This window comes from Pseudoalteromonas sp. SG43-7 (assembly GCF_014164295.1).
Classification (GTDB): domain Bacteria; phylum Pseudomonadota; class Gammaproteobacteria; order Enterobacterales; family Alteromonadaceae; genus Pseudoalteromonas; species Pseudoalteromonas rhizosphaerae.
The window spans coordinates 1-57,671 of sequence record NZ_JACJEY010000029.1 but is presented as its reverse complement, the minus strand read 5'-3'; the positions used below and the strand labels follow the sequence as shown (position 1 = coordinate 57,671).

Annotated in this window: 58 protein-coding genes; 28 read left to right on the top strand and 30 right to left on the bottom strand. The window is 40.6% G+C overall.

The annotated features are described in order from the left end of the window. Positions 1–20: 20 nt before the first annotated feature. The 6 genes from hemF to H5200_RS14115 all read right to left on the bottom strand — a co-directional run bounded on the left by hemF (position 21) and on the right by H5200_RS14115 (position 4,920). Positions 21–938, bottom strand: coding sequence for an oxygen-dependent coproporphyrinogen oxidase (gene hemF, locus H5200_RS14140; protein ID WP_182740634.1), 918 nt, complete (start codon positions 936–938; stop codon positions 21–23). Positions 939–940: 2 nt separating this feature from the next. Then, positions 941–1,507 carry an L-threonylcarbamoyladenylate synthase gene (locus H5200_RS14135; protein WP_182718493.1) on the bottom strand — a complete coding sequence of 189 codons (567 nt, stop codon included), beginning with the start codon at positions 1,505–1,507 and terminating at the stop codon, positions 941–943. Between the two features lie 37 nt (positions 1,508–1,544). Beyond that, a complete protein-coding gene (locus H5200_RS14130; protein ID WP_182718494.1) occupies positions 1,545–2,117 on the bottom strand; it encodes a type I DNA topoisomerase in 573 nt (190 codons plus the stop codon). A gap of 73 nt (positions 2,118–2,190) precedes the next feature. Then, positions 2,191–2,664 carry a DUF494 family protein gene (locus tag H5200_RS14125; RefSeq protein WP_182718495.1) on the bottom strand — a complete coding sequence of 158 codons (474 nt, stop codon included), beginning with the start codon at positions 2,662–2,664 and terminating at the stop codon, positions 2,191–2,193. A gap of 22 nt (positions 2,665–2,686) precedes the next feature. Then, positions 2,687–3,769: a DNA-processing protein DprA gene (dprA, locus tag H5200_RS14120; RefSeq protein ID WP_182718496.1), complete on the bottom strand. Its 1,083-nt coding sequence runs from the start codon at positions 3,767–3,769 to the stop codon at positions 2,687–2,689. Between the two features lie 29 nt (positions 3,770–3,798). After that, positions 3,799–4,920 (bottom strand): LysM peptidoglycan-binding domain-containing protein, encoded by a 1,122-nt coding sequence (locus H5200_RS14115; RefSeq protein ID WP_182761700.1) that lies wholly within the window; start codon positions 4,918–4,920, stop codon positions 3,799–3,801. 118 nt (positions 4,921–5,038) lie between these two features. Between H5200_RS14115 and def the strand changes: the two genes are divergently transcribed. The 5 genes from def to H5200_RS14090 all read left to right on the top strand — a co-directional run bounded on the left by def (position 5,039) and on the right by H5200_RS14090 (position 11,551). Next, positions 5,039–5,545, top strand: coding sequence for a peptide deformylase (def, locus tag H5200_RS14110; RefSeq protein ID WP_145241766.1), 507 nt, complete (start codon positions 5,039–5,041; stop codon positions 5,543–5,545). Between the two features lie 26 nt (positions 5,546–5,571). Then, a complete protein-coding gene (gene fmt / locus H5200_RS14105; protein ID WP_182761699.1) occupies positions 5,572–6,525 on the top strand; it encodes a methionyl-tRNA formyltransferase in 954 nt (317 codons plus the stop codon). Continuing rightward, entirely contained in the window at positions 6,518–7,807 is a 1,290-nt protein-coding gene (rsmB, locus tag H5200_RS14100; RefSeq protein ID WP_145241763.1) for a 16S rRNA (cytosine(967)-C(5))-methyltransferase RsmB, read from the top strand. The genes fmt and rsmB overlap by 8 nt, the downstream gene beginning before the upstream one ends. A 17-nt stretch (positions 7,808–7,824) precedes the next feature. Further along, complete coding sequence (gene trkA / locus H5200_RS14095; RefSeq protein ID WP_064668279.1) at positions 7,825–9,201, top strand: Trk system potassium transporter TrkA; 1,377 nt, start codon at positions 7,825–7,827, stop codon at positions 9,199–9,201. A 199-nt stretch (positions 9,202–9,400) separates the two neighbouring features. Continuing rightward, positions 9,401–11,551: a TonB-dependent siderophore receptor gene (locus tag H5200_RS14090; protein ID WP_259399218.1), complete on the top strand. Its 2,151-nt coding sequence runs from the start codon at positions 9,401–9,403 to the stop codon at positions 11,549–11,551. 69 nt (positions 11,552–11,620) lie between these two features. Here H5200_RS14090 and H5200_RS14085 read toward each other — a convergent pair whose 3' ends face one another. From H5200_RS14085 to H5200_RS14015, 15 genes are all read right to left on the bottom strand, one after another. Next, positions 11,621–11,836: an EF-hand domain-containing protein gene (locus H5200_RS14085; RefSeq protein ID WP_182718498.1), complete on the bottom strand. Its 216-nt coding sequence runs from the start codon at positions 11,834–11,836 to the stop codon at positions 11,621–11,623. A gap of 67 nt (positions 11,837–11,903) precedes the next feature. Next, complete coding sequence (locus H5200_RS14080; RefSeq protein ID WP_145241760.1) at positions 11,904–12,116, bottom strand: calmodulin; 213 nt, start codon at positions 12,114–12,116, stop codon at positions 11,904–11,906. A gap of 84 nt (positions 12,117–12,200) precedes the next feature. After that, positions 12,201–12,413 carry a calmodulin gene (locus H5200_RS14075; RefSeq protein ID WP_145241758.1) on the bottom strand — a complete coding sequence of 71 codons (213 nt, stop codon included), beginning with the start codon at positions 12,411–12,413 and terminating at the stop codon, positions 12,201–12,203. Between the two features lie 505 nt (positions 12,414–12,918). Continuing rightward, positions 12,919–13,389, bottom strand: coding sequence for an OsmC family protein (locus H5200_RS14070; protein WP_182718499.1), 471 nt, complete (start codon positions 13,387–13,389; stop codon positions 12,919–12,921). Positions 13,390–13,403: 14 nt separating this feature from the next. Further along, the gene (locus H5200_RS14065; protein ID WP_310736237.1) at positions 13,404–13,823 is read right to left on the bottom strand and encodes a GNAT family N-acetyltransferase; all 420 of its coding nucleotides are present in this window, start codon (positions 13,821–13,823) and stop codon (positions 13,404–13,406) included. Between the two features lie 88 nt (positions 13,824–13,911). Beyond that, positions 13,912–14,505 carry a DUF998 domain-containing protein gene (locus H5200_RS14060; RefSeq protein WP_149983182.1) on the bottom strand — a complete coding sequence of 198 codons (594 nt, stop codon included), beginning with the start codon at positions 14,503–14,505 and terminating at the stop codon, positions 13,912–13,914. Between the two features lie 182 nt (positions 14,506–14,687). Further along, positions 14,688–14,900 (bottom strand): calmodulin, encoded by a 213-nt coding sequence (locus tag H5200_RS14055; protein ID WP_145241754.1) that lies wholly within the window; start codon positions 14,898–14,900, stop codon positions 14,688–14,690. A gap of 148 nt (positions 14,901–15,048) precedes the next feature. Beyond that, positions 15,049–15,261, bottom strand: a complete 213-nt coding sequence (locus tag H5200_RS14050) for a calmodulin (RefSeq protein WP_145241752.1) — start codon at positions 15,259–15,261, stop codon at positions 15,049–15,051. Between the two features lie 148 nt (positions 15,262–15,409). Next, entirely contained in the window at positions 15,410–15,628 is a 219-nt protein-coding gene (locus H5200_RS14045) for a calmodulin (RefSeq protein WP_145241750.1), read from the bottom strand. A gap of 77 nt (positions 15,629–15,705) precedes the next feature. Next, positions 15,706–15,918, bottom strand: a complete 213-nt coding sequence (locus H5200_RS14040) for a calmodulin (RefSeq protein ID WP_182718501.1) — start codon at positions 15,916–15,918, stop codon at positions 15,706–15,708. A gap of 452 nt (positions 15,919–16,370) precedes the next feature. Then, positions 16,371–17,051 (bottom strand): flagellar brake protein, encoded by a 681-nt coding sequence (locus tag H5200_RS14035; protein ID WP_182740626.1) that lies wholly within the window; start codon positions 17,049–17,051, stop codon positions 16,371–16,373. Between the two features lie 54 nt (positions 17,052–17,105). Further along, positions 17,106–18,557, bottom strand: a complete 1,452-nt coding sequence (locus H5200_RS14030) for a TrkH family potassium uptake protein (protein ID WP_182718503.1) — start codon at positions 18,555–18,557, stop codon at positions 17,106–17,108. Between the two features lie 51 nt (positions 18,558–18,608). After that, the gene (locus H5200_RS14025) at positions 18,609–19,223 is read right to left on the bottom strand and encodes a YigZ family protein (RefSeq protein WP_182740625.1); all 615 of its coding nucleotides are present in this window, start codon (positions 19,221–19,223) and stop codon (positions 18,609–18,611) included. A gap of 68 nt (positions 19,224–19,291) precedes the next feature. Next, positions 19,292–20,614 (bottom strand): Xaa-Pro dipeptidase, encoded by a 1,323-nt coding sequence (pepQ, locus tag H5200_RS14020; RefSeq protein WP_182740624.1) that lies wholly within the window; start codon positions 20,612–20,614, stop codon positions 19,292–19,294. A gap of 88 nt (positions 20,615–20,702) precedes the next feature. Further along, positions 20,703–22,589, bottom strand: a complete 1,887-nt coding sequence (locus H5200_RS14015) for a transglycosylase SLT domain-containing protein (protein WP_182761698.1) — start codon at positions 22,587–22,589, stop codon at positions 20,703–20,705. 194 nt (positions 22,590–22,783) lie between these two features. On the opposite strand from H5200_RS14015, the gene fadB reads away from it, so the two are divergent. From fadB to tusA, 3 genes are all read left to right on the top strand, one after another. Then, entirely contained in the window at positions 22,784–24,943 is a 2,160-nt protein-coding gene (gene fadB / locus H5200_RS14010; RefSeq protein ID WP_182761697.1) for a fatty acid oxidation complex subunit alpha FadB, read from the top strand. 4 nt (positions 24,944–24,947) lie between these two features. Further along, a complete protein-coding gene (gene fadA / locus H5200_RS14005; protein WP_149983177.1) occupies positions 24,948–26,117 on the top strand; it encodes an acetyl-CoA C-acyltransferase FadA in 1,170 nt (389 codons plus the stop codon). 203 nt (positions 26,118–26,320) lie between these two features. After that, positions 26,321–26,560, top strand: a complete 240-nt coding sequence (gene tusA / locus H5200_RS14000) for a sulfurtransferase TusA (protein WP_182718508.1) — start codon at positions 26,321–26,323, stop codon at positions 26,558–26,560. Between the two features lie 30 nt (positions 26,561–26,590). Here the strand turns inward: tusA and H5200_RS13995 are convergent, their stop codons facing one another. The 9 genes from H5200_RS13995 to dnaA all read right to left on the bottom strand — a co-directional run bounded on the left by H5200_RS13995 (position 26,591) and on the right by dnaA (position 38,787). After that, positions 26,591–28,312: a DUF4105 domain-containing protein gene (locus H5200_RS13995; protein WP_259399217.1), complete on the bottom strand. Its 1,722-nt coding sequence runs from the start codon at positions 28,310–28,312 to the stop codon at positions 26,591–26,593. A gap of 127 nt (positions 28,313–28,439) precedes the next feature. After that, positions 28,440–28,907, bottom strand: a complete 468-nt coding sequence (locus H5200_RS13990) for a DUF3015 family protein (RefSeq protein ID WP_182761695.1) — start codon at positions 28,905–28,907, stop codon at positions 28,440–28,442. 202 nt (positions 28,908–29,109) lie between these two features. Continuing rightward, positions 29,110–29,559 carry a hypothetical protein gene (locus H5200_RS13985; protein ID WP_182718510.1) on the bottom strand — a complete coding sequence of 150 codons (450 nt, stop codon included), beginning with the start codon at positions 29,557–29,559 and terminating at the stop codon, positions 29,110–29,112. Positions 29,560–29,620: 61 nt separating this feature from the next. Beyond that, entirely contained in the window at positions 29,621–31,690 is a 2,070-nt protein-coding gene (gene glyS / locus H5200_RS13980) for a glycine--tRNA ligase subunit beta (protein ID WP_182761694.1), read from the bottom strand. Between the two features lie 2 nt (positions 31,691–31,692). Beyond that, positions 31,693–32,595 carry a glycine--tRNA ligase subunit alpha gene (gene glyQ, locus H5200_RS13975; protein ID WP_145241722.1) on the bottom strand — a complete coding sequence of 301 codons (903 nt, stop codon included), beginning with the start codon at positions 32,593–32,595 and terminating at the stop codon, positions 31,693–31,695. A 143-nt stretch (positions 32,596–32,738) separates the two neighbouring features. Next, positions 32,739–35,165, bottom strand: a complete 2,427-nt coding sequence (gene gyrB / locus H5200_RS13970; RefSeq protein ID WP_182761693.1) for a DNA topoisomerase (ATP-hydrolyzing) subunit B — start codon at positions 35,163–35,165, stop codon at positions 32,739–32,741. A gap of 12 nt (positions 35,166–35,177) precedes the next feature. After that, the gene (recF, locus tag H5200_RS13965) at positions 35,178–36,272 is read right to left on the bottom strand and encodes a DNA replication/repair protein RecF (RefSeq protein ID WP_145241717.1); all 1,095 of its coding nucleotides are present in this window, start codon (positions 36,270–36,272) and stop codon (positions 35,178–35,180) included. A 6-nt stretch (positions 36,273–36,278) separates the two neighbouring features. Further along, a complete protein-coding gene (gene dnaN, locus H5200_RS13960) occupies positions 36,279–37,382 on the bottom strand; it encodes a DNA polymerase III subunit beta (protein WP_149983170.1) in 1,104 nt (367 codons plus the stop codon). Positions 37,383–37,395: 13 nt separating this feature from the next. Beyond that, positions 37,396–38,787, bottom strand: a complete 1,392-nt coding sequence (gene dnaA, locus H5200_RS13955) for a chromosomal replication initiator protein DnaA (protein WP_145241713.1) — start codon at positions 38,785–38,787, stop codon at positions 37,396–37,398. A gap of 507 nt (positions 38,788–39,294) precedes the next feature. On the opposite strand from dnaA, the gene rpmH reads away from it, so the two are divergent. From rpmH to H5200_RS13855, 20 genes are all read left to right on the top strand, one after another. Then, complete coding sequence (gene rpmH / locus H5200_RS13950) at positions 39,295–39,429, top strand: 50S ribosomal protein L34 (RefSeq protein ID WP_004335215.1); 135 nt, start codon at positions 39,295–39,297, stop codon at positions 39,427–39,429. Between the two features lie 7 nt (positions 39,430–39,436). After that, complete coding sequence (rnpA, locus tag H5200_RS13945) at positions 39,437–39,862, top strand: ribonuclease P protein component (protein WP_145241711.1); 426 nt, start codon at positions 39,437–39,439, stop codon at positions 39,860–39,862. Positions 39,863–39,988: 126 nt separating this feature from the next. Beyond that, positions 39,989–40,264 carry a membrane protein insertion efficiency factor YidD gene (gene yidD, locus H5200_RS13940; RefSeq protein ID WP_064668255.1) on the top strand — a complete coding sequence of 92 codons (276 nt, stop codon included), beginning with the start codon at positions 39,989–39,991 and terminating at the stop codon, positions 40,262–40,264. 8 nt (positions 40,265–40,272) lie between these two features. Then, positions 40,273–41,907, top strand: coding sequence for a membrane protein insertase YidC (yidC, locus tag H5200_RS13935; protein ID WP_182761692.1), 1,635 nt, complete (start codon positions 40,273–40,275; stop codon positions 41,905–41,907). A gap of 126 nt (positions 41,908–42,033) precedes the next feature. Beyond that, positions 42,034–43,398: a tRNA uridine-5-carboxymethylaminomethyl(34) synthesis GTPase MnmE gene (mnmE, locus tag H5200_RS13930; protein WP_145241707.1), complete on the top strand. Its 1,365-nt coding sequence runs from the start codon at positions 42,034–42,036 to the stop codon at positions 43,396–43,398. A gap of 403 nt (positions 43,399–43,801) precedes the next feature. Beyond that, positions 43,802–44,590: an isocitrate lyase/phosphoenolpyruvate mutase family protein gene (locus H5200_RS13925; protein ID WP_182761691.1), complete on the top strand. Its 789-nt coding sequence runs from the start codon at positions 43,802–43,804 to the stop codon at positions 44,588–44,590. A gap of 637 nt (positions 44,591–45,227) precedes the next feature. Beyond that, the gene (locus H5200_RS13920; protein WP_145241703.1) at positions 45,228–45,677 is read left to right on the top strand and encodes a flavodoxin domain-containing protein; all 450 of its coding nucleotides are present in this window, start codon (positions 45,228–45,230) and stop codon (positions 45,675–45,677) included. Positions 45,678–46,105: 428 nt separating this feature from the next. Then, positions 46,106–47,995, top strand: a complete 1,890-nt coding sequence (gene mnmG / locus H5200_RS13915; RefSeq protein WP_182761690.1) for a tRNA uridine-5-carboxymethylaminomethyl(34) synthesis enzyme MnmG — start codon at positions 46,106–46,108, stop codon at positions 47,993–47,995. 15 nt (positions 47,996–48,010) lie between these two features. After that, positions 48,011–48,631 (top strand): 16S rRNA (guanine(527)-N(7))-methyltransferase RsmG, encoded by a 621-nt coding sequence (gene rsmG / locus H5200_RS13910; RefSeq protein ID WP_149983167.1) that lies wholly within the window; start codon positions 48,011–48,013, stop codon positions 48,629–48,631. A gap of 14 nt (positions 48,632–48,645) precedes the next feature. Further along, entirely contained in the window at positions 48,646–49,431 is a 786-nt protein-coding gene (locus H5200_RS13905) for a ParA family protein (protein ID WP_145241697.1), read from the top strand. A 17-nt stretch (positions 49,432–49,448) separates the two neighbouring features. Further along, positions 49,449–50,366, top strand: a complete 918-nt coding sequence (locus H5200_RS13900) for a ParB/RepB/Spo0J family partition protein (RefSeq protein WP_182731923.1) — start codon at positions 49,449–49,451, stop codon at positions 50,364–50,366. Between the two features lie 142 nt (positions 50,367–50,508). Continuing rightward, positions 50,509–50,889, top strand: a complete 381-nt coding sequence (locus tag H5200_RS13895) for an ATP synthase subunit I (protein ID WP_145241693.1) — start codon at positions 50,509–50,511, stop codon at positions 50,887–50,889. 15 nt (positions 50,890–50,904) lie between these two features. Beyond that, entirely contained in the window at positions 50,905–51,747 is an 843-nt protein-coding gene (gene atpB, locus H5200_RS13890) for a F0F1 ATP synthase subunit A (protein WP_145241691.1), read from the top strand. A gap of 68 nt (positions 51,748–51,815) precedes the next feature. Then, positions 51,816–52,049, top strand: coding sequence for a F0F1 ATP synthase subunit C (atpE, locus tag H5200_RS13885; RefSeq protein WP_009838908.1), 234 nt, complete (start codon positions 51,816–51,818; stop codon positions 52,047–52,049). Positions 52,050–52,101: 52 nt separating this feature from the next. Continuing rightward, positions 52,102–52,572, top strand: a complete 471-nt coding sequence (gene atpF / locus H5200_RS13880) for a F0F1 ATP synthase subunit B (protein ID WP_145241689.1) — start codon at positions 52,102–52,104, stop codon at positions 52,570–52,572. A gap of 15 nt (positions 52,573–52,587) precedes the next feature. Then, entirely contained in the window at positions 52,588–53,121 is a 534-nt protein-coding gene (atpH, locus tag H5200_RS13875) for a F0F1 ATP synthase subunit delta (protein WP_145241687.1), read from the top strand. Between the two features lie 14 nt (positions 53,122–53,135). Then, positions 53,136–54,677, top strand: a complete 1,542-nt coding sequence (atpA, locus tag H5200_RS13870) for a F0F1 ATP synthase subunit alpha (RefSeq protein ID WP_145241685.1) — start codon at positions 53,136–53,138, stop codon at positions 54,675–54,677. A gap of 60 nt (positions 54,678–54,737) precedes the next feature. Then, positions 54,738–55,598 carry a F0F1 ATP synthase subunit gamma gene (atpG, locus tag H5200_RS13865; RefSeq protein WP_145241683.1) on the top strand — a complete coding sequence of 287 codons (861 nt, stop codon included), beginning with the start codon at positions 54,738–54,740 and terminating at the stop codon, positions 55,596–55,598. A gap of 33 nt (positions 55,599–55,631) precedes the next feature. Continuing rightward, positions 55,632–57,017, top strand: a complete 1,386-nt coding sequence (atpD, locus tag H5200_RS13860; protein ID WP_145241681.1) for a F0F1 ATP synthase subunit beta — start codon at positions 55,632–55,634, stop codon at positions 57,015–57,017. A 13-nt stretch (positions 57,018–57,030) separates the two neighbouring features. After that, positions 57,031–57,453, top strand: coding sequence for a F0F1 ATP synthase subunit epsilon (locus H5200_RS13855; RefSeq protein WP_145241679.1), 423 nt, complete (start codon positions 57,031–57,033; stop codon positions 57,451–57,453). Positions 57,454–57,671: the final 218 nt, after the last annotated feature.

The following is a 57,671-nucleotide window of genomic DNA, read 5'->3' as shown; positions in this document are numbered from 1 at the left end:
ATTGACTGGCAGCCTGCTTACTATGCTAGCCCTAACCAGTCTCTTGGTTTTAAAAAGTCAGCGTATAGCTTATTTTCAGCACTGCCTTCTTCGGGTGTATAGTTATATTCCCAACGCGCTAGCGGCGGCATCGACATTAATATTGATTCTGTACGTCCGCCACTTTGCAAACCAAATAAAGTGCCACGATCCCACACTAAGTTAAATTCAACATAACGGCCACGACGATAAAGTTGGAAGTCTCGTTGCTGCTCAGTAAATGGGGTTGCTTTTCTACGTTCAATAATAGGTAAATAAGCATCTAAAAAGCCATTGCCTACTGCTTGCATAAAGGCAAAGCTTTGCTCAAACCCGGCTTCATTCAAATCATCAAAGAATAAACCGCCGACACCGCGCGTTTCATCGCGATGTTTTAGGTAAAAATACTCGTCACACCATTTTTTATATTTAGGGTAAACCTCATCTCCAAACGGCGCACATAAATCATGCGCGACTTGATGCCAATGTTGAACATCTTCAAGCTCAGGATAAAATGGCGTTAAGTCAAAACCACCACCAAACCACCAAATAGGCTCCTCACCTTGCTTTTCTGCAATGAAAAAGCGTACGTTAGCATGGCTCGTTGGAATATGTGGATTGTTTGGGTGGATCACTAGCGAGACACCACAGGCATGGAAGCTACGACCAGCAAGTTCTGGACGATGCGCAGTTGCCGATGCCGGCATTGAAGCACCAAACACATGCGAGTAGTTCACCCCACCTTGCTCGATCACATTGCCACCACGAATAACACGAGTTCGGCCACCACCGCCTTCTTCGCGCTGCCAACTGTCTTCTACAAACTTGGCTTGGCCATCAGCTTGCTCTAAACCTTGGCAAATTGTGTCTTGCAAGGCCATCAGGTAGGTTTTTACTTGTTCGAGTAAATTGCTGTGCATGGTTATCCTCTAAATACTTTGCCGGTCATTACATCTTTAATAGTGCTAGGCTGCGTGTTACCACCGAGTGGTTCATCTACATAAAATGCCACCAGCTCGCCAAACTCACTTTTAGCCATTGCAATACTAGTGACCGTATCATGTCCTGATAAGTTAGCACTAGTAGACACAAGAGGTTTGCCTAATTCTTGGCATAAGCGCTTTACTGTTGGGTGATTAGTTACACGCACAGCAATACTATCAAATTGTCCTGTTAACCATTTAGGCGTACCTTTAGCCGCTGGCATAACCCAAGTAATTGCGCCGGGCCAGCTGGAAAAAATATCAGCGCGTTTATCCATCGGAATTTTTGCATCATCAACATACTTTAATAATTGCCCATAATTATCGGCAATTAAAATTAAGCCTTTCTCAACGGGCCGCTGCTTTATTGCAAGTAAGCGCTCCACAGCTTGCTGATTATCGGGGTCACAGCCTAAGCCATAAACAGCTTCGGTTGGGTAAACAATAACCCCGCCTTGCGACACAGCAGCAAGGGCTGTTAAAGGAACTGAGGTAGTATCAGTCACTGAAAATCTCCAAATACAATAAAATTAAAGCCGGTAATTATTCGCTCACCGTGAATTTATGCGAGCAACTTTTCTGAGGGCATTGTAGCACAACACTATTGGTCATTTGCTTTTGCATCATTACTGGCCATTGGCACGCGGGGCAGATATGGCTAACTGGTTTGTGATTGAGTGTGTATTTACAACTTGGATAGCTATTACATGAATAAAATGTTTTACCAAATTTATTACTACGCGCCACTAACTGGCCTTTTTTACACTTAGGGCAAGCAGGTAAAACTTCTTCATTTGGCTCAGGCTCATCATGAGCAATGTAGTGACACTCAGGATAACCCGTACAGCCAATAAACATACCATAGCGGCCATTCTTCACTACTAGCGGATTACCACACTCTGGACAAGGGCTATCATCAAGTACTTTGATTTGTTGAGTATCATGTTGAGCAAGCGAGCGAATAAAATCACATTCGGGGTAACTCGCACAGCCAAGGAAAGGACCTGATTTACTGTTGCGGATCACAAGCTCTGAACCGCATTTAGGGCACACTTCGTATTCTTTTTCTAAGGCATGTTGATTTGCAGAAAAAAGCGATTGGTCGATTTTACTCATGTGTTCCCTAAGCAGCTGGCTAATTTTCGCCTAATATACCCAAACTAATTAAAGATACAAGCGCAGCACTTGCTTAATGTACTACCTCTGCCGGCTCATCAAAAATAAGTTCTTCCATTTGCGCATAAGCTTGCTCTGAGCCTGGCACATTAAACAACACCATAAGTACCACCCATTTTAAATCATCAAGTGATATATAAGATTTATCTAATGCGAACAAACGATCCATAACCATTTCACGCGTTGCGCTGTTGATCACTCCGACTTGTTCTAAAAACATTAAAAAGCCCCGACACTCTACGCTCAGCATGTGGCATTCACTATCGGTAAAAATACGTATCGCATGTTGTGGGAGGCGGTTTAAATAAGGGAATTCATCACTGTGCTGCAAGTCAGCAAGCTGCTCAAGCCAATCAAGTGCTTTGTATATTTCGGGCTTATTAAAGCCGGCACGTAATAATTCGTCAGTGAGTTCATTATGCTCAACAAAGACTTCGGCTTCGCTGTGAATGTAGTTTTCAAACAGATACATGAGGATATCGAACATGTTACTTTCCTCCACACTAAGCTTATCGAACTCTAATATAGCCATCTAATACACGCTCTACTCTATCTTCCAATTCAAGATCAAGTAAACGTGCTTGCACTTTATCTATTGGCCACTGGCTACGCTGAGCAATTAAATCAACAGCTGTTACTTCAAAACCAACACTGTTTAGTATTTCGCAGGCAGGTTCATCAACCGTTGCTTCTTCTATAGTATATAGACTGTTTTCGCAGAAAAAGCTCACTTCGTCGAGAATATCACTGACATTTTCCACCAGCTTTGCACCTTGTTTAATTAAAAAGTGACTGGCTTCAGAGAGTGGATTTTTAATTGAACCAGGCACTGCAAAAACTTCTTTGTTTTGCTCCAGCGCATAACGCACGGTGATAAGCGAACCGCTTTTTATTTCAGCCTCGACAATCAACACACCTAATGACAAACCAGATATTATACGATTACGTCTTGGGAAGTTATTAGCATTAGCGGCTGTACCGGGTAAAAACTCGCTCACCAACATCCCCCGTTCGGATACTTGATCGGTGAGTAACTTATGCCGTTTAGGATAATAAACATCCACTCCAGTACCAAGCACTCCAATGGTTTTACCATTGCCCGCCAGCGCTCCTTTGTGGGCAGCACCATCAATACCAAGCGCCATTCCGGAAGTTACCGTTAATCCAGCCACAGTGAGTTGATGAGCAAATTCAGCGGCGATCTCTAAACCGATTGGCGTGGCATTGCGGCTTCCAACAATAGCGATTTGCGGACTGGTCAATAACTCTAAATTGCCTCGGCAAAATAGCAATAAAGGCGCGCTAGCAATTTCTTTTAATAATGGTGGATAGTGAGGATCGAAGTAATCAATTGCGGTTATCTGTGAGTTAACAATTATCTGTTGATAATAGTCAACTTGCTGCCAATCGGTTGCTAGTAAATTAGTGGCGACCTGCGGGCTTAAACCATGACCGGTAAGCTGATCGTGAGTCAGCTCAAACAAATCATCTAATGGCAGTTTTTGTGCCAATGCCAATAAGGTTTTAACACCTAAGCCTTTACATAAATAAAAGGCAAGCCAATGGGTTAGCTTGCCTGATGAATCTTTCATGCTCCCTCCTTAGGGCACTCAAACCTGAATTAATTTATAACTGCAAAATCACCGACTCGGATTGGGTGCTGGTTTTTTACGATTAAGGCATAACTAACGTTTTTATAAACTTTAAACACCATTAGCTGCCCGACCTGTTCTTTTGGCATATGCCACACAGTCGTGTCGGCATCTGCCTCAACGCCAAAAAATTCGTTGGCGTTTGTTACTAACTTTTCAAGGCTATTTGAATCTTCTTTGTAGCGTGGGCCATTGCGACCATCAAAAACAGTCGGTGATTGACGCTCAATATCTAAAATATGGCCTTCTTTAATTTGCTGCTCTGACCCTAAGTTTAGCACTACAATATCCATTGTGCTGAATTCTCGTAATCCACTCACTGATGCGATGATTTCACCTTGCACTGGCTGCTCAGGACGGTGAATATTAAAATACGCAGGTAATAGCTGACCTTCTATCGCAGGCATTAAAAAGTCACCCGCTTTGATTTCTCTCTTTACCTGTTCAATTTTAACTGAAGCAGGTACACCATTGGCAATATCACCTTTTCTAAATACACGACCCACCGCCACTAATTGTGCTTTATTAGCCAACACTTCGTTCGTTTGCGGATCAACATATGCTTCGCCGTTGCGGTAAATAGCGTATGACTCGTGTAATTTCAGCTCACCTTTAACATAAACTATATGGCCTTCGGTATTCATTTTAGTGTTGACATTGGCACCTAAAATATAAGGTTTATCGGCAATGTCTTCAGCATTTAGTGCTTGCTCATAGGTTAGGTAAGGACGCAGCAGCTCAAGAGGTAACGTAGGGATCGCATTTTTACCTTTTTGTACAATTCGACCATGTGGAGAAAGCTTTTTATAACCCTGATTAATCACCAAACGTGGATTACCGTGCTCATCGTAGATTAAAGACAGTGCATCCCCTGGGTAAATTAGGTGTGGATTATTAATTTGTGGATTCATTTGCCAAAGTTCCGGCCACTGCCAAGGCTCTTGCAAATAAACTCCTGAAATATCCCAAAGTGTATCGCCCTTTTTCACAACGTATTGTTTAGGCGCATCTTTTTTTATAGTTAATACATCTGCTAACGATGGGAAAGTAGCACTTAATGCCAACATTGCCGCGAGTAATGGGTATTTCATTGAGCTTCCTTGTGGTGTTTTTTCATTATTATCAACCAAAACCTGTTAAAGGTGAACGCGAATGGCTAAAATAAGAGCATACAATACCCTAAATTAAGCACAAGTGAAAAAGGTTACTATGGCTAGGTTAGAAGTTTTAAGATTTCCAGATGAGCGTTTACGTACAATAGCAAAAGAAGTGGTGCAAGTTGACGACCAAATTCGCCAAATTGTAAAAGACATGCTGGAAACTATGTATGATGAAAACGGCATTGGATTAGCTGCGACTCAAGTCGATATTCATCAACGTATTGTGGTCATTGACGTATCAGAAGAACGTGATGAACCGTTAGTATTGATCAACCCGACAATCACTAAACAAGATGGCACCACGGTAAGTGAAGAAGGCTGTTTATCTGTGCCACACTCTTATGCAAAAGTTGACCGCGCAGAAACTGTAACAGTGACCGCATTAAACGAAAATGGCGAAGAGTTTAGTTTAGATGCTGATGAGCTATTAGCAATTTGCATCCAGCATGAGCTTGACCATTTACAGGGTAAACTATTTATCGATTACTTATCACCGTTAAAGCGCCAACGTATTCGTAAAAAACTTGAAAAAGAAGCTAAGTTAGCAGCGCAATAATACCTTAGTAATAATTAGGAAGTTCAGTGACACAACCATTACGCATTATTTTTGCCGGTACGCCAGACTTTGCTGCGCGCCATTTACAAGCTCTTATCGACTCAGAGCATCAAATTGTTGGCGTGTATAGCCAACCCGACCGTCCAGCAGGGCGCGGTAAAAAACTCAAAGCCAGTGAAGTGAAAGAACTCGCACTGGCCAATGAGTTAGCAGTGTTTCAACCTGCCTCATTAAAAAGTGACGACGCTCTGGCTGAACTAAGCAGCTTAAATGCTGACCTTATGATCGTGGTCGCTTATGGATTACTGTTACCAAAATCAATTTTAGAGGCGCCACGGCTTGGTTGTTTAAATGTACACGGCTCAATTTTACCGCGCTGGCGTGGTGCCGCGCCGATTCAACGCGCTATCTGGGCGGGCGATGAAGAGACTGGCGTCACCATAATGCAAATGGATGAAGGCCTAGATACCGGCGACATGCTGCATATTAGCCGCTGCCCTATTACCGCCACTGAAACAAGTGCAAGTTTATACGCTAAGCTTGCCGATTTAGGCCCAAGCGCACTAATAGACACCATTACTAAGTTAGCTAATGGCGAAATTACCCCGCAAGTACAAAATGACGAGCTTGCCAATTACGCTAAAAAACTATCGAAAGACGAAGCAAATATTGATTGGTCGATGGACGCAGCGCAAATAGAGCGTAATATCCGCTCATTCAATCCATGGCCGGTCTGTTTTACCCAAATGGGTGAACACACTGTAAAAGTTTATCAAGCTAATGTCGTTGACCAGCAAGGCACGGCAGGCACGGTATTACAAAGCGATAAACACGGCATTGTGATTGCCTGTGGTACTAACGCACTTAATATCACTCAAGTACAACCACAAGGTAAAAAGCCAATGGCCATTACTGACTTTTTAAATGGTCGAGCAGACTGGGTAACTCCTGGCACACGAATAGGCGAACACAATGAGTAATGTCAGGGCGCTTGCCGCCGAAACTTTATATAACGTGGTTGATAAAGGCGCCTCATTAAATCAAGAGCTGCCTTTTGCCAGCCAAGGTTTACCACCTAAAGATAAAGCGTTATTACAGCAAATTTGTTACGGCGTACTGCGTTATTTACCAAGTTTAGAAAATTATTGTCAACATTTAGTTGAGCAGCCACTTAAAGGTAAGCGCCGTATATTCCAGTTCTTACTGTATGTGGGCATTTACCAACTACAACATATGCGGGTTCCACCGCATGCAGCCATTAGCGAAACGGTTAATGCATTAGAACAACTGCGCGCATTGGGTTTAAAAGGCTTGATCAACGCTATTTTACGCAGCTTTCAGCGCCAGCAAGTAGAGCTTGAAGAAAAAGCCAAGCAAATACCAGTGTGTTTATACAACCACCCAAACTGGTTTATCAAACAAGTAACTGAAGCTTACCCTGACTCTTGGCAAGCTCTACTAGAAGCGAACCAGCAGCAAGCACCAATGTGGTTGCGTGTTAACCAAGCGCAATATAGCACCGCTGAATATAGCGAAATGCTCACTGCTAATGACATTGAACATACACTCAATCCTGATTTCCCTGATGGTATTAAGCTGGATAAACCGCGCGATGTGTTTTCGTTGCCTGAATTCGACACCGGCGCATGTTCAGTACAAGATGCAGCAGCACAGCTTGCGGCACGCTTGTTAGATCCAAAAGCTGACGAGCATATTCTAGATGCCTGCGCAGCACCCGGTGGTAAAACCTGTCACATTCTAGAACTCGCAGATGCTGATGTACTGGCACTTGATAGCGATGCCACCCGCCTTGAACGTGTAAAGCAAAACCTTGAAAGAATTGGCTTAGGCGCTGATTTACAATGTGCCGATGCTTCGCAGCCACACAAATGGTGGGATGAGCAACAGTTTGACCGTATTCTATTAGACGTTCCTTGCTCTGCAACGGGTGTAATTCGTCGTCACCCAGATATCAAATGGCTACGTCGTGCATCAGATATCAATGATCTGGCGACACTCCAGGGCGATATTCTCAATAGCATTTGGCCATTATTGAAACCAGGTGGCACGCTAATTTATGCAACCTGCTCGGTATTACCACAAGAGAACCAACAGCAAGTCGCTAAATTTTTAGCAAATAATAACGATGTTGAACATATCCCGCTACATGATAACGATACCCCAAGCAACCCTGGGCTGCAGTTACTGCCTGGTGAGAGTGACGGATTTTATTATGCCAAGCTTATAAAAACACACTCATAAGAAGCTTTTAGTAAACCATGAAAATAATCATACTCGGTGCAGGACAAGTAGGCGGTACACTCGCTGAAAACCTGGTAGGTGAACAAAACGAAATCACGGTTGTTGATATTGATGGCAACCGATTACGTGAGTTACAAGATAAATACGATCTACAGGGTGTTACAGGTCATAGTGCCCACCCTGATGTATTACGCCGCGCCGGTGCGGAAGACGCCGATATGATCATCGCAGTGACCAGTTCAGATGAAGTGAACATGGTCGCTTGCCAAGTCGCGTATAGTATTTTTAATACGCCGACTAAAATTGCTCGGATCCGTTCTGAGCAATACTTAAAGTACCGCGAAAAGCTCTTTCAAAACGATGATTTACCTGTTGACCACTATATTGCTCCAGAGCAACTAGTGACTAAGTATATTCGTCGCTTGATTGATTATCCTGGTGCGTTACAAGTTTTAGAGTTTGGCGATGGCATGCTCTCGCTGGTTGCGGTAAAGGCTTACTACGGCGGATTGTTAGTCGGTTATGCATTGTCAGCATTAAAAGAGCATATTCCTAATGTTGAAACTCGTGTTGCCGCGATTTACCGCCAAGGTAAAGCAATCAAACCACTGGGTACTACAGTAATTGAAGCGGATGATGAAGTGTTCTTCCTCGCTGCCACCAAACATATTCGTGCAGTAATGAATGAACTACAGAAATTAGAGCGTTCATACAAAAAAATTATGATTGCTGGTGGCGGTAATATTGGTGCTGGGCTTGCTCGCTCTCTGGAAAAGAATCATAGCGTAAAATTGCTTGAACGAAATAAAGAACGTGCTGAGCAGTTATCAGAAATGCTTGATAATACAGTGGTGTTTTGTGGTGATGCGTCAGATCAGGAGTTGTTATCAGAAGAACACATCGAACAAGTTGATGTATTCATCGCGGTAACCAATGATGATGAAGCTAATATTATGTCAGCCATGCTCGCTAAACGCATGGGTGCGCAAAAAACCATGGTGCTTATTCAGCGCGGTGCATATGTTGATTTAGTGCAAGGTGGCGAAATTGATATTGCCATTTCACCACAGCAAGCCACGATTTCTGCCCTGCTTACCCATGTTCGCCGCGGTGATATTGTTAATGTGTATTCATTACGTAAAGGCGCAGCAGAAGCCATTGAGGCGGTGGCCCATGGCGACGAACATACCTCTAAAGTTGTCGGCCGTGCAATTGCTGATATTAAGCTGCCTGCAGGTACCACGATTGGCGCGATTGTCCGTAATGATGATGTACTCATTGCCCACGACGACACGATAATTCACTCAGGCGATCACGTCATTATGTTCTTGATCGATAAAAAGCATATCAACGTAGTTGAAAAACTGTTCCAAGTTAGCGCTATCTTTCTCTAAGTTACTCCTCACCTTTCGACACAAAGCAACTGTATCGAAAGGTGAATTTCCACCTCCAATACATGCAAATGAAAATCAATCTCAAAAGCATTTACTTCTGTACCCAAATCCATTACTCTCACGCTGTTTGATAATCAAGCGTTTTCTCTTTCTGTGAGAAGTTAATTTCACATTTTTTAATATAAATGGATTTCTTCAAATGATACACCCAACTTTAAACACCCCTCTTTGTGTTACATATTGCAGTGTTATTGGTATTCTTGTGTGTGGACTGTCAACGAATGCAAATGCCGAAGCTAAAAACGACATTGAAAAACTAACCATCGTGGGCCAGCAAGATAGCGGCTACAAAGTAAGTGCAATGAACTCAGCAACAGGGCTTGATCTCAGCCACTTGCAAACTCCGCAATCAGCTATCACTATCACCAGTCAATTTATGGCCGATCAACAATTAAATAGTGCTATTGAAGCCATCACCAGCGTAACCGGCATCAATGCAAGAGAGGCCGATAATGGTAAATATTCAATTTCAGCGCGCGGTATCAGTGTTACCAGTATTTTATATGATGGCATAGCAACAACCTACGATACCCGCTTTAATTACGGCGATAATTTAACAGACACAGCAATTTTTGAACGCATTGAAGTCGTCCGGGGTGCCACAGGGTTAATGCTCGGTGCAGGTAATCCATCAGCAGCAATTAACTTAATACGTAAGCGCCCTACTGTGCATAACCAAGTAAATATTTCTGCAACGGTTGGTTCTTGGCTAAACTATCGTGGTGTGGTTGATGCATCGGGTAGTTTAAATAGCAGTGAAACCGTGCGTGCGCGTGCCGTACTCGCCTATCAAGATCAGCAATCATATCAAGACAGGTTCAGCCAAGAAAAAACCACGTTATACGGTATTGTTGAAGCTGACCTAACTGATAGTACCCTGTTAACTTTTGCTGTTGATACGCAAACCACAGACCCAAAAGGCACGATGTCGGGTGGACTACCTATTTTTTATAGCGATGGCAGCCGTACTAACTATGACCGAGAAACTTCAACAGCGCCAAATTGGTCATCTTCAAAAACTAAAGCATTGAATAGCTTTATGAGTATTGAGCATTACTTCAATGCTAATTGGCAGCTAAGTGCGAGCTATATATATGGTAATAATGACCTACATTACGATGTTTTTTGGGCGACAGGTAACCCTGACTCACAAACGAATATAGGCATGAAGCCCGGTTCAGTAAATTATATTGATGCGAAAAGAATACAACGAACCTATGAAATAGAGCTAGCAGGTAGGTTTAACTGGTTTGGGCAAAACCACCAATTGCTTTTTGGTTACAACAACCAAGATCAAGATTTTTCAACGCCTTATTTTGCAAACCAACAGCCACCGACTGTCATTGGCGACTTTACTGCAACAGATTATGACTACCCAAAACCTAACTGGCAAACCACACCTGCCTATGGCTCGTATGGCACGACAAAGCAAAGCGCACTTTATTTTGCTTCACAGTTTAACGTAACTAATGCGCTATCTATTATTTTGGGTAGTCGTTTAAATCAATGGCAAACCACACAAGACAGTTTTGGTAGCAAGCATGATTACGAGTTGAATAATGAACCGACCAATTATCTTGGTACCACTTATGCCTTAAACGACAGCTGGGCGCTGTATGCCAATTACACCGATATATTCACACCACAAAGCCGTGTGGACGAAAATGGTAATTACTTAGCACCAATTCAAGGTAAAAACTACGAAGTGGGTATTAAAGCCTCATTATTTAATGAGCGTTTAGATATGTCACTGTCTGGTTTTGAAATCCATCAAGATAACTGGGGAGAATATACCGGTGCAACAATTCCAGGAACTAACCAAGATATTTACCAAGCGATTGATGGCACCATTACTGAAGGCTTTGAACTAGAACTCAATGGCGCGATAAGCGATACTTGGGATGCTTACTTTGGCTATACTCGCAGTAAAGGTGAAAGGCCAGATGGCACAACTTTAAATACCATCAATCCAAAAGATCAGTTTAAGTTATTCACTAGTTATCAATTAAGCGATAGCTTACAGGGCGTAAAAATTGGCGGTGGTTATCGCTGGCAGAGTCGCAGCTACGATGATGTAAAAAACCCTGCATTTGGCACGGTTGAAGTTGCACAAAAAGCCTATGGTATAGCCAGTTTAATGGCCAGCTATCAAATTAATAAGCAGATGACTGTTAGCCTTAATATTGATAATTTATTTGATAAAATTTATTACAACCAAATCGGTTTTTATAATCAATACCGCTATGGTAACCCGCGAAAATTTTCACTGCAATTTGACTACAGTTTATAGCAAGCCACCTTCAAGTTAACCAAAAAAGCAGCTTAATGAAGCTGCTTTTTTGGTACTGTGCTGTACGTTTTATTGTACTCTGGCAAACTCTTCTTTCGATAGCTCACCATTTTGATCTGTATCTAAGTCAGCAAAAATTTCAACTAACTGTGCATTCACAGAGGCTTCTTTTTGGCTAATCACGCCGTCTCCATCAGTATCAAATGTGTCAAAACTAACTGCTGCAAACGCAGTTGATGAAGCCGCTAAGGCAAAAATAGCAAGTGCTGTATTAATATGTTTCATAGTGTTATTCCTAATAATTTAAAAGAAAGAAATCCTTTTCAGAGATCCCTGTTTGTGGAAACTGAAATTACGCTTTTGAAAATTCTTCTTTTGATAACTCACCGTTTTGGTCAGTATCAAGCTCAGCAAACTTAGCTGAAATAGTCGCATCAGCAGATGCTTCTTGTTGGCTGATTACACCATTGCCATCAACATCAAGAGTATCGAAGTCAGTTGCTGCAAAAGCAGCTGATGATGATGCCAACGCGATAAGTGCTAAAGTTTTATTTAATGTGTTCATAATTATCTTCCTTCCAAAATTTAGTGTGCTTGCTTAATCAAATGCGCAGGTCCTTTGCAAAGATCCTTGTATGAAAATAAGCGATTACGCTTCAGAAAACTCAGCTTTTGAAAGCTCACCATTACCATCAGTATCTAACTCAGCAAATTGGCTCATTAATTTTGCATCAACTGCCGCTTCGCTTTGGCTGATCGTGCCGCTACCATCAACATCTAAGGTGTCAAAGTCAGTACCTGCAAATGCTGCTGATGAAGAAGCTAATGCGATAAGTGCTAATGTTTTATTTAATGTGTTCATAATAAATATTCCTTCAAAGTTTATGGTTGTGAACTTAAGTGATAATCACCGTTTCGTTCAAGACAACTAGAGTATTACAACTTCGGTGCCAACAATTTATTACCATTAAAAATCATTGAGTTACATTGTATTTTGATGTTTTCGTGGAATTTAGAAGGACTATTCTGTTGCAGTTTAGCAACAAGATTTATGCGTTAACCTATAAAACCATATAAATCAAATGGTTAATAGTTATAAAAATGACACAACTCGATAAACTATGCTGATAATAGTGTTTTTTTCAAAGATGAGTACCCTAACCGCAACTGAACAGCAACTTTAACTGATAAAAATTAAATTTTTTTCATAAATTAACAATCTGAATTGTAAGGGGAAATTAAATTTATTTTGGTAAGTAAAAAATAAAAACGCAGTTAGTTTATGAAAATTCGTGTTTTGTTGCCATTATGCGAAACAATAGCAACGATATTGCAGTTTTAACGCTCTGGGTATTCTTACAATTTAATTAAGCACCAACAATTTCAATCACAATATGTGTTTTCACCGAATTGGCGATAAAACATAACTCATGAGCCTGGTGATGCATTTCTTCTAATTGCTCTGCACTAGGTTGCTCATTTTCGGCAAACTTCACACATGGTTTTAAAGTTACTTGAGTCATCGACATACGCCCATCACTAGCGCGCTGCATCAAACCAACAGCATCATCTTGATAGCTATCAACTATAAACTTATTTTTTGCCGCAATAGATAAGAAAAATAACATATGGCAGCTCGACAATGACGCAATAAATGCCTCTTCGGGGTCGACACTTTCTGCCACAGAATATGGCAGTGGCACGATATGCGGTGAGGAGGATGCAGCAATAGTTGCCCCACCATCAAATTGCCACAAGTGACCTCGGCTATATTTATTATCGATAAACAACTCTTCTGCTTGGCGAGACCACACAACACTTGCTACATATTCAGACATTGAAATTTTTCATCCTAAGTAAATTTACACATCCCACAGCCCAGAATTTTATCCGGCCTACTAAAATATCCGTAACGAGCATAAAAAGATTCTTTACCTTTGGCTGAGAGCAGTCCGATGGTTGCATCTTTTTTTGCTGCCCCAGCCAAATACATTTCTATATTATCCTTAATCAACGCACCAATACCTTGCCTTTGAAAGTCAGGATCGACAACAACATCTTGGATATAAAAAAATAAACCACCATCACCTATTACACGACCCATACCAACAAGTAGCCCCTCCTGTCGGATCACTACATGAAATAACGAGTTGTTTAAACTAGTATTCGCCAGATCAGCGTTAACTTTACCCCAACCGACTTTCTCTCTTAATAAACAAAATTCTTCTAAAGATGGACAGCTCAGTTCCACGGTATAGCTAACACTTTTCACTAAGCCTAATCTCCGTCATTCAATATCTAATTCATCTTTGCTTAAGCGTTTTACAAAGCAACACTTACTGTTGAAATCTAAAATTAAATTACAGCACCAACGAAAATGCACTCAACCACAACAACTGCACACCATAAGCTAATCGTTGATAAGTGCCTACACTGCCTTTTTGCTTAAATGCTTGCGTCAACAAAACTAAAAAGTAACAGGTAATACACACACACAAAATTGAAAAAAGCCGAAATGAAATACCGGTATATGAACTTACAGCAACAAAAATTGGCGCAATCAGCAAAGACAGCAGCATTACCAAGCCAGCCCAAGAATGTATTTGGCAACTCAAAGTAGGGTTTTTAGTATTAGGATCCGCATCCATGGGGAAGTAACCGGCAATCCAGGTACCCACACCATGAATCATGACAAGCCAACCGACCAACATAATTAATATAGCGGTATTTTCCAGCTGTACGACATACCAACCAAATAAACAAAATAGTAACCCAAGAGGATAGTTATTAATAAGCGGGGATAGTTTTTCCGTGGGACTGCCAGCAGCACCGAGCTCGCTGCAAAATTGCTTTGCATGACTATAGTTTGGATAACACCTACCAGCGATATACACCCCAGCAACAATCCATATACTCGCGCTTAGTGCTGAATATAAACTAATAATCTCTAACATTAGCAACTTCCATGTATAAATTAATACCACGATAATAAGCTGATGTATTTATGTTGTAAATAATATACTTAACCGCACAGGAAGCACACAGGCATAAAAAAAGCAGCCCGGGGGTATTGGCTGCTTTTGAACGTAATCAATGTAAAAGTCCTTTTAAAATTCCTTGTAGGCGGAAGCTATAATTAGGCCTTTGCGAACTCAGCTTTTGAGAGCTCACCGTTACCGTCTGTATCAAGCTCTGCAAATTTACTCATAAGCTCAGCATCAACCGATGCTTCACTTTGGCTGATTGCGCCGTTGCCATCAACATCTAGCGTATCAAAATCGGTAGCAGCAAACGCCGCTGATGAAGATGCCAGTGCGATAAGTGCTAATGTTTTATTTAATGTGTTCATAATTAATATTCCTTCAATGTACTATCAAAAAATTTGTCTCAATACTGGTTTTCAATGCGAGTAAAGTCTTCCTTGTTATCCTTTATCATGGGTTCCCTGCCCACTTAGGTTGTCTTTGGCAACTCAGGATAAACTCAGTATTAGGTTATTAAGCTTTTGAAAACTCTTCTTTTGATAACTCACCGTTTTGGTCAGTATCAAGCTCTGCAAATGTTGTAGATGTAATACCACCCATTGATGCTTCTTGCTGGCTCAGAGCTCCATTCCCATCAACATCTAGCGTATCAAAATCGGTAGCAGCAAACGCCGCTGATGAAGATGCCAGTGCAATAAGTGCTAATGTTTTATTTAATGTGTTCATAATTAATATTCCTTCAATGTACTATCAAAAAATTTGTCTCAATACTGGTTTTCAATGCGAGTAAAGTCTTCCTTGTTATCCTTTATCATGGGTTCCCTGCCCACTTAGGTTGTCTTTGGCAACTCAGGATAAACTCAGTATTAGGTTATTAAGCTTTTGAAAACTCTTCTTTTGATAACTCACCGTTTTGGTCAGTATCACGCTCTGCAAATCTATTTAAAAGCTCAGCATCTTCTGCGGCTTCAACTTGACTGATCACACCATTTTCATCAACATCAAGGGTATCGAAGTCTAACGCCTCAAAGGCAAATGCTGCTGATGAAGAGGTTAATGCAATAAGTACTATCGCTTTATTTAGTATGTTCATTGGTTATCTCCTTTCACCTGAGATGATTAATAGTGTGTTACGAAGTCCTTTTCATTTTTCCCTGTCAAAAAGCGACATTAAGCTTTTGAAAACTCTGCTTTTGAAAGCTCGCCGTTACCGTCGCTATCAAGCTCTGCAAATTGGCTCATAAGCTCAGCATCAACTGAAGCTTCACTTTGGCTAATTGCGCCATTACCATCAACATCTAATGTGTCAAAGTCTGTTGCAGCAAATGCGGCTGAAGAAGATGCTAGAGCAATAAGTGCCAACGTTTTATTTAATGTGTTCATAATAAATATTCCTTCAATGTTTATGGTTTCGAACGATGTGCTAATCACATTTTCGTTCTGTACAACTAGACTATTACAACTTCGGTGCCACATTTTAAAAAACCTTTAAAATCAAATCGTTAAAAATAAATTTTACTTTTGACTGGCTATTTACGGTGTTTTTTGTTGCTTTTTAGCAACACGTAAACCACCTATAAAATATAGTTTATAAAAATCAATTGATTAGGTTTAATAGAAAAGACACAGATCAGTACTTACAGTGTTCGTATTTATATTTTTATAGGCAAGAAAAGTGACAGGCGCTGAAATTAACCAGCTGAAAACTAGCAACTGAAATAAATAAAAAATCTATGTTACTGATAATTAATAACAATAAAAATAAATTTAGAGTTCTTTAAGGTAGGTTACGGTATATCCGCTATTTTGTCGCAAAATAGCGAATATGCACAAATTTACACCAGCGGCTCAAGCACTGAAAGGTCAATAAAGTGGTCTTTCATGAAAGTTTTCATCTCGTCTTCACTTGCCGTTAGTTGAATACCAAACTGCGCGCTAGTGGCATGGCTTTTAACACTGCATATTTGTCCGCTAAACTCAGTAACACCTTTATTATTTTTATCGAGCATAATATGACACTGAGTATTCTTTAATTCACTGAGATCAGCTTTGCTTTTTACATCAAACATCACCCCAGTTACTGAGATATCTTTAATAACTCCTTGCATCTCGCGTTCGTCATTAAACTTTATTTTTGCAGCTAATAATGTGGGAATACGAGTTTGTGATCGTAAACTAAATAATTGCACTTCAGTTGGGAAGTTTAAATAAATAAGCCGTGCCGGGTGCGACGACACTGACATAACCTGCTGACGAAATGCTATAACTTGCCCACCACCGCTTTCAAGCACCGCTCTGACGATCACCACAACACCATCTTTTAAATATTCCCCCGCGTTACCTAAACGCTTTGCTGAGGGGTAATTTAAGATCACAAAACGCTCATGCAATAAACCAACAAATTCAGTTTTAACTCGTTTGCTGGCTGTGGGTGTTAAGATTTCGACATCAACAATGCTACCAGCACTAATATAGGCAAGGTTTTCTAAGTTTAATTGTTGTCTTGTTTTTGCCATTTCCTTTCCAACTACAAATAAATCATCTTGTACAAGTAATCGCTTTTATACAAATTAACCACGCCAGAAGGTCGGTGTAAACAACACTAATAAGGTGAATATCTCTAATCGCCCAAACACCATCGCAATGGTTAATAGCCATTTAGCGCCATCACTAATAGCGCCATAATGCGACGCAACATCCCCCAAACCAGGGCCGAGGTTATTTAAGCAAGCTGCGGTGGCTGAGAACGCCGTTATGTTATCCATACCGGTCCCCATTAACGCTAACATAATAATGACAAATACCAACGCATAAGCAGAGAAAAATCCCCATACGGCTTCAACTACTTTATCTGGTAATGCCTTACGACCAAGTTTAATAGAGTAAATAGCACGAGGATGCACTAATCGATTAAGCTCACGTATTCCTTGCAGATAAAGTAAAAACACCCGAACTACTTTCATACCGCCGCCAGTGGAACCCGCACAACCACCAATAAAACTCGAAAATATCAGTAAAATAGGCAAGAACAACGGCCATGCTGAAAAATTATCGGTGGCAAAACCCGCAGTAGTACTAATTGATACCGCTTGAAATAATGCCTGATCGAGCGTTTCGTCACCGTTTGCATATATATTATTGGACGACAGTACCGTAAAACACACAATCACCAGCGCTAGTTGAATAAACAAAAACACTTTAAACTCAGGGTCGCGGATATACACCCTGAGATTTCGACTCGAAACAGCCGCGTAATGCAAGGTGAAATTAACGGCAGCGATGATTAGAAATATCACGCAAATAAAGTTGATTAATGGACTGTCGAAGTGTCCCATAGAAGCATCGTAAGTAGAGAATCCGCCTATTGCAACTGTAGAAAATGAATGACAAATTGCATCAAACCAATTCATTCCTGCAGCCCAATATGCCAAAGTACACGCCGTAGTTAACGACACATAAATATACCAAAGATGTTTTGCGGTATCGGCAATACGTGGCGTCATTTTGGAGTCTTTTACAGGTCCCGGAATTTCAGCTCGATACAACTGCATACCACCCACACCAAGCATGGGTAGTATCGCAACCGCAAGTACGATTATCCCCATACCGCCAAACCATTGTAATTGCTGACGATAAAATAATACCGATTTAGGAAGATACTCAATGCCCGTGAGTACAGTTGCTCCTGTCGTCGTTAAACCTGAGAACGCTTCAAATACCGCATCTGCTAAGGATAAATTAGGTTCTTGTAAAAAAATCAGCGGTAAAGATGCGAATGCCCCTAGAACTAACCAAAATAGCACCACAATTAAAAAGCCTTCGCGTGCTTTCAAATCCCCATGCTCATGGCGGTTAGGGTAGTAAGCAATTAAGCCAATAATTACACTGAATATAAATGCGAGGACAAATGGCACACCACCACCATCTTTATAAATGAGCGATACAATTGCCGGCGGCACCATAGTGATACTAAACAGTACAACCAATTGGCCGAGAATTTTTATGATGGTACGAAATTGCATTGAGCTATCGCTTTTTTATTAAGTAATGATTAGTGCGTGAATGCTATTGTCTTACTCTTTAATACTTAACTCAACCGCGCCATGACTCAAATCATAAATATCTTTTATGGCTTGTGTGGCTTGGCGGCTATCTATAGTGATAACCCATTCAATATTAGCAGTAAATTGCTTTTCTATGTTAAGTACTTGATATTGCGTTTTTAGTAACTGCTCTATCGCTCCTTGCGTGCTGTAATCACTACAGCCCACCAGCTCAACACTAGGAACTTTTAATGTGGTTGTTAAATGTGCCAAGGCATTATTTAGCGAGCCACCATATGCTCTGACTAATCCGCCAGTGCCTAATTTTATACCGCCAAAGTAACGAGTAACCACAGCAGTGATTTCTCCAAGCCCAGAGCCCATTAACACATTAAGCATAGGCTTTCCTGCCGTACCATTTGGTTCACCATCATCAGAGAAACCATACACATGACTACCACCTGGATTGCCTGCAACATGCGCCCAACAGTTATGACGAGCATCACTGTATTTACTTTCAATCTCACGGATAAACGCTTTTGCCGAGGCTAAATCTGGCGTATGAGCGATATGCACAATAAAGGTGCTTTTTTTTATTTCTTCTTGATGAAAAACGGTTGCTGCTGGGTACTTATATTCTGACATTCTTTGATAAACCCAAATAATGAAGCAAAAAATGGGGCCATATGGCCCCAACTTTTAACACCTGATAATTAATCTAACGATAAATCACGGGTCATATTTTCTAAGCTATCTTCGTGAACAATAATATTGTCCTCGATACGAATACCACCAAATGGTTTAAACGCTTCAACCTTTTCCCAGTTAATAAACTGTTTGTTGTCAGTTTGCGCTAAATCGCCAAGTAATGAGTCGATAAAGTACAAACCAGGTTCAATCGTGAATACTTGGTTTTTCTCAATCAAGCGCGTACAACGCAAGAATGGATGACCTTCAGGTGGGGCTTGATGCGTACCCTTTTCATCAGCCATAAAACCACCCATATCATGTACTTGTAAACCAAGATGATGACCAAGTCCATGCGGGAAGAAAGTCGACGTAATACCGCGCTCAACGATCTCAGCAGCTGGTAACTTAACAATATTAAAATCACTAAGCACCTGAGCAATACGTTGATGGCAATCTAAGTGCAGTTCACCGTATAACAAGCCTGGTTTCAATGCTTTACCCAATGCAATTTGGTGTTGTGTCATTGCGGCAATTAATTCGGCAAACTCGCCCGACTTTTTAAAATCATAAGTACGAGTTATATCTGCAGCATAACCATGAAAGTTAGCGCCAGCATCAATTAAGAACGAATGATGTGCCTTTGGGGCTTGAGGCTCAAAATGAGTGTAGTGCAAAATAGCGCAATTTTCGTTAAGCGCAACAATATTGCCATACGGCATTTCGTTTTCGCTTTGGCGAGTAGCCATTAAATACGCTTGCTGAATATCAAATTCAGAGCCACCGTTAAAAAAGGTATCACGCGCCGCTTTATGGCCATCAACCGCAATACGGTTAGCTTGGCGTAAGCATTCAAGTTCGTATTGAGTTTTATAAGCGCGGTGGTAATTAAAGTAATTGAGCACCGGCTCTGGATTCATAATGCTAAAGCCTAGCGCTTGGGCTACTTCTAGGTATTCTCCGATATAAGCGTACTTCGCTTTATCGTACGGTAATAGTTTTTCAACTTGATCAGGCTGTAATAATAGCTCGATATCAAAGTAATCAGCCCAAAAATCTCGTGGCTCATCTGGCACTTTGTGCCAAAAGTCGACTGGGCGATAAAAAATTAGTTTTGGCTTATCACTGCCATTTACAACAATCCAACAATGTGGATTATCGATGACCGGTAACCAAGCTTTAAAATGCGGGTTAACTTTAAACGGATAATACATATCGTCTAAAAACTGACGTTTAGCTTGTCCAGAATGGATCACTAAACCTTCTAATCCTTCACGTTCAATAATAGTACGAGTACGCTGCTGCAGTGTTGCAATATGTTCGGCATATAAAACGGCTAATTTATCCATAGAAAACCCATCTGTTAAATTTAACTTATTTCAAGTCTAACATAGACCCTGTTTAACCCCAATGCAGATGCGCTAAAGCACTTGTGCCTTAGCCACCCATCTTCATATCCAATATTGGTGTCAATATATTTCCTTCGCGCCCTAAACGCGTGTGATAAACCTGACGATATGCAAATACATTTTTTACGTACTCCCGAGTTTCACGATACGGGATAAGCTCAATCCATAATTCAGCAGGCATGGCTTCATCTGGTAGCCACTTTCTGATTCTATGGTAACCGGCGTTATACGAGGCTGTAGCTAGTATTTCGTTGCCATGGTTTTTCTTTTTTAAGTATTCTAAATACTCTGTACCTAAACGTATATTGGTCTTAGGTTGACTTAAACGGTTTCCTGAAACAGTACTTTTATTTACATACTTTGCTGTACTTGGTAATAGCTGCATTAAGCCACGCGCATTAGCATGAGAACGTGCATCAGGTGCAAAAGAGCTTTCACGGCGCGAAATAGCAATGCTCCAAGTAACATCTATATGATTACGTTTACTATAACGTTCAAATAAATCTTGAAAAGCAAATGGGAAACGTAACTCTACATAATCCCATGCCTTAATTTGCGCTAAAGTATAAATAGTACTGTCGTACCAATCTAATTCTGCTGCGAGTTTTGAAGCCGCGAGCTTTTCTTCATCGCTAGAAGTGCTTGTTAAATAATTCCATTCGCGACGAGCAGAAGTAAACCGCTCAAGTTCATACATCGCTTTAGCACGTTTAAAACCAGGGGCATTAGCCACCTCATGCATTAATTTGTCGCTCACTAACAATGGTTGATTATTGAGCTCAATAGGTAAACCCAACCGCGCAGCAGCCAAAAATCCATAATAATCACGCTCTTTTGCGACTATTTGCCAAATAGCTTTAGCACGCTGTGTATCACCTCGTTGTTCTAAACTATACGCTAACCAATATTGCTGACCCAGACTAAGATTTTCTTTACCTGTAAAAAACGCCACAATGCCCGACCAATCTTGGGTTTTTAGCATATTGCCTAACTGCCATTGCATTAATTTACGATCTTGGCGATCTTTGGGCACTTTACTCAACCAAAAACGCGCCTCAGGGTGGCCACTTGATGCCAGCGCTAAAGCAAAACTATAGTAAACATCAGCCTTTTGCTCGTCAGAATAGTTAAACATTTTGTCTAACTTTTCCCATGCCTTAAGCGCCAAGGTTTTATCTCGCCAAATTAAGCGTTTAATTCCATAGTGTGCAATTTCACTTTCTTTAACTGTTTTATGCTTATAGCGGTACATTCCTGCTACTGCACTGGGATCACTGCGAACTTTTCGGTAAAAGTCAGCCAAGTATTGCTCATTTTTCGGTAATAAGGTTTTTAAGTATGGCAGTAAGCTTTGCGAGCCACCTTGTGCCGATAACGTAATGCGTTGCCATATTTGCTCTTGGCTCATATAACCTTTTTTACGCCAAACATTAAATAGTGAATCGCATTCTTCTGGCTGTGATTTCCCGACAGTCCATAAATTTGTTACTTGACTCATTATCGCTTGTTCCGGCGCCCCTAAATCAAGCTGATACTGCAGGTAAGTGCAAGTCAGCTCACTATTTGTAGTCTCGCGATAATTATTAATAAAAGCAGCTTTGCGGTTTTGCTTTTGTAAATTCTGCAGCCATGCTTTGCGCACCGGCCACTCTAAAGGCGTACTTTGATAAATAGTTAAATAACGCTCTATTTCAGATTGATGCTCAATATCAGGATGGCGCTGCCAATAGAGTTGCTCTACATAAGGCTTTAATGGATGGTCTAGCTGTGCAACGACTTCCTTAAACTCTTGATAACTAGCATATTTGACTTTTTTTTCAGCATCTAAAAATGCGTCATGCTCCGTATTAGCGTAGGCAGAAAATAAAGGAAATAATAATGCTGCTGCCGTTACACTTAAAAATTGTTTTTTCATGATGACCTTAAATATTCAAAGGTAAATAAAAGACAAACACTTCGCCTACACCTTAGCACCAAACAAGCTATATTTTAACCAGTAGTAAGACACCACAGTAAATTTTTCGTTGCATTTTTAATTTAAAGCAAGCACACTGATTGAAATGCAAACTCATCGTACCAGTCTTAGTTCACTAACTAGGGAGAATAATAATGTTATATAAAAGCGATTCCTTTGAAGTTGCTTTCATCAAGGATAATATCGCCGAGTTCAAATTTTGTGTTGCAGGTTCTGTAAACACTTTGTCTCAGCAAACCTTGAAAGATTGCGCCTCTGCATTAAAAGAATTAGCCGCAAACAGTGATATCAAAGGCATGATTTTTACCAGTGATAAAGAACACTTTATTATTGGCGCCGATATTTTCGAATTTTTACCTACCTTTACTAAACCAGAAGCTGAATTAGTAACGTGGATCAAAGATGCCACTGATGTTTTTGACGCGCTAGAAGATTTACCATTCCCAACTTTAAGCGCTATAAATGGCTTAGCACTTGGTGGTGGTTGTGAGTGGGTACTCGCTACCGATTATCGTGTTGCTAGCACTGATGCTAAAATTGGCCTACCAGAAGTAAAACTTGGCATCATGCCTGGATTTGGCGGCACAGTTCGCTTACCACGCATTGTTGGTGCTGATAATGCGATGCTTTGGATCACCTCTGGTGCCGAAAACCGCGCAGCTGATGCTTTAAAAGTAGGTGCTGTTGACGCAGTAGTTAGTACTGACAAACTTATAGAGTCAGGAATTTCAACACTTGAATTGGCAATCTCTGGAAAACTAGATTGGCAAGCTAAGCGACAAGTAAAATTACAACCACTTAAATTGAACCGTGTTGAGCAAGGTATGAGCTTTGCAATGGCTGAAGGTATGGTTATGGGTAAAACCAAAGGCCACTATCCTGCTCCTATTATGGCAGTTCGCACTATTAAAGCAGCAGCAAACTGTGAACGCGCCGAAGCAATGGCAATTGAAAATGCCAACTTTGCTAAATTAGCACGCACCCCAGAAGCGGCAGCCCAAACGGGTATTTTCTTAGCAGATCAATACATCAAGGGGAAAGCGCGCAAGCAAGCTAAAACCAGTGATGTAGTAATTAAACAAGCTGCAGTACTTGGTGCTGGCATTATGGGTGGCGGTATCGCTTACCAGTCAGCTTATAAAGGAACACCTATTATAATGAAAGACATCCAACAGGATGCGCTTGATTTAGGTATGGGTGAAGCATCTAAGCTATTAGGTCAAAAAGTTCAACGCGGCCATATGGCGATGGACAAAATGGTAGCAACGTTAGGTAAAATCAAACCAACTCTTAATGATAGCGATTTACAAAGCGCTGATATCATTGTTGAAGCAGTTGTTGAAAATCCTAAAGTTAAACAAGCCGTTTTAGCAGGTCTTGAAAAAGACATGCCTGCAGGCACTATCTTAACGTCTAACACATCAACTATTCGTATTGATGAATTAGCCACGGCTCTTGAAAAACCTGAAAATTTCTGTGGTATGCACTTCTTTAACCCAGTGCCAAAAATGCCACTAGTAGAAATTATTCGCGGTGAGAAAACCTCAGAGCAAACTATTAACGCCGTTGTTGATTACGCCTTAAAGTTAGGTAAATCACCTATCGTTGTTAACGATTGCCCAGGATTCTTTGTAAACCGTGTATTATTCCCATACTTTGCCGGCTTTAGTAAGTTAGTTATTGAAGGCGCTGATTTTGCCAAAGTAGATAAAGTAATGGAAAACGTATTTGGCTGGCCTATGGGTCCTGCATACTTACTTGATGTTGTTGGTATTGATACGGCTTACCACTGTACTGGCGTGATGGCAGATGGTTTCCCTGAGCGCATGTCACGTGCCGAAAAAGATCCGGTAACAATATTCGCTAACGAAAAGCGTTTTGGTCAAAAGAACAAAGCGGGTTTCTACCAGTATGCTCCGGATCGTCGCGGTCGCTTGAAAAAAGCTCAAGATCCACAAGCCGTTGAGCTACTTAGTTCAATCACTGATGCACCGAAAGAGTTTGATAAACAAGAAATTATCGACCGTTGTATGATACCAATGATCAACGAAGTGCTACTGTGTTTACAAGAAAACATTGTTGCTTCTCCACAAGAAGCTGATATGGCACTTATTTATGGTATTGGTTTCCCTCCATTTAGAGGCGGCGCGTTCCGTTACTTAGATCAAACTGGACTAGCTAACTTTGTTGCAACAGCTGACAAATACGCTCATCTAGGTGCGATTTACCAAGTATCTGAACAAACTCGCAAATGGGCTGAAGAAGGCCGTATTTTCTATAAGGTGGAAGGATAAGACCATGAATACTCCAGTAATTGTAGATTGTATCCGCACGCCAATGGGCCGTTCAAAAAACGGTGTATTTAAACATAAGCGTGCCGAAGATTTAAGCGCCCACTTAATGAAGGGCTTACTTGATCGCAACCCAGCCGTTGATCCAGCATCGATTGACGATATCTATTGGGGTTGTGTACAACAAACTTTAGAGCAAGGTTTTAACGTTGCTCGTAATGCCGCATTACTTGCCGGCATTCCTCACACAGTGCCAGCGGTAACAGTAAACCGCTTATGTGGATCATCAATGCAAGCATTACACGATGCTGCTCGCGCAATCATGACTGGCGCTGGTGATACCTACATCATTGGTGGTGTTGAGCACATGGGTCATGTGCCAATGACCCACGGTAACGACTTTCACCCAGGCTTAGCAACTTCAATTGCACAAGCATCTGGCTCAATGGGCTTAACCGCAGAGTACCTTGCAACTATTCACGGTATTACCCGTGAGCAGCAAGACCAATTTGCATACCGCTCACATCAACGAGCTCATGCAGCAACGGTTGAAGGACGTTTCCGCCGCGAAATCCTCGCAATGGAAGGTCATGACGCAGATGGTTCACTGATTTTAGTTGAAGATGACGAAGTAATTCGTCCAGAAACAACTGTAGAAGGCTTATCACAGCTTCGCCCAGTATTTAACCCTGCATCTGGCTCAGTCACTGCCGGTACGTCTTCAGCTCTTTCTGACGGCGCATCTGCTATGTTAGTAATGAGCGAAGAAAAAGCCAAAGCTCTAGGCTTACCAATTCGTGCACGTGTTAAAGCCATGGCGGTTGCAGGTTGCGATCCATCAATCATGGGTTACGGCCCAGTACCAGCAAGTAAAAAAGCATTAGCACAAGCCGGTATCACTATTGATGATATCGATGTTGCCGAGCTTAACGAAGCATTCGCAGCACAATCACTACCAGTATTAAAAGACCTAGGTCTTGCTGATGTAGTTGATGAAAAAGTGAATTTAAACGGCGGCGCTATCGCTCTGGGTCATCCTTTGGGTTGTTCTGGTTCACGTATTAGCACCTCGTTAATCCACTTGATGGAAGATAAAAATGCACGCTATGGTTTAGCCACTATGTGTATTGGTTTAGGCCAAGGCATCGCAACGGTATTTGAACGTGTGCAAGATTAATAAAATGTATTAAGTAATACCTTGGTGATAAAAAGCCGCGTCGATTTATAAATCGACGCGGCTTTTTTATAATTAATTTTTTGCAGCTAAGTTATGTCGCTTTATAAGCACAAGTGAAGTGACTTTATTTATCAGGCTGAGGTCGTTAAACTAGCAGCCTTAAACTAATCGTTAAGCGCTAAATAAACAGTAAAGGTTATGCAATGAGTTTTGAGAATCCCGATCACCAATTAGATGCCATTGGCCTACGCTGTCCGGAGCCTGTAATGATGATCAGAAGCGCGGTACGTAAAATGGAAAATGGCGAAACTTTATTAATTATTGCCGACGACCCATCCACCACCCGTGATATCCCCAGTTTCTGCCGCTTTATGGATCACACATTGTTAGAAAAGGAAGTGGATGCAGTACCGTATCGATATTTAGTGAAAAAAGGGCTATAAATCAATAATTAACCATAATTAAAACATTCATTAATCCCAGTAAAAGTTTATTTTCAGCTGCCACTGAAACTCTGTTGCATGTTTATAACCAAATCGTATATCGAAATCTTGATTGATAGGCACTGATAGCTCGATGTTAGTTGCAATACCGCTTAACTGTTGGTGATAAAACTTCTCAATTGATGTTCTTAGTTTTAAATTAGAAGTTACAGTCGTTAAAAATCCTAGCTCTATTGAAGTATCCAGCCATTGTTGGGTGCTTTGTAATTCACCAGCATAACCATTAATCATACCGTACACTAGCGACTGATTAGCATTTAATAACCATGACTTTCCAACTCCTGCCATGGCAAATGTACTTGAGCAACTAAAGCACTGGCTGCGATTTCTTTCATAACCTACATTTATCTGCCATGCCCAACCGCCTTCATTTGGCCACTGGCTATAGGCTGGGTTAAATGATTCTAGATCTAAAAGATGTAATTTTTCTAGATATAACTGCGAATCAAATAAAGCAACTTCAACATCCAACATCTCTAAATTAGAGTAAGGAACTCTGGCAATATCAGAAGCTAATGAATCAAAATAACTCAATCTGAAACCTAAATTTAGGCTTTGTTCATTTTTATACACAGTTGAAGAAATAGATATATTTGAGGGTTTCTGAGCTGAATGCGGTGCATGTTTATCATAATTAATAAAAGAGGTTTCTTTACCTGGAGGTAGGACTAAACGAGCTTTAATAAGAGCTTTTTTTAACTTTTCAATGTGTTCAACATCATATTTTTTTATTTGTTGCAACTGAACAAACTCAAAAAGAGTTTCAATAATTCGTTTTTTAGTTACCACATCTAGATTTGTAAATGTCGGCTCAAAAAGTATATTTTGCGAATGATAAATAGCTAAAGCCAGCTTGGAGTCTTTCGCTGAAAGATTGTTTTCATATTGATGAAAAACACTACTTCTTGAAGGAGTAAACTCAATCTGTTTTACTAGCTTTTCGTTATTATATTGAGCACTATTTAAGCGAGAAAAAATAGTCGCAGGAATAACCCAAGGCGAAAGCTCATTCGTTAACTGCTCCCCTATAATTAATTCAACAACCCTTGCGATATGAAATGCACAGTTTTCATCCGCAAAATAGTAAGAATACTTAGCCCCCATAATTTCCCATAAATGATTAGTTAAAAAGAGGACGTCTTCTTGGCTAAAGTTAAGCTTATATTCCCATATATCTCTCAGCTCTATTTCACCATAGTTATGTTGATGACGGTAAAATAGTTGATCTGAAAAACCGGCCTCGTAACCGCCAAATAACCCTTTCGTAATATAGACCAAACCGTTTTCATTATCAGGAACTAGTGCGCCATAATTTAAGCTGTAATCTAGTAACTTATTGTGCTCTGGCGTTGATCTATTTAGCTTTAAAAGCATATGACCATAAAGCGAAGCCGGATTACTCATATACCCTGAAGCAAAGACTAAACTTACAGAGTGAATCGGTTGTTTATCTCTCCACTCTATAAGTTCGGTGCATTCAACCTTTGGCTCTGAGAATTCAAGCCCTTGTGATAGTAACCACTGATATCTAGCAGGATATTTGCATTGCATTTGTGCGTCTTTATTAAATGCATCAATCGTTGCTTTTAACTCGGATGAAGGGTTATTTTTGCCATTTTTTGAGATAAAAAATGAATCACTCTCAATATAACTTTGAGGAGCTGATGCGTTTTTATAATGCCCTAATTTCAACCAGGTTGGATGCTCGGAAAGTGAGCTAGATGAATAAGATGAAAACGTAGCAAACAGTGCTAGTGCTGGTAAGTATTTGATTGTAGTCATAAGTATGAGTAGGTGCTGACACCTACTCTATTAACAGTTAAATAACAGGGCAAGTAGCTGCAAACTGTGTTGTCACTTTGCTTTCAACAATTGCATATAAGGCTTGAGGGTCTTGAGCAGGTTTAGTCGCAAAATCGCTACGGATAGCCTTTACAATTTGACCATGAGAACTAGCGTCACAACCACGCACATTTAACATTGCAGTAACATACTCACCTTCACCTTCAGCAATTTCTTGCTCAAGTACAGGGAATGTTTGTTGAATAAATAGAGCTGTTTTTGCACCTGCGCCTTCACAGCTACCAACAGATGATATATTTGAAGATACTGCTGTAGTACCTAAATCCCAAATAATATTTGAAATTGCTGCTGCGGTTCCATTCTCTGGGAATATCATTGCGCCGATACCACAATCCTGCCAAGGGTTAACGCCCTCTTTAGCCTGTAATGGAGCAGCTATAAAAGCCCCCGCTAAAACAACTGCTGTTACTGTAGTTTTTAACATCTGTAATCCTATTTTAATTTTTTTTATTCATATAAACGAGCAGAGTATAGTGATATCGAGCTCTTTATAGATTTAAAAGAAGTTTTGATATAATACTCAAAAATGATTGACTACGATTAACGCAAAAAATCAATAACAATATTAACAGGATGTAATTACTTTTGTAAATATAATCAGTGTACTCAAACCTAAATCTCTACTCTCACTTCTTTGTTATTGTTACTTTTGGCTGATCGTTATTATGATAATCGATACTAACGATGTAGCTGCCTTTAATTGCAGGAGTGAAGCTAAAGTAATTATAGGTAGTATTGCAATCTGCTTTGACGCTTTGCCCTAACGTCAGAGATTGACCGGTTGGATCTTGTTCACTGAATCCGCAATTATAACCTGCGCTCCAATCCATATCGGCAATTTTAAATTCATACACTTTACCCGGTGTTGAAAACTTTACTTGTGCTTGATAAAGCGCAGGCGCGACTTGAGTAAATTCATATTGCTTTTCTGCATCCCATAAATTGAAGTCGCCGCGGAGGTACATTGTACGGTCAAGTTCTTGGCCTGGCAGTACATCGCTAAGATCTGGCATTTGTATTTGGCTCGAACAAGCACTCAATAAAGTAACTAGAGCCACTGTTAATATACGTTTCATAGGTATTCCCTCTAATACTAAAAAGCCAGCATAGCTGCTGGCTTTTTAAGCGAAGCTGAATTTATTTCTGTAATACAGAAATATCAGCAATATCTAAAAATAGACCACTCAGTTGACTTAGTAATGCTAAACGGTTTTGCTTAACGGCTTCATCGTCTGCCATTACCATCACGTTGTCGAAGAAGTTATCAACACTTTCACGAATACCAGCAAGCTGGGCAAGCGCTTCTTGATAGTCGCCAGCGGCGTATAACGGCGCTAATTCATTGGCAAACTTAGCAACTTGTGCCGCTAATGCCTTTTCGGCATCATCGTTTAATAAGCTCTCGTCAACAGTGCCTTGCGTTGTAATATCATTTTTAGCCAGAATATTACTTACCCGTTTATTAGCTGCTGCAAGCGCTTCTGCGGCGTCTAATGTACGGAAGTGACTAACCGCTTTAACACGACGGTCAAAATCAACAGGCTTAGTTGGGCGACGCACTAGTACTGCTTGAATAACGTCTACTTCAATGCCTTCGTCTTGATACCAAGCGCGGAAGCGCCCTAGCATAAATTCAAATACATCGGCTGATACATTTAAGTTAGTTAGCTTATCGCCAAACAGGGTTTGTGATTTTGCGACTAGATCTAAAATATCAAGTGGTAGTTCTTTTTCTACCATGATACGCAGCGCACCAATGGCTGCACGACGAAGCGCAAACGGATCTTTATCACCTTTTGGTGCTTGGCCAATACCAAAAATACCTACTAGTGTATCGAACTTATCGGCAATCGCTACCGCGCAGCTAATTAAGTTTGTAGGTAAATTATCACCGGCAAAACGCGGCATGTATTGCTCGTTTTGGGCAATGGCAACATCTTCGGCTTCACCGTCATGGCGTGCATAGTGCATCCCCATCACACCTTGTACGTCAGTAAACTCCATCACCATTTCGGTCATTAGATCGGTTTTACTTAATAAACCAGCACGCTTAGCAAGTGTTTTATCGGCACCTAATTGCTCAGCAATGTAACCAGCAAGTTCACTAATACGCTCTGACTTATCTTTAAGCGTACCCAATTGCTGTTGGAACAATACGCTATTAAGTGATTCTAAACGGCTTTCAAGAGTTTTCTTTTTATCTGTTTCAAAGAAGAACTGCGCATCAGCTAAACGCGGGCGCACTACTTTCTCGTTACCAGCAATAACTACGCTTGGGTTTTTACTTTCGATGTTTGAAACAAACAAAAACTTATTAAGTAGCTTGCCGTCTTGATCAAGTAATGGGAAGTATTTTTGATCGTCTTTCATAGTGTAGATCAGCGCTTCGGCTGGTACATCTAAAAACGCTTCTTCAAATGTTGCAGTAAGAGTTACTGGCCATTCAACCAATGAAGTTACTTCTTCAAGTAAATCTTCATCCATAGCTACTACTGCATTAACGGCTGTTGCTGCAGCTTCGATTTGGCTACGAATTTGTGCTTTACGCTGCTGGTAATCAGCAACAACATGTGCAGACTTAAGCACCTCAAAAACATCATCAGCGTGTTTGATTGTGATTTTTTCTGGATGATGAAAACGATGGCCTTGCAGTTGGTTACCCACTGCTTTACCAAGGACTTCGCCTTCAATTAGCTGATCGCCAAACAAAATAGTTGCGGTATGAACAGGACGAATAAATTGTGTTTTATTCGCCCCCCAACGCATTGGTTTAGGAATCGGAAGTTTAGCTAACGCTTTATTTACCGCATCAGCCATCAAGGCTGTGGTTTCTTTGCCTGCTACTTTAGCAATGTGTAACAACCATGCACCTTTATCGGTCTCGAGTGTTTGCGCTTCACTTACTTCAATACCACAACCACGAGCCCAACCCATTGCAGCTTTGGTCGGCTTGCCATCGGCATCAAATGCAGCCTTCGTTGCAGGGCCACGTTTTTCTACTTCTTTGTCTTGTTGCTGAGCTTCAAGTGCTGTTACTTGTAAACCTAAACGACGAGGAGATGCATACCAGCTTACGCCTTGGTGATTAAGCTCTAGGCTCTCAAGCTCTGCAGTTAGATTTGCAGCAAATGCTTCGGCAAGTTTACGCAATGATTTTGGTGGCAACTCTTCGGTGCCAATTTCTACTAATAAATTTTGTGCTGACATGCTTACTTATCCTTACACAACGGGAAACCAAGCGCTTCGCGTTTGTCATAATAACTTTGTGCACACGCTTTAGATAATGCACGAACGCGCAAGATATAACGCTGGCGCTCTGTCACCGAAATAGCATGACGTGCATCCAATAAGTTAAATGCGTGTGATGCTTTCATTACTTGCTCATAAGCAGGTAATGGTAAGCTTGCTTCAATTAGCTTTTGGCTCTCAGCTTCGCATTTATCAAACTGGGCAAATAAATCGTCAACATTTGCATGCTCAAAGTTATAAGTTGATTGCTCAACTTCGTTCTGATGGAATACATCACCGTAAGTAACACGGCCCATTGGGCCATCAGCCCATACTAGATCGTAGATGCTATCTACGCCTTGAATGTACATAGCTAAACGCTCAAGACCATAAGTGATCTCACCAGTAACAGGAGAGCACTCTAAGCCCCCTACTTGTTGGAAGTAGGTAAACTGGGTTACTTCCATACCGTTTAACCAGATCTCCCAACCAAGACCCCATGCGCCTAGCGTAGGTGATTCCCAGTTGTCTTCAACGAAGCGTACTTCGTCAGTAAGGGTATCAATGCCAACAGCCGCTAATGAGCCTAAATATAGCTCCTGGATGTTATCTGGTGATGGTTTTAATACGACTTGGAACTGGTAGTAATGTTGCAGGCGATTTGGATTCTCACCATAACGGCCATCGGTAGGACGACGACATGGTTGCACATACGCGCTCGACATTGGTTCAGGACCAATAGACTTTAAAAATGTTTGCGGATGAAATGTGCCTGCACCAACTTCCATATCAAGTGGCTGAATAATGACACAGCCTTGCTGTGCCCAGTAATCCTGTAAAGCCAGGATCAAACCTTGAAAGGTTTTAACGTCATATTTTTGCATATTTGGCTTTTAGTATCTGCTGTGATGTAGCGTGAAAATTACCTTCAGTATACCTTGTGCGTAGTCATGTTTTAAGCAGTTTGTGCAATTGAGAAAATAAAAAAGGAGCCTAAGGCTCCTTTTTTGTAATTACTATAATTTAATTATACGTCTAAGTTAACTACACGTAGTGCATTCGTTTCTATGAACTCACGACGCGGCTCAACTTGGTCACCCATCAAGGTTGCGAATAATTGGTCTGCACCAACAGCATCTTCAATGGTTACTTGTAACATGCGACGCGCCGAAGGATCCATGGTAGTTTCCCACAGCTGACTTGGATTCATCTCACCTAGTCCTTTATAGCGCTGGATATATAGCCCACGCTTAGATTCTGCGATCAACCATTCCAATGCATCCACAAAGTTATCAACAGCTAGTGTCTTCTCTCCACGTTGAATATAAGCACCTTCACTTAAGATATTGGCAATGTTAGTACCAGTTACTGCGATGCGTTTATAATCACGTGAAGAGATAAAATCATGGCTCAGTACGTGTGCCTTATCAACACCGTGTTGGCGAATATTGATAACTGGGTAATATAAGTTACGCTCAGTATCATGCTCTGTTGCAGCAGCGAAGATAGTTGCATCTTCATCACGTGCGACTAAGTCATCGACTAACGTTTTGGTCCACTCGATTACTTTAGCTTCATCGGCTAAATCAGTTTCGTTTAGCTCTGTTTGATAGATCAAACGTTCCATAACCGTATTCGGGTATTTACGTTTTAAGCGCTCAATAACTTTAACGGTGTTTTGATAATCATGAACGATAGCCTCTAAAGCTTCACCTTCAAGTGCAGATGCATCAGCACCGGTATAAAGTGAGGCACCATTTAATGCTAATGAAGTTAGGTATTCGACAAGTGCTGGATCATCTTTAATATAGCGCTCTTGTTTACCTTTTTTCACTTTATAAAGTGGTGGTTGAGCAATATAGATATAACCACGTTCAACGATTTCTGGCATTTGACGGTAGAAAAAGGTCAACAGTAACGTACGAATGTGCGAACCATCGACGTCAGCATCGGTCATGATAATGATGCGGTGATAGCGTAATTTTTCAGGGTTATACTCATCGCGGCCAATACCACAACCAAGGGCTGTAATTAACGTGGCAACTTCTTGTGAAGATAACATCTTATCAAAACGCGCTTTCTCTACGTTTAGTATTTTACCTTTAAGCGGAAGAATCGCTTGATTCTTACGGTTACGACCCTGCTTGGCTGATCCGCCAGCAGAGTCCCCTTCCACTATATATAGTTCAGACAGGGCTGGATCTTTTTCTTGGCAATCCGCTAACTTACCAGGTAAACCTGCTAAGTCCATTGCGCCTTTACGACGAGTCATTTCACGGGCTTTACGCGCCGCTTCACGAGCACGAGAAGCATCAATGATTTTACCAACAACTATTTTTGCGTCTACTGGATTTTCTAATAAGAATTCAGTGAATTTCTCAGCCATTGCCTGTTCTACAGCTGATTTAACTTCGCTTGAAACTAGCTTATCTTTGGTTTGTGATGAGAACTTAGGATCAGGAACTTTAACACTAACAACTGCAGTTAAGCCTTCACGGGCATCATCGCCTGTTGCATTACTGGTTGTTTTAGCTTTTTTGTTAAAGCCTTCTTTTTCCATATAGTTGTTAAGTGTACGAGTTAGCGCAGATCTAAAACCGGCTAAGTGAGTACCACCATCACGTTGTGGAATGTTGTTTGTAAAACAGTAAATGTTTTCTTGGTAAGCATCATTCCACTGCATTGATACTTCAACGCTAATACCATCTTCTTCACGTTCATGAGTAAAGTGGAATACACCTTTATGAATAGGTGTTTTGTTACGGTTTAAATACTCAACGAAGGCACGAATACCCCCTTCATATTTAAAGTGGTCAGTTTTATTTTCTTCGCGTTCATCATTTAAAATAATACTCACACCTGAATTCAGGAATGATAACTCGCGTAAGCGCTTAGCTAAAATATCGTAATGGAAATCTAAGTTTGTGAAAGTCTCACCACTTGGCCAAAAACGAAGTTCAGTACCTGTGGTTTCTGATTCGCCAATTACAGCTAGTGGCGCATCAGGAACACCCATAGTGTAAAATTGCTCATGTAGCTTGCCTTCACGACGAACCGTTAGCTTTAATTTTTCTGAAAGCGCATTTACTACTGAAACACCAACACCGTGTAAGCCGCCTGATACTTTATATGAGTTATCATCAAACTTACCACCAGCATGTAGTACAGTCATAATTACTTCAGCAGCTGACACGCCTTCTTCTTCATGAATTGAAGTTGGAATACCACGGCCGTTATCTCGAACAGAGACAGAACCATCTAAATGAATTGTGACATAGATGTCATCACAGTGACCTGCTAAGGCTTCATCGATAGAGTTATCAACGACCTCAAACACCATATGGTGTAAGCCTGTGCCATCATCGGTGTCCCCTATATACATTCCAGGACGCTTTCTTACTGCGTCTAATCCTTTTAGTACTTTAATACTCGACGAATCGTAATTCTCAGACATGGTTAATCCCACTTATCTTGTTATTAGGTTGCCATGTTTCACGTGGAACATTTGTAGTTCTCGTTGCATGGGTTCCACCACAGCAGAAATACTTTCAGATTGAATTGTAGAGATAAATATTTGAGAGCTACAGTGCGACAATAACTGTCCTACTTTCTCTTTCGTATCTTCCCCTAACTCTGAAGGTAGATCATCTATTAGCAATATTGATTGCTTTTCTGTCTCTGACTCAATCAAACTATTTTGCGTTACTTTTAACGCATAAAGCAATAGCTTCAATTGACCGCGTGAAAAGGTGTTTTCCACACTATTGCCAGCGACACTAAAACTGAAATCAGCTTTATGCGGCCCTTTATTTGTAAAACCTTGGCGACTATCACGCTCAAAGCTTTGTTCGAGAGCGTCGGCTAGAGATTCATTTTCTTTCCAACCAGCATAAAAACTTATTTCTAAATCGCGTATAAGCGTTAATTCTGCACACATTTTATCAAAAAATTGCTGCTTAAACCTACTTATATACGCAATTCGTAAATTATTTATTTGGTCTGCCAGTCTAACAAATTCTTTATCCCAAAACTTGATTTGATCAAAATAATTCTTAGGCTTACTTTTCAATAATGCATTACGTTGCTTTAATACTTTATTGAAAGATTGCCACAAATAAAAAAAGTCTTGTTCCACGTGGAACAATCCTAAATCTAAAAATTTTCGGCGCTCTTTTGGACCTCCAAAAAACAACGAATAGCTTTCTGGGGTGATCACTTGTACTGGCATTAATTGGGCAAGTTCAGACACTCGACGACTAGACTTACCCTGTATTTTTAATTCTGTCTCACCACTTAAAGTCTTACTAATACCGATTGGAATTGATAAGTTATAAAGTGATTTACGACCATGAATGGTGAATTTTTCTTTATGGTGCGTAATGATACTTTTGTGTTTTGGGGTGCGGAAAGACTTGCCATGAGAAAGGTAATAAATAGCCTCAAGAAGGCTGGTTTTGCCACTGCCATTTTCACCATAAATTATGTTAATACCATTCACTGGCTCTACAGTGAGCGCCTCAATATTCCGAAAATTATTGAGGCTCAAATGACTTAAACTCATAGTGCCTTATAAGCGCATTGGCATAACAACGTACATGGCTTCTTCATCGCCAGCACCTTCTATCAATGCACTACTATTTGAATCAGCAAGCGTAAATAAAACGTCTTCTGTTTTTAATGTATTTAATACATCTAAAACATACGATACGTTAAAGCCAATTTCTAAGTCATCGCCTTGATAGCTCACTTCAACCACTTCCTCAGCTTGCTCTTGCTCTGGGTTGTTGGCGGTAATTTTTAATAGTCCATTCGATAAGTTTAACCGTACACCTCTAAACTTCTCGTTCGATAAAATAGATACCCGTTGAAACGCACTGCGTAACCATTCACGGTTTGCGGTAATCACTTTATCACCACCACGTGGCAATACTCGGCGGTAATCAGGAAAACGTCCATCAACTAATTTACTCGTAAAAGTAAACTCTGTATCTAAAATACGAATATGATTTGCACCAAATTGAATTGTAACCAACTCATCATCAGCAACCATTAGACGCATAATTTCTTGTACGCCTTTACGCGGAATTATTAGCTGACGTTGAGTATTTAACGATTGCGTTAATTGTTTTTGCGCAATTGCTAAACGGTGACCATCAGTAGCCACTGTTTTTATATCAGTATTATCTACTTCAAACGACATACCATTTAAGTAATAGCGTACGTCTTGATTGGCCATCGAAAAGTGGGTGCTTTCAAGTAACTTTCGCAGTTCTAAGCGCGTTAGTTGAAATTCAACTTCACCATCCCACTGCTCAAGATTAGGAAAGTCTTCCGCAGCGAGTGTAGTTAATGAAAAGCGGCTTTTTCCACTGGTCAGTAATAGTTGGTGATCTTGACTGCTCAACGTTAAATCTGAACCGTCTGGCAGACTTTTACAAATATCGAGTAATTTTTTAGCTGGCAAAGTCAATTTTGCATCAGCGGTATCATCGCCAACAAAAACCTTTGCGACAAGTTCAATTTCAAGGTCTGTGCCTGTCATTGAAAGTTCGCCATTTTCAACCTCTAACAAAACGTTAGATAAGATAGGCAAGGTATGCTTGCGCTCAATTGCGCCAGATACTTGCACCAAAGGTTTTAAAAATTGTTCTCTTGATATAGTTATTTGCATAATAAAGTCAGCCCTAAGATGACAATGTTCTTATTAGGTTTTGATAATCTTCTTTCACTTCGTGGCTTTCATCACGTAGTGATTTAATCTTTCTGCACGCATGCAATACTGTAGTGTGGTCGCGGCCACCAAAGGCATCACCAATTTCAGGTAAGCTGTGATTGGTAAGTTCTTTAGACAATGCCATAGCAACTTGACGAGGTCTTGCGATAGAGCGGCTGCGGCGCTTAGATAGCAGGTCTGAGACGCGAATACGATAATATTCAGCAACCGTACGTTGAATATTGTCTATCGTGACCAGTTTGTCCTGCAAAGCGAGTAAGTCACGTAATGCTTCTTTTACAAAGTCGATCGAAATTGGTCGACCAGTAAAGTTTGCATTAGCAATCACACGATTAAGCGCGCCCTCTAACTCACGCACATTTGAACGTAATTTTTTAGCGATAAAAAAGGCCACTTCGTGAGGTAAATTAATTTTACTCTGCTGGGCTTTTTTCATCAAAATAGCCACTCGCGTTTCAAGCTCTGGCGGCTCAATCGCGATGGTTAAACCCCAACCAAAACGTGATTTAAGGCGATCTTCAACCCCTTCAATCTCTTTTGGATAACGATCTGAGGTTAAAATAATTTGTTGGTTACCTTCAAGTAATGCATTGAAAGTATGAAAGAATTCTTCTTGAGAGCGTTCTTTGTTAGCAAAAAACTGAATATCATCGATCATTAAAGCATCAACACTGCGGTAATAACGCTTAAATTCTTCAATAGCATTATTTTGCAGGGCTTTAACCATATCTTGCACAAAGCGTTCTGAGTGCATATAAACAATTTTTGCATCTGGCTTATTTGCCATAATACCATTGCCAACCGCATGTAATAAATGCGTTTTACCTAAACCCGTTCCACCATATATAAATACCGGGTTAAAGGCAGCACCAGGATTATCCGCAACTTGCGTCGCAGCAGCTTTTGCTAACTGGTTAGATTTACCTTCAACAAAACTATCAAAGGTGTAGTTTTCTTTAATGTTTGATTTGTAACCAGACTTAGGAGCAGGCTCAACCACAGCTTTAGCTGCTTTTGGTTGCTGCTTTGCTGCCGGCTGATTCATCGGGGTCGCAGAGCCAGTTGTTGCAGGCGCGATCACTTGCGCATTGTGGATTGGCTTGCTACCTACATCAAAGCGTAACTCTGGCGCTTCATCCTTACAAATCTCAACAAGTAATTCATTAATTCGGTTTAAGTACTTTTCTCTTACCCAATCAAGCACAAAGCGATTAGGTGCATAAATCGTCAGGGTATCTTCGGTACTTTCTGCTTGTAGTGGTCTTACCCACATACTGAACTGCTGCGAAGGCAGTTCATCTTGCAATACATATAAACAACTTTGCCAAACCGACAGATACACAGTTAAACTCCCAAAGACTTAGTATTTATTCCCGGTCATCTTTAGTGGCCGGAAATCATACATTTATTACTATTATTTAGGCAATTTATTAACCCAAGACCGAGTATTATGAATGCACTTTATCCACAAGTACAAGATTGATTTTTTTGAAAAATATGATCTGGCTAAAAAAAACAAGCAAGACGTTGATTTTTAATAGCAATTATTTTTAACTTCAAAGTATGATCATAGCAAAAAAGGGCTTGGATCGCGATCAAATTATGTGATCTATTTTACTTACCCCAAGCTTTTATGCACTTTTTATACAGAGCCTGTGGAAAACTTCTTTAATATAAGGATCCTAGCAGATCCTGCCAACAGATCTATTATCACCCCTCTATTATAAATGCGATTATGGTTGACTTTAAGGCACTTCATCGATAATATCTCGCGCTCGCAATGGCACCTGTGCCAGGATCGCGACCTGCATAGGATGTTTTAACCTTTAACCGATCGGATGGAATTGTTATGAAAAGAACTTTTCAACCTAGCGTTTTAAAACGCAAACGTGCACACGGTTTCCGTGCTCGCATGGCAACTGTAAATGGCCGTAAAGTATTAGCTCGTCGCCGCGCTAAAGGCCGCAAAGTTCTTTCTGCTTAATATATAAGTGGAAGACTTTAACTTTGGCAGGGAGTTACGTCTGTTAACTCCCTCGCATTACTCTCGCATCTTTAATGAACCCGCTCGGGCCGCAACTCCTTTCTTTACCTTATTAGCAAAACCCAATGACCAAGCAAAACCTCGCTTAGGACTCACTGTCGCTAAAAAACGGGTTAAAAAAGCTTGCCAACGAAACCGTATTAAACGTCTTGCTCGCGAAAGTTTTCGTTTAAACCAACACACTATTGATAATGTCGATATTGTGCTGATGGTTAAAAGTGGTATTGATGAACAGTCAAATGAAGAGCTAACTAAACAACTCACTAAATTATGGCGCAAGATTAACGAACGCTGTAAACCTGGTGCACCAAAACCACCGCCGTTTAAAAAACGCCCCAACAAATCGGCTAAATCCAATAAACAGAGCCAATAGCAATAGAATTACATGGTTAATTAAGGTATCTTTAGCTCACCTTTTAATCATGCATTTAAAATTCCATTTTGGGCGTTTAAATTCATGGTATCCATTCACTAAATATTACGCAGAGGCTTGAACATCATGAGGTTACTAAAACCACTTGTTGCTTTTCCTAAGCGCTGTTTAGTGTTATTAATTCGTGGTTATCAAAAGTGGATTAGTCCGCTGTTAGGTCCGCATTGTCGCTTTAATCCAACCTGCTCTAGTTATGCTATTCAAGCAATTAATTTGCATGGATCTGTAAAAGGGAGTTGGTTAGCGGTTAAACGCATATTAAAATGTCATCCTTTACATTCAGGTGGGGATGATCCCGTACCTGAAAAATTAACCCATATTAACCACCAACACGAGAAATAAGAGCTGTTATGGAATCGCAACGCACGTTTTTATTCATCGGCCTGATGCTTGTATCGTTTTTATTGTTCCAAGAGTGGAATAAAGACTACAACGCACCAAAAGTCGATCCTAGTGCCAACACACAAACACTACAAACTAATTCCCCTGACTCTGATGATTATGTTCCATCATCAACCGATGGTGAATTACCTACTGCAGCAACAACCGCGAAACGTTCAGTTATTAAAATTACGACTGACGTATTCAAAGTTAAAATTGACACCCGTGGTGGTGATATTGTTGAAGCTGACTTACTGCAATACGAAGAAACAAAAGGCAGCGAAACGCCTTATATGTTACTTGGTGAGTTTGATGGTAAACAATATTTCTCTCAAAGTGGTTTAATAGGCTTAAATGGCCCAGATGCATCTGCAGAAGGTCGCCCGGTTTATCACTCTGAGCAAAAAACATTTGCTTTAACAGGTGACGAACTTCGCGTACCACTTACATTTACTGATAGCAAAGGTGTTAGTTTTACTAAAACGTATGTATTCAAAAAAGGTCAATACGATGTTGCTTTAGAATACTCAGTAAATAACACCACCGCAGAGCCAATTCAAGTACAGCTGTATACGCAAGTAAAACGCACAGTACAAGATAAAGGCAGCTTAGTTGACCAAAACTACTTAGGTGCTGCCTATGGTTCTGCTGAGGAAAAGTACGAGAAATATAGCTTTTCTGATATGGCCGACAAAAACCTTAGCATTAATACGCAAGGTGGTTATATTGCTTTTATTCAGCACTACTTTGTAAGTGCGTGGGTTCCTTCGCAAGAACAGCAAAATACCCTTTACAGCTTAATTGCTAAAGGCAACGCAGCAATTATTGGTGCTAAAGGTGAGCCGATAAATGTACAAGCGAACCAACAAGCAACTCTTGGTGCAACTTACTATATGGGCCCTAAAGAGTCGGATATACTTGAAGCTATTCATCCGAACTTAGATTTAACTGTCGATTACGGTTGGTTATGGTTTATCTCACAGCCGTTATTTATACTATTAAAATGGCTACATAGCATACTAGGTAACTGGGGTGTGGCAATTATCGCCATTACTGTGATTGTTAAATCAGCAATGTACCCACTTACCAAAGCGCAATATACGTCAATGGCGAAGATGCGTGCCCTACAGCCTAAAATGGCTGCATTAAAAGAAAAGTTTGGTGATGACCGTCAAAAATTCGGCCAAGCAACCATGGAAATGTACCGCAAAGAGAAAGTAAACCCTATGGGTGGCTGTTTCCCTATTTTGCTGCAAATGCCAATTTTCTTAGCGCTATTTTATGTATTCTTAGAATCAACAGAACTGCGTCATGCTGAATTTATTTTTTGGTTAACTGACTTATCTGCGAAAGACCCATACTACGTACTACCAATCTTATTTGGTGCCAGTATGTTTATTACGCAAAAACTACAACCAATGACGGTAACTGATCCGATGCAACAAAAGATGATGACCTTTATGCCGGTTATCTTCTCAGTGTTCTTCCTTTGGTTCCCATCTGGTCTAGTACTTTACTGGTTAGTATCAAACCTTATCTCTATCGCACAGATGCTGATCATCTATCGCGGTATGGAAAAGCAAGGAATAAAAGTCAGGGGCTAATTTGCTCAGTTACTTAAATTAAGGCGACCATTGGTCGCCTTTTTTATTGCCCGCTATTCGCCAGTCATAACTGCATAGGTTACAATACGCCCATACCATTACTCTTTAAGTTGGCAAACTATTAGCATGATCAATCAAGACACAATTGCAGCACAAGCAACCGCACCTGGTCGTGGTGGCGTTGGTATTATTCGCGTTTCTGGCAGTTTAGTAAAAACCGTCGCCGAACAGATTATTGGTCGTTGCCCTAAGGTGCGTTACGCCGATTACGTGCCATTTAACAGTCTTGCTGGCGAGCAACTTGATCAAGGTATTGCTATTTATTTTGCCGGGCCAAACTCTTTCACTGGCGAAGATGTACTTGAACTACAAGGCCATGGCGGTCCTGTAGTACTGGATATGCTACTTAAAGAAATTAGCCAAATTGAAGGTGTACGATTAGCAAAGCCAGGCGAGTTTTCTGAGCGCGCCTTTATGAACGACAAAATGGACTTAACCCAAGCAGAAGCAATTGCTGACTTAATTAATGCCACTTCAGAACAAGCAGCCAAAAGCGCCTTACAATCACTCCAGGGCGAGTTCTCTAAGCACATTGATACCTTAGTTGAAAAAGTCATTCACTTGCGTATGTACGTTGAAGCGGCCATTGATTTTCCCGATGAGGAAATAGACTTTTTATCTGACGGTAAAGTCTCTGGTGATCTAAATGCCATTATCACCCAGCTAAGCAATGTGACCAATCAAGCAAAACAAGGCAGCATTATGCGTGAAGGTATGCGCGTGGTGATTGCTGGGCGCCCTAACGCAGGCAAATCTAGTTTACTAAATGCACTTGCAGGGCGTGAAGCCGCTATTGTTACTGAAATTGCCGGCACCACCCGTGACGTACTACGAGAACACATTCACATTGATGGCATGCCGCTACATATTATAGATACTGCAGGCCTGCGCGAAAGCCCAGACCGCGTTGAGCAAATAGGCATTGAACGCGCATGGGATGAAATAAAACAAGCCGACCGCGTGTTGTTTATGCTTGATGGCACTGATACCAAAGACACTGACCCACATGCTATTTGGCCAGAGTTTATGGCCAAACTACCTGCCGGTATGGGCGTAACCGTGATCCGAAATAAAGCCGATTTATCGGGTGACGAAGTCGGTATGAGCGAAAACCAGCAATATCCAGTGATCAGCTTAAGTGCTAAAAATGCTGATGGTATAGAGTTAGTTCGTACTCACTTAAAGGCATGTATAGGTTTTCAGGGAGCTACCGAAGGCGGCTTTATGGCCCGTCGTCGTCACTTGGATGCACTCGATAGCGCAGCTCATCATTTACAAACTGGCAAAGACCAATTAGAGATGCATATTGCCGGTGAGATCCTAGCTGAAGAACTACGTTTAACACAAAACTACTTAAACGAGATCACCGGTGAATTTACCTCTGACGATCTACTTGGCAAAATTTTCAGCTCATTTTGTATCGGTAAATAATTAAAAACTAAGGGTGCTTATATAAGCACTCTTAATCCCCTTCAAAAACCAGTATATTATTATACCAATCGACTTAAATATTTAACCATTCTAGCGAGCTACATAAAGCGCTAACTGCGTTATAATTTTTTCAATTAGAACAACTACATGTCAAAATTTACGCCTTGTTATCACTGTATTTATCTGTCGCTATAAATGGTCAGTAACTTTACACGATTGGTATTAGCTGTATTCAATAAAAAATACAAGTCGTTATTTAACCAACCGCTCTAAATTATCCGTCGCTATCACTGCCTTTTAGGTTTTTACAACGAGCTTAAAATTTACGTTCAGTGCCGAACTTGGCCAGCGTAGTCACCGTAATCTTTTTATAGTCATAATGAAATTCACTTTTGAGATCATTATGAATAAATACCAAACCTTTCATCAATTACATAAACAAGACCAATTATTTTTATTACCAAATGCGTGGGATCCATTAAGCGCTCGTATATTAGCTGATGCTGGTTTTGCTGCTATCGCCACAACAAGTTGGGGGATGGCCCAATCTAGAGGTCAAGAAGATGGCGAACAATGCTCATTTGAGGAGTTTATAAGTCAGCTAAAACCAATAATCGATGCTGTTAATATTGCTGTTTCCGTGGATATTGAATCAGGTTACAGTAATGACGTAAACACTATTTGTCAGCATGTTTTGGCCGTAGCCAAATTAGGTGCTGTCGGTATTAATATTGAGGATTCAGATAAAAAAACAGCTCAGTTACGCTCCCTAGAACACCAAGTAGAGATCCTTAAAGCGATTAAAAACACTCTTAAAAAGTATGGTTTTTCACAGCTATTTATCAATGCTAGAACTGATTGCTACAGCCAAAATATGGCTTCTCTTGAACATGTAATAACTCGATCTTTGGCTTATCAAGACGCTGGCGTTGATGGTATTTTTATCCCTGGATTATCCGATTTAACAGCAATAAAGCAAATAACAACGACACTTAAGGTGCCACTTAACGTGATGGCACAGCCATTAAAAAGTGATTTTCTTTGCGATAATAGTAGTAATAGCAGCTCATTATTTGCACATGGCGTACAAAGATATACGCTTGGCAATGCACTATTTGATGCCACAAAAGCCTATATTTTTACCGCTAGCAGTACTTTAAATAGCACAAAAAGTAGCGATCATTTATTCTAATCGGAGTTTTAAAAGCTATTTATACAAAATTAAAATCATAATTAGTGATAAAAATAGCAACTAATTTAGAAATTGATCAGCACAAGCTCAAATTGTTATCCACAATTTGGGCTTTTTTGATCATTTTTAACTTAGAGGCATATAAAAAGTACTCAATTTATTAGCTCAAACAGTATAAATCGAGCAATAAACCCACTAAATCAACTTTAATTGCCATTAATTACTTATTTAGCACCCTACTTGAAATATTTTTTGGCATTTCATAAATTAATTTATAGCCAAAACGATCGTTATCAACAGGCGATCTATCCACATTCTGATCACTCGTTTTAAAACTCTTAATGAAACGAAAATTCACCACTCATAAAACATAAAATCAATAGCTTAGTAAAATAAAAATAAGATCTTATGTTTTTACTACCCAGCTTTCCCACTTTTTATCAACAGCTTGATCAGAAGATTACATATTGGAATAATTTATTTTATTTATACATATCAAATGATTACGAATTTAAAATAAAAAACATCAAAAATTGTACCTTAAATACTTATACAAACTTCCATTCAAGGCTTTACTGCTGAGTAAACTCAGTTATCATAAGCCTATAAGTAAGCCGTTGTGTGATCAAATAGAATTATGAACTCCGTTAATATCATTATAGGCAGCCAAATGGGATCTGCTGAGTATGTAGGTGAGCAACTAGCAGAGCAGTTAGTTACTCAAGGGATCACTACAGAAGTTCATGATCAACCTAACTTTTCACAGATAAACCAAGAAAATACTATCTGGTTATTGTGTACTTCTACTTATGGTGCTGGTGATTATCCTGAGAACCTTTTATCCTTTGTTGAAGATATTAATCAAGTTAATGATTTAAAAGGATTAAAGTTTAGTGTTATTGGTTTAGGTGACACCAGTTATGATACCTATAACCTCGCAGGCCGTAATCTAGAACAACTTTTAGTAAGTAAAGGCGCGCACTGTATAGCAGAGCGCTTAGAGTTGAATATTCTTGATGAAGAACTACCAGAAGACACCGCATTAGCTTGGTTACCAAGCTGGATCGAGCAAATAAACCGTATTTAATTAAGATCACAGTTTAGATCCAAATTTAAAGTTACCCACAATTTACTGAGTATTTAGATCAGATTGTGGATAAGCTATGATCTAACTGCGTTTTAAGACTATGTTATCCATTGGATAAGATCTGATCCAATACCCCCTGTGCATAAAGAGCCTTTTTGATCAGAGCTTATAATCAGTTAGATCCGATCATATTAACACCTTTAGATCCGATCTAACTTTATGTTTTAATAAGTAAACTAAACCTTATCAACAGAAATCATGCTCAGTAGTAGTAACAGTAATAAAAGATCTCTTTAAAAGATCCTTTATATTATTAGAGATCATTTACTTAGATCTTGGCCACAGTTTAATCATTTATCTTCTGTAAATTTATAGGTAGAATACGCTCCCCCTTGAAAGTTTGCTGGTTGATTAAGTAGGATCCCGAAATGATTTTTCACGAAAATTTTGATGTTATTGTTGTTGGTGGTGGACATGCAGGTACAGAAGCTGCGTTAGCTGCTGCACGTATGGGTATGAATACCCTACTGCTGACTCATAATATGGATACCCTTGGTCAGATGTCATGTAATCCAGCAATTGGTGGTATTGGCAAAGGTCATTTGGTTAAAGAAATTGATGCACTAGGTGGTGCAATGGCCCAAGCAATTGATAAAGGCGGTATCCAATTCCGTACTTTAAATTCTTCAAAGGGACCTGCAGTAAGAGCTACTCGTGCACAAGCAGATCGCGCTTTATATAAAGCTGCTATTCAAGATATTTTACAACACCAAGATAACCTGAAGATCTTTCAGCAATCATGTGATGATCTGATTGTTGAAAATAATAAAGTAACAGGTGTTGTTACTCAAATGGGACTGCGTTTTAGCGCACCTTCAGTAGTATTAACCGTAGGCACTTTCCTTGGTGGCCAAATTCACATAGGCTTAGAAAACTTCAAAGGTGGTCGCGCTGGTGATCCACCTTCAATTGCATTAGCAAATCGTATACGTGAATTACCATTTCGTGTTGATCGCTTAAAAACTGGAACGCCACCACGTATTGATGCCCGTACAGTTGATTTTAGTAAAATGGAACAACAACCTGGTGATGCTATAACACCGGTGTTTTCATTTATGGGTAAGCAATTAGATCATCCACAACAAATTTCTTGCTTCATCACATACACCAATGAAAAAACTCATGATGTGATCCGCAATAATTTACATCGTTCACCTATGTACTCAGGTGTTATTGAAGGGATTGGTCCACGTTACTGTCCTTCTATTGAAGATAAAATTGTTCGTTTTGCAGATAAAGACAAACATCAAATTTTTGTTGAGCCTGAAGGCCTAACATCTTATGAGCTTTATCCAAATGGTATTTCAACTAGTTTGCCATTTGATGTGCAATTAGAGATTGTGCAATCAATCACTGGCTTTGAAAATGCACATATTTGCCGTCCAGGCTATGCTATCGAGTACGACTTTTTTGATCCACGCGATTTAAAGAAATCATTAGAGACCAAATTTATTGATGGTTTGTTCTTTGCTGGACAGATCAATGGCACTACAGGCTATGAAGAAGCCGGTGCACAAGGCTTAATTGCCGGTATGAATGCAGCATTGCAAGTACAAGGTAAAGAGCCTTGGACACCGCGCCGTGATGAAGCTTATGTCGGTGTATTAATCGACGATTTAACTACACTAGGTACCAAAGAACCGTACCGTATGTTTACTAGTCGTGCTGAATACCGTTTGTTACTACGTGAAGACAACGCTGATATTCGTTTAACAGCAAAAGGTCGTGAACTTGGTTTAGTTAACGATGAACGCTGGCAAGCATTTAATGAAAAAATGGATATCATTGCAAAAGAATCTCAACGGATCAAAGAAACTTGGATCCATAAAGATCACGCTGTAATTGATCAAGTTAATGGCTTACTTAAAACACCATTAACCCGAGAAGCAAGTTTAGAAGAATTATTACGTCGCCCTGAGATCCGTTATAACGATCTAATGGCGATCGAAGGGTTAGGATCTGAGTTTGATCATGCAACAGCGTTAGAGCAAGTTGAGATCCACACTAAGTACGCAGGTTATATTGCTCGTCAGCAAGAAGAGATCAATAAGCAACTTCGTCATGAGTTAACTATTTTGCCTAAAGATTATGATTACTCGATCGTATCGGGTCTATCAAATGAAGTGGTTGCTAAATTAACTGAGGCGCGTCCTGATACAATCGGTCAAGCATCACGTATTTCAGGTATCACGCCTGCTGCTATTTCGCTATTATTAGTTTATCTGAAGAAGCAAGGCTTACTACGTAAAATTGCGTAGTCATTAAGGAATACTGTGTTACAGCAACAATTAACTACTTTGTTAGCGCAAACTGATATTGCGCTAACTGAAAAACAGCAGCAACAATTGGTTCAATATGTTGAGTTACTCAACAAATGGAACAAAGCTTATAATTTAACCTCAGTGCGTTTACCTGAGGATATGATGATTAAGCATATTATGGATAGCTTAGTTGTTGCACCTCACCTACCCGGTCATCATTATATTGATGTTGGTACGGGTCCTGGTCTTCCGGGTATCGTATTAGCTATTGCATTACCTGAGACACAATTTATTTTATTAGATAGTTTAGGTAAACGCGTGCGTTTTTTAATGCAGGTAAAACATGAGCTAGGTCTGAAAAATGTAACCCCAGTGCAGTCTAGAGTTGAAGATTATCAACCAAGTGTTAAATTAGATGGTGTATTGAGTCGTGCTTTTGCATCTTTACAAGATATGGTTGACTGGTGTTCGCACTTGATTGATCATTCAGGTAAGTTTATTGCCTTAAAAGGCGTATTTCCAAGTGAAGAGCTAGAATCTTTACCAGCAGGTGTTAAGTTCGAGCAAAAAATCACCTTGGAAGTACCAAAATTAGATGCGCAAAGACATTTAATTATTCTTTCTAAAGACTAGGGATCAGAGATACTGTGGCAAAAGTCATCGCAATAGCAAACCAAAAAGGTGGTGTGGGTAAAACCACCACAGCAGTTAATCTCGCGGCATCAATGGCTGCAACTAAACGTAAAGTGTTGCTTATTGATCTCGATCCGCAAGGCAATGCAACCATGGGTAGCGGCGTAGACAAATACGGCGATGTGGCAACAATTTATGATTTATTAATCGAAGATAAACCAATTGAAGAAGTTGTTACTAAAGAAACCTCTGGTGAATATCATTTAATTGCTGCCAATGGTGATGTTACCGCCGCCGAAGTTAAACTGATGGAGCTTTATGCTCGAGAAGTACGACTACGCAATGCGCTTGAAAAAATATCTGATCAATATGAATTTATTTTTATCGACTGCCCACCATCACTGAACATGCTTACGGTGAATGCAATGGCGGCCGCGGATTCAATTTTAGTGCCTATGCAATGTGAATATTATGCGCTTGAAGGTTTAACCGCATTAATGGACACAATTACGCAATTAGCCAAGTTAGTTAATCCAAAACTACAGATTGAAGGGATTTTACGTACTATGTACGATCCGCGTAATCGTTTGGCCAATGATGTATCTGAGCAGCTTAAACAACATTTTGGCGATAAAGTATACCGCACCGTGATCCCACGTAATGTACGTTTAGCTGAAGCGCCGAGTTTTGGTGCACCCGCAATGTATTATGACCGGGCATCAAGTGGCGCTAAAGCGTATTTAGCACTTGCCGGTGAAATGTTACGCAGAAAAGAAAAAATATCCCCAATCGTCGCCTAACTTGAGGTAAAAAGAACATGTCTGCTAAAAAACGCGGTTTAGGCCGAGGACTCGATGCTTTATTAAGCTCGTCAAAACCAGCACCGAGTGCCCGCACTGAACAACCCAACGTGAGTGAGCAGGATGTAATTATTCAGCCAACCAGTAGTGAATTGCAAAAGCTACCGATTGAGTTTTTACACTCAGGTAAATATCAGCCACGTAAAGACATGTCCGAAGAAGCGCTTGAAGAGCTAGCAAGCTCAATTCGATCGCAAGGGATTATTCAGCCAATTGTAGTTCGTCCAGTAGCAGAAAACAGTTATGAGATTATTGCTGGTGAACGTCGCTGGCGTGCTGCACAAATAGCTAAGCTAGACGTAGTACCATGTATCATTAAAGATGTGCCTGATGAAGCTGCGGTGGCCATCGCATTGATTGAAAATATTCAACGCGAAGATCTAAATGCCATGGAAGAAGCGGTTGCATTGCACCGATTGTTAACTGAGTTTGAATTAACTCACCAACAAGTGGCAGATGCCGTAGGCAAATCACGCACGACGGTAACTAATTTATTACGACTAAATAACCTTAATGATGATGTTAAAATATTGTTGGAACATGGCGATATTGAAATGGGTCATGCGCGTTGTTTATTAGCCCTTGAAGGTGAAGCACAATCTGATGCTGCTCGACTGGCTGTAGCAAAGGCTTTAACTGTACGCGAAACAGAAAAATTAGTTCGTTCAATTATTGAACCTGCCCCTAAAAAAGAAACTTTCGAAAAAGATCCAGATGTCAAGCAGTTAGAACAACAATTAGCCGAAAACTTGGGTGCAAAAGTTGAAATTAACTACAACAAAAAAGGCAAAGGAAACTTAGTTATTTCGTATACTAACTTAGAAGAGTTAGATGGAATTTTAAGCCGTATAAATGCAGAGAATTCCGAGCATTAATAAATATCATGTCCAAAAAGAGACATTCGTCGCAAATTTGCACCACAATACACCGACTCAAGTTGCAAAACTGGTAGGAATCAGTATAATTTCGCCAGTTTTCATGCCCTGACAATTAGATTGCCACTAAGGTTAACTAAACGTGACAAATAAGTTAGCGAGGCCATATCGGCTTGCCGCATTAAAATTAATATGTCTTCAGGGTGTTGTAGCATTAGTTGCTGCTGTAATCATTTTTGTTGGTTGGGGAGTAGATGCCGGCCTTTCAGCTATCGCTGGAGGCACTGTAGCGGTGCTCCCTAATTTTGTATTTGTTATCTATGCATTCCGTTATATGGGTGCTAGTAAAGCAAAACAAGTGTTTGCCTCGTTTAAACGCGGCAACGGATTAAAATTTTTGCTAACAATCTTTTTGTTTGCGCTGATATTTAAACTGTATCCGGTAATCTTTTTGCCATTTTTTTGTAGTTTTATATTAGTGATGTTCGTTGGATTGTTCGCGCCAGTTTTTTTTAATCATTAACTTTTGGGATATAACATGGCTGCAGGTGAAGAGCTAACTCTAACGGGTTACATCAAGCACCACCTAACCAACGGTCAGGTGCGTCTATCCGACGACCCTAACAATTGGTGGATGGTACTTAATGTCGATACCCTCGCATGGTCTATCGGTTTAGGATTGATCTTTCTATGGATCTTCAAGCGCGCTGCGAATAAAGCAACGCTTGGTGTTCCTGGTAAATTTCAGTGCTTTATCGAGATGGTCGTAGAATTCGTTGACTCTAACGTGAAAGATACCTTTCACGGTAAAAGTAAACTAATTGCCCCTCTTGCTCTGACAATTTTTGTCTGGGTATTCTTGATGAACTTAATGGATTTAATACCTGTTGACTTCCTACCAACTGCTGCGGCATTGATTAGTGGTGAGTCTTGGGATGTTATTTCAAGCGGTCAATCGCATACTTATATGAAAGTGGTACCTACAACCGATCTTAACTTAACGTTAGCAATGGGTTTAGGTGTATTCGCACTTATCATCTTTTATTCGATTCGCGTTAAAGGCGTTATGGGTTTTGTTAAAGAACTTACATTACAACCGTTTAACGTTAAGAACCCAGTGGTTCAAGCACTATTTATTCCAGTAAACTTGTTACTAGAGCTAGTAACCTTGTTTGCTAAGCCAATCTCATTGGCACTACGTTTATTTGGTAACTTATACGCAGGTGAATTGATCTTCATTCTGATTGCAGCGATTGGCTTATTCCAATTACCACTGCACTTCGTATGGGCTGTGTTCCACATTCTCGTAATCGTATTGCAAGCATTCATCTTCATGATGCTAACAATTGTATACCTGAGCATGGCGTCAACTGATCATTAATCAGACGTCAGTTCAATAAAGATTTTTTTACTTAAACTTTAAACTTTGAAAATTAATCGGAGAAAACAATGGAAATCGTACTAGGTCTTAAATATATCGCTGTAGCGTTACTTATCGGTTTTGGTGCTTTAGGTACTGCTATCGGTTTTGGTAACTTAGGTGGTAAATTCCTTGAGTCTGCTGCTCGTCAACCTGAGCTTGCACCACAACTACAAGTTAAAATGTTCATCGTAGCGGGTCTTATCGATGCTATCGCGATGATCGGTGTAGGTATTGGTCTATACATGTTGTTCGCACTTTAATATTGAAAAAATACTTTATCCGCGATCAACTATTGACTAAGGAGGAGTGGTTGTGAGTTTAAACCTTACTCTACTCGGCGAATTAATAGCATTTATCGTTTTTGTTTGGTTCTGCATGAAGTTTGTGTGGCCACCACTTAACGGTGCTATTGAAGCTCGCCAGAAAAAAATTGAAGATGGTTTAGCGGCCTCTGATAAAGCTGAAAAAGATCTTGAACTTGCTCGTAAAAAAGCAACTGCAGAACTTAAAGAAGCTAAATCACAAGCTGCTGAAATCATCGAGCAAGCTAAGAAGCGTGCAACGCAAATCGTAGACGAAGAGACATCTCGTGGTCACGACGAGCGCGAAAACATCATTGCTCAAGGTCATTCTGAAATTGAAGCCGAGCGTAACCGTGTTAAAGAAGAACTGCGTAAGCAAGTTGCTACTTTAGCGGTTATCGGCGCACAGAAGATTCTAGAGCGCGAAATCAATGAAGCCGCGCACAGCGACATTGTTGAAAAACTTGTAGCTGAGCTTTAATAGGAGGGTCTGAGCATGTCTGAATTGACTACAATCGCTCGCCCATACGCTAAAGCGGCCTTTGAATTTGCCGTTGAAAAAGGCGTAGTTGAGAGTTGGAATGATATGTTGTTTTTTGCTTCAGAAGTGGCGAAAAATGAACAAGTCGCTCAATTCCTAACTGGAAGCGCCTCTGCTGATAAGCAATCAGAAATTGTTATTTCTGTTTGTGCAGAGCAACTCAACGAATACGGTCAAAACCTTGTAAAGGTTATGGCTGAAAATGGACGTTTGACCGCCCTACCAGCTGTTGCACAATTGTTCTCTGCTTTTAAAGCAGATTACGATAAAGAGATTGATGTTGACATCACCTCTGCAACAACCCTTGCTGCAACGCAGCAAGAAACACTGGTAGCGGCACTTGAAAAACGTTTCGCACGCAAAGTTAAGCTGAATTGTAGTGTTGACGAATCACTTGTTGGTGGCCTTATGATTAAGGCTGGAGACACAGTAATCGACGGCACTGTTCGCGGTAAATTAAACCGTTTAGCCACTACACTACAATCGTAATTGGGAAGAAGAGCATGCAACTTAATTCCACTGAAATTTCTGATCTGATCAAACAACGTATTGAGAAGTTCGAAGTTGTAAGTGAAGCTCGTAACGAAGGTACAATTGTATCTGTTACTGACGGTATCATTCGCATCCACGGTCTTGCTGACTGTATGCAAGGTGAAATGATTGAGCTTCCAGGCAACCGTTATGCTATCGCACTAAACCTTGAGCGTGACTCAATTGGTGCAGTAGTAATGGGTCCATACGCTGACCTTACAGAAGGCGTAAAAGTATACACAACTGGTCGTATCTTAGAAGTTCCTGTTGGTGCTGGTTTACTTGGTCGTGTTGTAAACACACTAGGTGCACCTATCGACGGTAAAGGCGCTTTAGATAACGACGGTTTTGAACCTGTAGAAAAAATTGCACCGGGTGTAATCGAACGTAAATCAGTAGATGAGCCAGTACAAACTGGTTATAAATCTATCGATGCGATGATCCCAGTGGGTCGTGGTCAACGTGAACTTGTGATCGGTGACCGCCAAACAGGTAAAACTGCACTAGCAATCGATGCAATCATCAATCAAAAAGACACAGGCGTTAAGTGTGTGTACGTAGCGATTGGTCAAAAAGCATCTACTATTGCTAACGTAGTACGTAAATTAGAAGAGCACGGTGCATTAGCAAATACTATCGTAGTTGTTGCATCTGCTTCTGAGTCTGCGGCACTTCAGTACTTAGCACCGTTCGCGGGCTGTACTATGGGTGAATACTTCCGTGACCGTGGTGAAAACGCATTAATCGTATATGATGATTTATCTAAGCAAGCAGTTGCTTACCGTCAAATCTCATTGCTACTTAAGCGTCCACCAGGTCGTGAAGCATACCCAGGTGACGTATTCTATCTTCACTCTCGTCTTCTTGAGCGTGCATCGCGTGTAAACGCTGAGTACGTTGAAAAGTTCACCAATGGTGAAGTGAAAGGTAAAACAGGTTCATTGACGGCATTGCCAATCATTGAAACTCAAGGCGGCGACGTTTCTGCGTTCGTACCGACTAACGTTATCTCTATCACCGATGGTCAGATCTTCTTAGAAACTGACTTATTCAACTCAGGTATCCGTCCGGCAGTAAATGCTGGTATCTCGGTATCGCGTGTTGGTGGTGCTGCACAAACTAAAATCGTTAAGAAACTAGGTGGCGGTATTCGTCTAGCCCTAGCTCAGTATCGTGAATTAGCTGCGTTCTCGCAGTTCGCGTCTGACCTTGATGATGCAACTCGTGCTCAACTTGAGCATGGTGAGCGTGTAACAGAGCTAATGAAGCAGAAACAGTACGCGCCAATGTCTGTTGCTGAAATGTCTTTGTCGTTATTTGCAGCAGAGAAAGGTTACCTTCAAGATATCGAAATCGTTAAAATCATGGATTTCGAAGCTGGGTTACTTTCTTATGCAAACAGCACATACGCAGAGCTTATGGCTCAAATCAATGAAACTGGTAACTACAATGCCGAGATCGAAGCGCAGCTTAAAGAACTTCTAGAGAAGTTTAAATCTACGCAAACTTGGTAATTTAGTTATAAATGGTGCGCTTTAGTTCGCTAAAGCACACCTTGATTCGGAGAAAGAGTCATGGCCAGCGGAAAAGAGATTAAAAGCAAGATCGGTAGTATTAAAAATACTCAAAAGATCACTAGCGCTATGGAAATGGTTGCTGCGTCTAAAATGAAAAAGGCACAGGAACGAGTGGCTTCAAGCCGTCCGTACGCTGAAAATTTACGCAAAGTGATCGGTCATGTTGCTAATGCTAACCTTGAATATCGCCATCCATATATGGAAGAGCGTGAGGTCAAGCGCGTTGGTTATATCGTCATTTCTACCGACCGTGGTTTATGTGGTGGCTTGAACTCTAATGAGTTTAAGAAAGTATCTTTAGATATCAAAGCGTGGAAAGAAAAAGGTGTTTCTGCAGATTTCGCAGTTATGGGCTCAAAAGCCGGCACTTTCTTTAACCGTTTTGGTGGAACAGTACTTGCCAAAAAATCAGGGTTAGGCGATGCGCCTTCTATTACCGACGTAATTGGTCCGGTAAAAGTAATGCTAGAAGCATTCAATGAAGGCAAATTAGACCGCTTGTATGTGGTTTACAACAAGTTTGTAAATACCATGAAGCAAGAGCCAACAATCGATCAGTTGTTGCCTTTGCCAAAAGACGAAAGCAAAGAACTTGCACACCGTTGGGATTACATTTACGAACCAGATCCAAAAGCAATTTTGGATACATTAATGGTTCGTTTTGTGGAATCTCAAGTATACCAAGGTGTAGTTGAAAATGCTGCCTCTGAACAGGCCGCCCGTATGGTTGCAATGAAAGCTGCAACTGATAACGCAGGCGACCTTATGGATGAGTTACAGCTTGTTTATAACAAGGCTCGCCAAGCGGCAATCACACAAGAAATTAGTGAGATTTGTTCTGGTTCAGCAGCAGTTTAATGCTTCGGGCAAAGATTAACGAGAGGAATAGACATGAGTTTAGGTAAGGTCGTCCAAATTATCGGCGCCGTTGTGGATATTGAATTTTCACAAGACAGCGTGCCAGCCGTATATGACGCGTTAAAAATAACAGATGGCGATTTAGCTGGTTTGACTCTAGAAGTTCAACAACAGCTAGGTGGCGGTGTGGTACGTACTATCGCACTAGGTACTACTGACGGTTTACGCCGTGGTGCATTAGTATCAAACACAGGTGAAGCGATTCAAGTTCCAGTTGGTAAAGCAACGCTTGGTCGTATCATGAACGTACTTGGTGAGCCAATCGATGAAGCTGGTCCAATCGGCGAAGAAGACCGTATGTCTATTCACCGTGCAGCGCCTTCATACGAAGAGCAATCAAGTTCAGTAGAACTTTTAGAAACTGGTATCAAGGTAATCGACCTTGTATGTCCATTCGCTAAAGGTGGTAAAGTTGGTTTATTCGGTGGTGCCGGTGTTGGTAAAACCGTAAACATGATGGAACTTATTCGTAACATCGCAATCGAGCACAGCGGCTACTCAGTATTCGCCGGTGTTGGTGAGCGTACTCGTGAGGGTAACGATTTCTACCATGAAATGAACGATTCAAACGTACTTGATAAAGTATCGCTTGTATACGGTCAGATGAATGAGCCTCCAGGTAACCGTTTACGCGTAGCGTTAACAGGTCTTACTATGGCTGAAAAGTTCCGTGACGAAGGTCGCGACGTACTTTTCTTCGTAGATAACATCTACCGTTACACACTTGCTGGTACTGAAGTATCTGCACTTCTTGGTCGTATGCCATCAGCGGTAGGTTACCAGCCTACACTTGCTGAAGAAATGGGTGTACTGCAAGAGCGTATCGCATCTACTAAGACGGGTTCAATCACTTCAATCCAAGCGGTATACGTACCTGCGGATGATTTAACGGATCCATCTCCAGCAACAACGTTTGCTCACTTAGATGCAACAGTAGTACTTTCGCGTGATATCGCGTCACTTGGTATCTACCCAGCGGTAGACCCACTTGATTCATCTTCACGTCAACTTGATCCATTAGTAATTGGTCAAGAGCACTACGATACAGCACGTGGCGTTCAGACAGTTCTTCAGCGTTATAAAGAACTTAAAGACATCATTGCAATCCTAGGTATGGACGAGCTTTCTGACGAAGATAAGCAACTTGTATCTCGTGCACGTAAAATCCAACGTTTCCTATCTCAGCCATTCTTCGTGGCAGAGGTTTTCACAGGATCACCGGGTAAATACGTGTCACTTAAAGACACAATTGCTGGCTTCAAAGGCATCTTAAACGGTGAATTTGATGATATGCCAGAGCAAGCGTTCTACATGGTTGGCTCTATCGAAGAAGCTCAAGAAAAAGCCAAAAACATGTAATTAGGAGGGTAGTATGGCAGCTATGACTGTACATCTTGACGTAGTAAGCGCAGAGCGGAAGTTATTCTCTGGTCTGGTTGAATCGATTCAAGTAAGCGGTAGTGAAGGTGAACTAGGTGTAAACCCAGGACATGCGCCACTATTGACTGCCCTTAAACCTGGTATGGTACGTTTAGTAAAGCAATTTGGTCACGAAGAAGTAATGTATGTTGCTGGTGGTACTCTAGAAGTGCAACCGAACATAGTGACTATTTTGGCTGATGTAGCGGTTCGTGGTGAAGACCTTGACGAACAAGCAACAGAAGCAGCTAAACGTGAAGCTGAAGCGCAAATGGCGAATTCTTCAGCCGCTGAATTAGATTATCAACAAGCAGCAGTACAACTTGCAGAAGCAATTGCACAGCTACGCGTTATTCAGCAATTACGTAAAAAGTAAGCCTATCTGGTTTTCAAAAAGCCCACTTTATGTGGGCTTTTTTGTGCTTGAAATATACTGCATTGTTATTTTATTAGAACGCTATCATTTTTCTAATACCAATCTGCATAAAGATTAAGTCAATTTTATCCAGTCTCTAGAGCATATGCTTTTAACCGTATCAGGAACAGAAATGAATTTATTCCACGCTTGCGAAACCTGTTCGACTATTTCTTCAT

Excerpts from the sequence above, each read along its gene's own strand:
- glyQ (WP_145241722.1), bottom strand. The coding sequence starts at position 32,595 with ATGCAAAAATATGACGTTAAAACCTTTCAAGGTTTGATCCTGGCTTTA.
- H5200_RS14085 (WP_182718498.1), bottom strand. The coding sequence starts at position 11,836 with ATGAAACATATTAATACAGCACTTGCTATTTTTGCCTTAGCGGCTTCA.
- yidC (WP_182761692.1), top strand. The coding sequence starts at position 40,273 with ATGGAATCGCAACGCACGTTTTTATTCATCGGCCTGATGCTTGTATCG.
- H5200_RS14090 (WP_259399218.1), top strand. The coding sequence starts at position 9,401 with ATGATACACCCAACTTTAAACACCCCTCTTTGTGTTACATATTGCAGT.
- glyS (WP_182761694.1), bottom strand. The coding sequence starts at position 31,690 with ATGTCAGCACAAAATTTATTAGTAGAAATTGGCACCGAAGAGTTGCCA.
- H5200_RS13900 (WP_182731923.1), top strand. The coding sequence starts at position 49,449 with ATGTCTGCTAAAAAACGCGGTTTAGGCCGAGGACTCGATGCTTTATTA.
- H5200_RS13920 (WP_145241703.1), top strand. The coding sequence starts at position 45,228 with ATGAACTCCGTTAATATCATTATAGGCAGCCAAATGGGATCTGCTGAG.
- fadA (WP_149983177.1), top strand. The coding sequence starts at position 24,948 with ATGAATACTCCAGTAATTGTAGATTGTATCCGCACGCCAATGGGCCGT.
- H5200_RS14030 (WP_182718503.1), bottom strand. The coding sequence starts at position 18,557 with ATGCAATTTCGTACCATCATAAAAATTCTCGGCCAATTGGTTGTACTG.
- trkA (WP_064668279.1), top strand. The coding sequence starts at position 7,825 with ATGAAAATAATCATACTCGGTGCAGGACAAGTAGGCGGTACACTCGCT.
- H5200_RS13855 (WP_145241679.1), top strand. The coding sequence starts at position 57,031 with ATGGCAGCTATGACTGTACATCTTGACGTAGTAAGCGCAGAGCGGAAG.
- H5200_RS14130 (WP_182718494.1), bottom strand. The coding sequence starts at position 2,117 with ATGAGTAAAATCGACCAATCGCTTTTTTCTGCAAATCAACATGCCTTA.
- atpE (WP_009838908.1), top strand. The coding sequence starts at position 51,816 with ATGGAAATCGTACTAGGTCTTAAATATATCGCTGTAGCGTTACTTATC.
- fadB (WP_182761697.1), top strand. The coding sequence starts at position 22,784 with ATGTTATATAAAAGCGATTCCTTTGAAGTTGCTTTCATCAAGGATAAT.
- dprA (WP_182718496.1), bottom strand. The coding sequence starts at position 3,769 with ATGAAAGATTCATCAGGCAAGCTAACCCATTGGCTTGCCTTTTATTTA.
- hemF (WP_182740634.1), bottom strand. The coding sequence starts at position 938 with ATGCACAGCAATTTACTCGAACAAGTAAAAACCTACCTGATGGCCTTG.
- H5200_RS14035 (WP_182740626.1), bottom strand. The coding sequence starts at position 17,051 with ATGGCAAAAACAAGACAACAATTAAACTTAGAAAACCTTGCCTATATT.
- H5200_RS13925 (WP_182761691.1), top strand. The coding sequence starts at position 43,802 with ATGAATAAATACCAAACCTTTCATCAATTACATAAACAAGACCAATTA.
- H5200_RS14025 (WP_182740625.1), bottom strand. The coding sequence starts at position 19,223 with ATGTCAGAATATAAGTACCCAGCAGCAACCGTTTTTCATCAAGAAGAA.
- H5200_RS14080 (WP_145241760.1), bottom strand. The coding sequence starts at position 12,116 with ATGAACACATTAAATAAAACTTTAGCACTTATCGCGTTGGCATCATCA.
- rpmH (WP_004335215.1), top strand. The coding sequence starts at position 39,295 with ATGAAAAGAACTTTTCAACCTAGCGTTTTAAAACGCAAACGTGCACAC.
- H5200_RS14125 (WP_182718495.1), bottom strand. The coding sequence starts at position 2,664 with ATGTTCGATATCCTCATGTATCTGTTTGAAAACTACATTCACAGCGAA.
- tusA (WP_182718508.1), top strand. The coding sequence starts at position 26,321 with ATGAGTTTTGAGAATCCCGATCACCAATTAGATGCCATTGGCCTACGC.
- atpH (WP_145241687.1), top strand. The coding sequence starts at position 52,588 with ATGTCTGAATTGACTACAATCGCTCGCCCATACGCTAAAGCGGCCTTT.
- H5200_RS13985 (WP_182718510.1), bottom strand. The coding sequence starts at position 29,559 with ATGAAACGTATATTAACAGTGGCTCTAGTTACTTTATTGAGTGCTTGT.
- gyrB (WP_182761693.1), bottom strand. The coding sequence starts at position 35,165 with ATGTCTGAGAATTACGATTCGTCGAGTATTAAAGTACTAAAAGGATTA.
- H5200_RS14055 (WP_145241754.1), bottom strand. The coding sequence starts at position 14,900 with ATGAACACATTAAATAAAACATTAGCACTTATCGCACTGGCATCTTCA.
- H5200_RS14050 (WP_145241752.1), bottom strand. The coding sequence starts at position 15,261 with ATGAACACATTAAATAAAACATTAGCACTTATTGCACTGGCATCTTCA.
- rsmB (WP_145241763.1), top strand. The coding sequence starts at position 6,518 with ATGAGTAATGTCAGGGCGCTTGCCGCCGAAACTTTATATAACGTGGTT.
- yidD (WP_064668255.1), top strand. The coding sequence starts at position 39,989 with ATGAGGTTACTAAAACCACTTGTTGCTTTTCCTAAGCGCTGTTTAGTG.
- atpB (WP_145241691.1), top strand. The coding sequence starts at position 50,905 with ATGGCTGCAGGTGAAGAGCTAACTCTAACGGGTTACATCAAGCACCAC.
- dnaN (WP_149983170.1), bottom strand. The coding sequence starts at position 37,382 with ATGCAAATAACTATATCAAGAGAACAATTTTTAAAACCTTTGGTGCAA.
- def (WP_145241766.1), top strand. The coding sequence starts at position 5,039 with ATGGCTAGGTTAGAAGTTTTAAGATTTCCAGATGAGCGTTTACGTACA.
- H5200_RS14040 (WP_182718501.1), bottom strand. The coding sequence starts at position 15,918 with ATGAACACATTAAATAAAACGTTGGCACTTATTGCTCTAGCATCTTCT.
- H5200_RS14045 (WP_145241750.1), bottom strand. The coding sequence starts at position 15,628 with ATGAACATACTAAATAAAGCGATAGTACTTATTGCATTAACCTCTTCA.
- H5200_RS13990 (WP_182761695.1), bottom strand. The coding sequence starts at position 28,907 with ATGTTAAAAACTACAGTAACAGCAGTTGTTTTAGCGGGGGCTTTTATA.
- atpA (WP_145241685.1), top strand. The coding sequence starts at position 53,136 with ATGCAACTTAATTCCACTGAAATTTCTGATCTGATCAAACAACGTATT.
- atpD (WP_145241681.1), top strand. The coding sequence starts at position 55,632 with ATGAGTTTAGGTAAGGTCGTCCAAATTATCGGCGCCGTTGTGGATATT.
- H5200_RS14060 (WP_149983182.1), bottom strand. The coding sequence starts at position 14,505 with ATGTTAGAGATTATTAGTTTATATTCAGCACTAAGCGCGAGTATATGG.
- recF (WP_145241717.1), bottom strand. The coding sequence starts at position 36,272 with ATGAGTTTAAGTCATTTGAGCCTCAATAATTTTCGGAATATTGAGGCG.
- atpG (WP_145241683.1), top strand. The coding sequence starts at position 54,738 with ATGGCCAGCGGAAAAGAGATTAAAAGCAAGATCGGTAGTATTAAAAAT.
- mnmE (WP_145241707.1), top strand. The coding sequence starts at position 42,034 with ATGATCAATCAAGACACAATTGCAGCACAAGCAACCGCACCTGGTCGT.
- H5200_RS14070 (WP_182718499.1), bottom strand. The coding sequence starts at position 13,389 with ATGTCTGAATATGTAGCAAGTGTTGTGTGGTCTCGCCAAGCAGAAGAG.
- H5200_RS14115 (WP_182761700.1), bottom strand. The coding sequence starts at position 4,920 with ATGAAATACCCATTACTCGCGGCAATGTTGGCATTAAGTGCTACTTTC.
- mnmG (WP_182761690.1), top strand. The coding sequence starts at position 46,106 with ATGATTTTTCACGAAAATTTTGATGTTATTGTTGTTGGTGGTGGACAT.
- H5200_RS14075 (WP_145241758.1), bottom strand. The coding sequence starts at position 12,413 with ATGAACACATTAAATAAAACATTAGCACTTATCGCATTAGCTTCTTCA.
- H5200_RS14015 (WP_182761698.1), bottom strand. The coding sequence starts at position 22,589 with ATGAAAAAACAATTTTTAAGTGTAACGGCAGCAGCATTATTATTTCCT.
- pepQ (WP_182740624.1), bottom strand. The coding sequence starts at position 20,614 with ATGGATAAATTAGCCGTTTTATATGCCGAACATATTGCAACACTGCAG.